The sequence below is a fragment of the Micromonospora sp. NPDC005174 genome (assembly GCF_040608495.1).
Classification (GTDB): domain Bacteria; phylum Actinomycetota; class Actinomycetes; order Mycobacteriales; family Micromonosporaceae; genus Micromonospora.
The window spans coordinates 168,213-225,883 of sequence record NZ_JBEXIJ010000007.1; the positions used below are offsets into that span (position 1 = coordinate 168,213).

The following is a 57,671-nucleotide window of genomic DNA, read 5'->3' on the forward strand; positions in this document are numbered from 1 at the left end:
TGACCTCGCTCGAAGACCACGATCTCCAGGTCGTCGCGGTCGCGGCGGCGGCGTGCCTGGGACGCCGCCGACATGCCGGCGGCGTCCCCGCCGATGACGATCAATCGTTGCGCCACAGGATCATCCTGTCACGCGGGTGCTCAGCCGCGCGTCTGTCGCGCCACGTCGTGCACGACGTCGACGAGCCGTCCGGTACGGGCGTACACGGCGCGCTGTCGGGCCGCGCCGGTGCCGTGGCGGCGCAGCCCGCCCAGCAGGTCGGACACCTCGGCCCAGTCGCCGTGCCGCTCCAGCGCCGGCCGCAGTCGTTCGACGAACCCGTCCAACAGGTCCCAGGCGGGCTTCGGCTCACCGGTGGTGACGTCGACGCCCTCGCCTTCCAGGCCGTCGTGGGCGGCCCGCCAGTGCGCGCCGACCAGCAGGTGGTGGTCGGTCCGCAGCGCGGGGCGGCCGGCCTCGACGTCCTCCATGGCGGTGGCCACGAGCGCGCGGACCAGCGCGGCGACCAGCACCGCGTCGTCCACGGTCGGGCAGACGTCGCCGATGCGCAGCTCCACGGTCGGGTACTTCGCCGACAGCCGGGCGTACCAGTAGAGCATGCCCTCGTCGAGCATCACCCCGCTGGCGATCAACTGACGGATCAGCCGCTGGTAGTGCTCGTGCGACTCCAACCAGGGCGTCGGCGCGACCGACGGCCAGCGCTCCCACTCGACCGAGCGCCAGCTCGCGTAGCTGGTGTCCTCGCCACCGGCGAACGGCGAGTTGGTGGTGATGGCGTGCAGCATCGGCAGCCACGGCCGGACGTGGTTGAGCACCTGCACGCCGGTCTCCGGATCGGGGACGCCCACGTGCACGTGCATGCCGTTGTTGCCGGGGCCGGGCACGAGCAGCCGGAAGCGCTCGATCATCCGGTCGAAACGGGGCTTGTCCACGACCGGCGGCACCGGGCCGTCCACCGGGCCGGTGCCGATGGCCAGCAGCCGTACGCCGGCCCGCTCGGCCGCGTCGGCGAGCGCCTTGCGGAGTACGCCGAGGGAGTGCCGGATCGAGGACAGCTCGAGGCCGGGCGGCGAGCCGATCTCGATCTGGCTGGTCTGGAACTCGCGTTCCACCTGACCGCGCAGCTCCGCCGGGACCTGTTCGAGCACGAGGTCGACGGCGGGCACCGCGGCGCCGGTGTGTGGGTCGACGAGCAGGAACTCCTCCTCGACGCCAACGGTGAGCACATCGGTCCCCGCGGTCGTCCCGCCGGGTGCCTCCGCCACCTGCCCCGTCATCGCGCACCACCGTCCGTTTCTGCCGCTCGCGGTCTGTCCGCGCCGGTCGGACGCTTCGTTACCCACAGTGGTAACGCCCGGAAACGTGGTGACGGCACGCCGTCCCGCGTGTCGGGCTCCGACCGCCGGTCGCCGATCCTGCCGGGGGACCTGACACCGGGTCCTATGCTGAGCGCGTGCCGATGCTGCTGGGATACCTCTGGGCCGCGTGGATGTCCGCGTCCGCCCAGCTCGGCATGCTCGCGGACCGCCCGGCCGACCTGCTGGCGGGGGCCGCGCTGACCGCCCTGGTCCTCATCGCCGCGCTGCTCGCCGCGCACCCGCTCGGCCTGGCCCGAGCACCGGGTGTCGCGCGACGCTGGGCGGGGCTGCGCGCTCGGGCCCGGTCTCGGCGCACACCCCGCCAGATCGATCCGGATGCTGCCGGACGACCCCGCCCCCGCGCACCCGGACGCCCCCTCGCCGCGTAGCGACACGTCGCCGCGCGGCCGATCCCACAGTCATCGGTCCTTCCTGCCGGCGGCCACCGCCGGGGGAGGACCCACCGGAATCGGACCGAGGGGTTTCCCATGCTCGCCTTCGCACCACTGCGCGACGTCGTCGGCGCCGCCGGCACCGCGTTGTCCTGGCTCGCCGATCTGCTCGAACCGCTGGCCGACGGCACGGCGACGGTCGCCGCCATCGTGCTGCTCACCATCGCCGTCCGACTGTTGATCGCACCGCTGACCGTCGCGCAGGTCCGCGGGGAGCGACGCCGTGCGGCGCTCGCCCCGCAGGTGCGCGAGCTCCAGCAGAGGTACGCCGACGACTCGGCGACACTCCAGCGCGAGGTGTTCGCGCTGTACCGCTCGGCCGGCGCGAACCCGGTGGCCGGCTGCCTGCCCCTGCTGATCCAGGCACCGTTCCTGCTGGTCCTGTACCGCCTGTTCGCCACCGACGAGGGCGGTACGGGACTGCTCGACGAACGGCTGGTCGGCGTACCCCTGGGTCATCACCTCGGCGACGGCCTGGCCGGCGCGGCCGGGCCGCTCTTCGCCGGGCTGCTGGCGCTGCTGCTGGTGCTGGCCTGGTGGTCGTCGCGGCGCGCACGGCGCGCGTCGGCGGCGGTCGGCACGGTGGCCGGTACGCCCGTCGAGGGACCGGGCGCGGCCACGCTCGGTCGGTTGCTGCCCCTGCTGCCGTTCACGACCGTGCTGGTGGCGCTGGTGCTGCCGCTCGCCGCGGTGATCTACCTGGTGACGACGACAGCCTGGTCGGCGCTGGAGCAGGCGGTGCTACGCCGTCCGCAGGCCACACCGGCACCCGCCGCAGGGCATCCCCTGCCCTGACCGTCGACGGCGTCCCGCCAGGGGCGTCGGCGACGACGCGGATCAGCGACCGGCGGTCACCGACCGCCGGTCGTCGCGTTGCCGACGGCGGCGGATCTTGCGGGCCACCCAGGCGACCACCATGACGACGAAGACCGCTCCGATGGCGTAGTTGAACCAGTCGCTGTACCGCTCGACGTTCTGCCACCGGCTGCCCAGCGCGTAACCGGAGCCGACGATCAGGGCATTCCACACCCCGCTGCCGATCGTCGTGAGCAGGACGAACTCGCCCAGCGGCATCCGGTTGGCCCCGGCCGGGACGGAGACCAGGCTGCGGACCACCGGCACCACCCGGCCGATCAGCACCGCCCACCGGCCGTGTCGCTCGAACCAGCGGTCGGCCTTCTCCAGGTCGTCGCTGTCCACCAGCGGAATACGGTCCAGCCAGCGCTTCAACCGCTCCTCACCGACCGCCGCGCCGGCCCAGTAGAGCACCAGCGCGCCGACCAGCGAGCCGACCGTCGCGGCCACCACCACGAGGACGACGTTGAACTGACCCTCGTGGGCCAGGAAACCCGCCATCGCCAGCACGATCTCGCTGGGGATGGGCGGGACGATGCTCTCCAGCGCGACCAGCAGGGCCACGCCGACCGGACCCATCGCCTCGATCACCGAGGCCACCCATCCGGTCAGGCCGGTGAACTCGGACGGGTCACCAGTCTGGGCGTACGCCATTGGTCATCCTTCCGTACGGCCGAGGAGGGGATCGGACTGTCATACCCAGTGGCCGGCACGGCACACCTGCCGGTGAGCCGTGCCACCCCTCGATCGTCAGGCCTCCGGGTGCAGCGCCGTGTCCGCCGGGCCCTGCCGCCAACCGGTGAACACCACGGTGAGGCCGCCGCGCGTCGGGGCGCAGCAGAACGGGCCGGCCATCGCCTCGACGGTCGGGTCCAGCGGCGCGAGACGGACCAGTCGCCACGGCCCGTCGGCAACCCGGGCACGTACGGTCAGCGCGTCACCGGCCCGACTGACCCGTACGGTCACCTCCTGACCCGCCCAGCCCGGTACCGGGGAGACCGACCAGTCGGAGAACTCCCGGGTCACCACCGCGCCGAGCTGCGACTCGCCGTCGCTCACCTCGACACCCGCCTTGACCCACGTCCGCTCGTCCACCCGCACCAGCACGCCGGCCTGGTCGAACTGCGCCGAGAAGTCGAGCGCGAAGCTCACCTCCATGGCCGCGCCGACGGGCAACGGCGCCAGCAGCGCCGGGCCGTTGTCGTGGACGAAGCCGTAGCTGGTCCGACGCCAGAAGTCGGTCTCCGCTCCGGCCTCGACGACCAGCTCACCGGCCGGGCCGTGCTCGGTGCGCACCGGCGGGTGCAACCACTCGCCCCGGGACCAGTCCAACTCATCGCTCGGCGGTACGAGGTCGCTCTCCATGCCGGGCAGGGTACCGACCGGGCGGGTCCATCGGGTTTGCCGTGGTGATCAACGGGAGAAGTTCCTCCCGCATGGGTGACCGTTGGTATTCCGAAGCCGTCGTCTACTGCCTCGACATCGACACGTACGCCGACTCCGACGGCGACGGGGTCGGCGACATCCGTGGGCTGATCGGCCGGCTGGACTACCTCGCCCGGCTGGGCGTGACCTGCCTGTGGCTGCACCCGATCCACCCGTCACCCAACCGCGACGACGGGTACGACGTCACCGACTTCTACAACGTGGACCCCCGCTTCGGCACCCTCGGCGACTTCGCCGAGCTGCTGCACCAGGCACAGAACCGGGGCATCCGCGTGATCATCGACCTGGTGGTCAACCACACCTCCGACGAGCACCCCTGGTTCCAGTCGGCCCGATCCTCGCCCGACTCGCCGTACCGGGACTGGTTCGTCTGGTCCGACACCGAGCCGGCCGACCGCCACCAGGGCATGGTCTTCCCCGGCGAGCAGAAGGAGACGTGGAGCTACGACCGGACCGCCAAGGCGTGGTTCTACCACCGGTTCTACAAGTTCCAGCCGGACCTCAACTTCGCCAACCCCGAGGTCCGGGCCGAGGTCAAGAAGATCATGTCGTTCTGGCTCCAGCTCGGGGTCGCCGGCTTCCGGATGGACGCGGTGCCGTTCATCATCGAGCTGACCGAGCCGGGCAACCCGGACTCCCCGAAGGACTTCGAGTTCCTCACCGAGATGCGCCAGCACGTGCAGTGGCGGCGCGGCGACGCCGTCCTGCTCGCCGAGGCGAACGTCGAACCGGACCAGCTCCCGACGTTCTTCGGCGACACCAGTGGCTCCGGCAACCGCATCCACATGCTGTTCGACTTCATGCTCAACGGCCGGCTCGTGCTCGCTCTCGCCCGGCAGGACCCGGAGTCGCTGATCGAGGCGCTGCGCGACACCCCGAAGCTCCCGGTCGGCGGGCAGTGGGCCACCTTCCTGCGCAACCACGACGAGATCGACCTGTCCCGGTTGACGACCGAACAGCGCAACCAGGTGTACGCGGAGTTCGGCCCGGACGAGAACATGCGCATCTACGACCGGGGCATCCGCCGCCGGCTCGCCCCGATGCTCGGCAACGACCGGCGGCGCATCGAGCTGGCGTACGCGTTGCAGTTCTCCCTGCGCGGCACTCCGGTGCTGCGCTACGGCGAGGAGATCGGGATGGGCGAGGACCTGTCGCTGCCCGGTCGGGAGGCGATCCGTACGCCGATGCAGTGGTCGTACAAGCCGAATGCCGGCTTCTCCACGGCGGACCCGGAGAAGTTGGTCCGCCCGGTGATCGACAAGGGTGACTTCGGCTACCAGAGCGTCAACGTCACCGCCCAGCGTGGCGACCCGAAGTCACTGCTCGCCTGGTTCGAGCGCATGATCCGTACGCTGCGGGAGGCCCCGGAGATCGGCTCCGGCTCGACCACCCACATCGACGTGGCGATGCCGCCGGGGGTTCTGGCGCACCGGGCGGACGGGCCGACCGGCACGATGGTCTTCCTGCACAACCTGGGCACCGACGACGTCGAGGTGGACCTGAGCAGCCTCGAATCGGAGGCCGACCTGCCGATCGACGTGCTCACCGACCGTGGCTACGGCGAGTTGGGCAAGCTCGGCGCGGTGAAGGTCTCCGGGCACGGGTACCGGTGGATCCGCCTCTGCCGGAGTCCGGGGTACTGACGACGAGGGGGACCGCGCCGACTGGCGCGGTCCCCCCGACTGACGCGGTGGCCCGTCAGCGCACCCCGAAGGCCCGCAGGACGGTCTGCCGGACCGAGTTACCCGCGCCATCGGCGGCGTCGGCCCGCAGCGACACGTACCGCGCATCCTTGGGCGCCCGCAGCGTCGTCGTCCAGGAACCGTCCTTCGCGCGGTCCAGCGGCTGCCGCTGCCAGTGCGCCCCGTCGTCGTACGAGATCTCCAGGTGCACCGGCCGGATGCTGCCGCAGCCGGTGACGCCGGGCAGGTGCGCGGCGGAGACGGTAAGCGCGGTCCGGTCCTTCGCGGTACCGGCGGCGTCGGTGTCGACGGCGTAGTCGAGTTGGAGCAGCGGCAGCATGCTCGACTCCACCCCGGCGGCCGGCGCCTTCGACCGGAACGTCCACTCGGTGGTGGTGCTGGTCGAGTACCGGCCGACGGTCGGGTCCTGGGTGGTACCCACCACCAGCCGGTACGGCAGGTCGCCCGCGCTCGGCGCGGTGCCGCTGACCCACGTGCTGGTGCTCTCGCCCAGCAGCGTCCCGCCCTGGTAGAGCTTGTTGGTCTGCCCTGCGGCGCTCATCGCCATGCCGACGTGGTCGTCGCCACCCCAACCGGGCACGTCCAGGTTGAGGGTGTCCCCGGAGCGGGTCGGCAGCTTGAAGTTGTTGTTCAGGTGCGGCCGCTCGATCGGCGTGAAGAACTGCTCCCGACTCCTGCTGCCGGCACGGAAGCTGGTCCGGGGGTCGATCTGGTAGGTGGCGGCGTCGAGGTACGCCTCCTGACCCCAGGTGTAGAGGTCACCGGTGGACACCCAGTCGGTCCGGACCGCGGCGAGCGGCCGGTTGCTGCTCTGGCCGATGCCCCAGTTGTTGTACGACGGCCAGTCGTAGCGGAACTCGCCACCCCGCGTCTCCGGGGTCGGCACGCGGAAGCCGACATCCACCCGGGCCAGCGTCTTCGGGGTCTCGGTCCGGCTCAGGTCACCCGGAATCCGGTTGTGGTACGCCTGCACCAGGTCGTACACGTAGTCGGCGACCGGCTGCGAGACGACCTCGACCTTCGTGGAACCGTGCTCGATCTGCCGGATCAACGCCTCGCCCTCGTCGGTGCTGAGCATCGCCACCTCGATGGGGGTGGGTGTGAAGAAGTCGATCGAGTAGTCGCGCACCTCGCGCCACGGGAAGTCGTTGACCACCAGCATCATCGTCGCCCCGGCGGCGGTCGCCGCGGCGGCCTGCTCGGCGTCGGTGACGTCCCAGTTGCGCCGGACCACGGCCACCGCGCCCCGGGCGTTCAGCCCGGCGTAGTCGCTGGCCGCACCGTTGCCGGCGAACACCGCCGGCATCGTCCGCCTGCCCTTGGGCAACTGGGTGGTGCCCTGCTGACGTACCACGTCGTCGAAGTTGACTTTTGTCGTGCCGACGGCCAGCACCGGCTGCTCCTTGCGCCACCGGGCACCGACGTAGAAGTCGCCGTGCCGGACGTCCCGGGTGGTGGGCTGCGCCCAGAAGCTGTCGTAGAACACCCCGCCGGCGATGAACGAGCGCCAGCGGCCCTCGCCCTGGGACCGGTAGTAGTCCAGCCGGGTGAACGTGTCGGCGGTGCGCTGCGGCACCGACGACTGGACCTGGCGGGCCGCCTTTCCGTCCAGTCGGACCGTGGTGTCCGCACGCAGGTCGATATCGGGGTTGCCGAGCAGGGCCACGCCGAGGGAGTTCGGCCCGTGGCTGCCCGTGACGTTCAGGAAGCTCATCGCCGACCAGACACCCTCGGGCAGGTAGAGCTGGGCGACTCCGTCCGCGTCGGTGTTGATGAAGCTGATGTCGTAGCTGCCCGGCTGGCCCAGCTCGATGGTGCCACTGGCCGGCTTGCCGGACCGGTCGGTGATCTCCAACCGGAGATGGTGGTACGGGTGGTACGTGCCGAGCGCGACGGCGGTGCGGGTCAGCACCGCCCGATCCGGCCCGGTGGCGACGATCTGGCCGGTGTACCGGCTGCCGGTGGTTGCCCGGGAGGTGTCGGTGGTCAGCGTGACGCTGGCGGTGCCGTTCGCGGGCACGGTCAGCTGCGCCGCCGACAGGCTGAACAGCCCGGCCGGAGCGTTCGGCGCGTCCACCGCCAGGGCCAGCGCGATGGGTTGACCGGTGGTGTTGGTGTACGTCACCGGGTGCGTGGCCCTCGTGGTGCCCTGCCGCACGCTGGTGGAGACGGCGCCGGTGGCGACGATCGGGGCCCGCACGGCGGCGGCGACGTCGACCCGGCCGGTGCCGGCCTGGTACGCGTCGTACTGGGTGGTGGCTTTGGTCGTGCTGACCAGGGCGTCCTTGAGTTGCTGTCCCGTCCAGCCCGGGTGCCGGGCGGCGAGCAGGGCAGCGGCCCCGGCGACGTGCGGCGCGGCCATCGAGGTGCCGTCCAGGCTCTGGTACGCGCCCTCACCGGGCGCGTACTGCGACCGGGCCGCGAGCACTCCGACGCCGGGCGCGGTCAGCTCGGGCTTGATTGCCTCGTCGCTGATCCGGGGACCCCGGCTGGAGAAGGAGGCGAGCTGGTCGTCGCCGTCGACGGCACCGACGGTCAACGCCGCGTCCGCAGCGCCCGGTGCGCTCACGCTGCCGGGCAGGCCGGCGTTGCCGGCGGAGATGACGAACAGCGCGCCGGTCTCGGCGCTGAGCGTGTTGACCGCCTGGCTCAAGGGGTCGGCGCCGTCGCTGGGCTCACTCGAGCCCAGGCTCATGTTGATGATGCTGGCGTCGGCCTCCCGGGCCGCCCACTCCATGCCGGCGAGGATCCACGAGTCCTGGCCGTGGCCGTCATCGCTGAGCACCTTGCCGATGGCGAGCCGGGCGTCGGGCGCGACACCCTTCTCCCGGCCACCGGAGGCGGCGCCGGTGCCGGCGATGGTGGAGGCGACGTGGGTGCCGTGCCCGACCCGGTCGGTGATCTCCTCGCCCGGCACGAACACGGCGGACGTGCTGATCCGGTCGGTCAGATCCGGGTGTGCCGCGTCGATGCCGGTGTCCAGGACGGCGACCCGTACGCCGGTGCCGGTGTCGCCGCCCGCCCAGACGGTGGGAGCGCCGATCTGCGCGGTGGTGTCGGCGAGGTCGGCGCGTACGCGTCCGTCGAGCCAGATCTTGGCGATCCCACCGGCGAAGCGTCCCTTGTCGCCGGTCGGGGTGACCGCTTTCGCGCCGGGTGTGGCCGTGATCGCGGTCCAGAACTCGTCGGCCCGGTCGCGGTCCTCGCTCAGCGCGGCACCCGAGATGCTGCTCAGGGTGCGGGTGCGGGTCGCACCGACCGGCGCGCTGCTGGTGCGCAGGCCCGCTGCCCCGGCGTTGTACGACACGATCAGTGGCAGGTGGTCGGTCCCCTTGTCGTCGTACCCGTCGGCGATCAGGCGGGTGACGTTGAACAGCCGCTTGTCCAGGGTGTTCGCGGCCACGTAGGGCAGTACCGACTGCGGGTAGACGTACAGGTCGTCCCCGGCCTCGACCACCCGCACCGGCGTCGGTGCGCCACCGGGACGTCGTACGTCGAGGGTGCCGCCGTCGGCACCCTGCCGGGTGGTGACCGTGTCACCGGTGATCAGGGTGACCGAGTGGGCGCCGGGAAGGGTGGGCAGATCTGTCGCGGAGGGCGGGCCGGGATTTGCCGGTGCCCCGGGAGCGGCCAGGGCGGGTGAGCCACCGGTCGCCACGAGGGCCGTGGAGACCACGGCGGCGAGCCAGGCTCCACGGGTACGCGAGAGCTTCAACTGATGTCGTTCCTTGCCTCGTCGTCTGTTCGCTGGCGGGGTGACAGCGAACGGGACGCTACGCGCGGAAGATCATCTGGTACAGATCGCTTGTGTAAAGCGATGGTCATCAGTGGTAACCGTCGGTCAGGAGTTAGGCTCCTCCGATCGATCCCAAGTTACCCGGAGGTAATCATGTCGGACGAGTCCCGCGTCGCCATCGTCACCGGAGCCGCACGCGGCATCGGCGCGGCCACCGCCCGGCGGCTGGCCGCCGACGGGATGGCCGTGGCCGTGGTCGACATCGACGAGGCCGCCACCAAGGAGACGGTGGACGCCATCTCCGGCGCGGGCGGCCGTGCGCTCGGCGTCGGCGCCGACGTGTCCGACCGTGACCAGGTCGAGGCCGCCGTCGAGCGGGTCGCCGCCGAACTGGGCGCGCCCACCGTGCTGGTCAACAACGCCGGGGTGCTCCGCGACAACCTGCTGTTCAAGATGACCAACGCCGACTGGGACACGGTCATGGGCGTGCACCTGCGCGGGGCCTTCCTGTTCAGCCAGGCTGCCCAGAAGCACATGGTGGACCGCAAGTGGGGGCGGATCGTGAACCTGTCCAGCACCTCCGCGTTGGGCAACCGGGGTCAGGCCAACTACGCCGCCGCCAAGGCGGGTCTGCAGGGCTTCACCAAGACGCTCGCCATCGAGCTGGGGCCGTTCGGGGTGACCGTCAACGCGGTCGCGCCGGGCTTCATCGTCACCGACATGACCGCGGCCACCGCCGCCCGCATGAAGGTCGACTTCGAGGACTTCCAGAAGCACGCGGCCGCTGAGATCCCGGTACGGCGTCCGGGACGCCCGGAGGACGTCGCACACACCATCTCGTTCCTGACGAGTGAGGGGGCGGGCTTCGTCTCCGGACAGGTCATCTACGTCGCCGGCGGCCCACGGGCCTGAGTCGCGCGCCCTCGTCAGGTGGCCCGCGGCCCGGTCGGTCAGGCCGGGTCGCGGCTGTCGGTCAGGCCGCGTCGCGGCGGGTGCGCCAGAGCCAGAACAGGCCCAACACCGGCAGCACCAGCGGGATGTAGCCGTATCCGCTGCCGAACTGCGACCACACCGTCTCGTCGGGGAAGAGGTCCTTGTCGACAACGCTGAGGATGCCGACGGCGACGACCCCGACCAACTCCACCGAGCAGCACGCCAGGGCCACCCGCCGGCCGGTGTGCCCGGCACGGGCCAGACCCACCGCGGCCACGATGTAGATGAGGGCGGCCAGGGCGGAGAGCAGGTACGCCACCGGCGCCTCGTCGAACTTGGTGGCGATCTGCAGGCCGGCCCGGCTGGTCGCCGCGATGGCGAAGAGCAGGTAGACCGCGATCAGCAGTCGGCCCGGACCGGCATTGGTGGCGCGTCGTGCCGGCTGTGTCTCAACCACCGAGGACCTCCCAGGTCTGCTGCAACCGGACCACCACGACCGGTGCGACCAGGCAGACCGCGCAGATGATCGCCGAACCCCAGCGGGTCGGTTCCATCCGGGCCAGCACCCAGGCCAGCGGCGGCAGGCAGACCAGCGTGACCAGGTAGCCGTAGAACGCGCCGGGCTCGCCCGGCCGGTCCCCGCCACCGACCGCCACGAGGGCCGACACCCCCAACGCGAGCAGCGCCAATTCCAGTACGGCCAGACCGGCGAACTGCACCCGGTCCGGAGGTCGGTGGCGTACCGCCGCGATCAGCGCCCACACGGCGACGAGCAGCGACAGCACGATCGACGCCGTCGCGAGGAGCCCGTCCACCGGCGAGTCGGCCGCCGCGCTGGTCATCGGCCCCACCCGGTCGTCGCCTCGGTCACCGGCACAGCCTACTAACCGTCGTAGTAAGCAGCTCACGCTCCCCGCCCGGCGCGCCCCGGGGTGCCGCTGGAGTGCGACCGGAGTCCGACCGGGGTGTCGCCGTGAGGGCAGGTGCACCCCCACCTCACGTCCTTTGCTCTGCTTCAGCGAGGGAAACACCTGCTGTCCGATTATCGGACGTCGTCTGTTGCCTGGGCTGAAGCAGAGCAAAGGACGACCGCTCCTACCCCCTACCCCCTACCCACCGCGAGGAGATCGGCCGCACCGGCGGCCCTCGCCACCCGTCTCTCAGCAGTCGCGGGGACACACCGAACACCACCGAACACCATCCGACACGGCGGGGCAGCACGAGCAGGCCGGGCGTCGGCTGGCGAGCACCAGACGCTTCGGTTGGCGACCCGCCACCGGTGTGGCCAGTGGGGCGACTAGCGTGGATCAGGTCCGTGGCGTTGCCACGGCGCGGCGAAACAGCGGAGGTACACGTGCTGCGGTTCGGCTTGTTCGGCACCGGTCACTGGGCGATCGAGACGCACGGGAAGGCGCTGCACGCACACCCGGACGCGGAACTGGTCGGGGTGTGGGGGCGTAACCCGGAGCGGGCCTCCGCGCTGGCCGAGCGGTACGGGGTGCCCGCATACGCCGACGTCGACGCCCTCATCGAGCAGTGCGAGGCGATCGCCGTCGCGTTGCCGCCGGACGTCCAGGCCGACATCGCGGTCCGCGCCGCCAACGCCGGCCGGCACCTGCTGCTGGACAAGCCGTTGGCGCTCACCGTGGACGACGCCGACCGGGTCGTCGCTGCCGCCGAGGCGTCCGGAGTCGCCTCCGTGGTGTTCTTCACGCAGCGGTTCCAGCCGAACGTCACCGCGTTCCTCGCCGCGACCGCCGCGGCCGGTGGCTGGCAGCACGGCCGCACCACGGCGTTCGCGTCGATCTTCCAGGATGGCAGCCCGTACGGCGGCTCCCTGTGGCGTCGCGAGCACGGTGCGCTCTGGGACATCGCCCCGCACGCACTCTCGATCCTCCTGCCGGTGCTGGGCCGGGTGACCCAGGTGACGGCGGTGGACGGCCCGAGCGGGATGGTGCACCTGCTGCTCACCCACGAGGGCGGTGCGACCAGCAGCGCCTCGCTCTCCCTCGACGCCCCGACCGAGGCGATGGCCCGGGAGTTCGTGTTCTACGGCGAGAACGGTGTCGAGACCGTGCCGCACGGCGAGTACGACGCTGCCACGGCGTTCGGGGTGGCGATCGACCAGCTCGTCGAGCAGGTCCAGGCCGGCACCCGCGACCACCGCTGCGACGTCCGCTTCGGCCGGGAGGTGGTCACGATCCTGGCCGCCGCCGAAACCGCCCGCCAAGAGTCCCGCACGATCTCCCTCCAGTAATCACCTCTGCGCACGGCCGGGTGTGCGGCCGGTCAGGCGAGGGTGGTCAGTGCCTCGCTCAACTCGGCCGGCGACTCGAACTGCTCGGCCGGCAACGCCTGCAACATCTGCAACATCGCCGTGCTGGCGCCGTTCTCCTGCCCCCAGCGGATGAGGTCCTCGCGGGAGACCGGGTAGTCGAGCCCGGCCAGGTACTCCTGCAACTGCACGCCGGTGACGGTCATGCCGGTCGGCTACCCGATCGTCGTACCCGTACACGCGCACGGCGTGTCGGTGGCCGACGCGCCGACGGTTTGTCGGCGCGGCCGCCGGGTAGCCGCTGCCATGCTGGTTCAGCGGCTCGGCGCGCCGAGCGACTTCGACCCGTTGCTGGAGCGCGTTCGGGACGCCCGGGTGGTGATGATCGGTGAGTCCACGCACGGCAGTTACGACTACTACCGCCTGCGTGAGCAGCTGACCCGTCGGCTGATCGCGGAGTGCGGCTTCTCGTTCGTGGCCGTGGAGGGCGACTGGCCGGACTGCGACCGCGTGCACCGTTCGGTCACCGACGCGCCGGGTGGGGCTGCCGATCCACAGACGGCGCTGGAACGCTTCGAGCGGTGGCCCACCTGGATGTGGGCCAACGCGGAGGTGGCGCGCTTCTGCCGCTGGCTGCGGGCGTGGAACCTGGAACGACCGGGAAGTGAGCGGGCCGGCTTCCACGGGCTCGACGTCTACAGCCTCTGGGAGTCGATGCAGGCGATCTTCGACTACCTGGGGGAGGAGGACCCCACCTCGCTGGAGGCGGCGCAGGACGCGTACCGGTGCTTCGAACCGTACGGCAAGCGGGTCGAGGAGTACGGCGCGGCTAGCCGGTTCGTCTCCGCCCGGTGCGAGGAGGAGGTGGTCCGGCTGTTGGCGCGTACCCGGGAACAGGCCATGTCGGACGGCCCGGACCGCTTCTCGGCCTGGCAGAACGCGGAGGTGGTGGCCGGCGCGGAGCGCTACTACCGGGCGATGGTGGCCGGCGGCCCGGACTCGTGGAACATCCGTGACACCCACATGCAGGACACCCTCGACCGGCTGCTGCACCGCTACGGCCCGGACGCCCGAGGGATCGTCTGGGCGCACAACACGCACGTGGGGGACGCGCGGGCCACCGACATGGCAGCGGACGGGATGGTCAACATTGGTCAGTTGGCCCGCGAGCGGTACGGCGACGACGCGGTGGCGTTGGTCGGATTCGGCACCTACCGGGGAACGGTGATCGCCGCCCCCCGCTGGGGTTCGCCGTCCGAGGCGATGGTGGTGCCGCCGGCGCGGGAGGGCTCGGTGGAACGGCGGTTGCACGAGCTGATGCCCGAGCGGGCGGTGCTCGTCTTCGGCGGCGACGACCAGCCGGGCTGGGTCACCGAGCCGGCGGACCACCGGGCGATCGGGGTCGTGTACGACCCGTCGTTCGAGTCCTGGGGCAACTACGTGCCGACCCGGCTGGGCGCGCGTTACGACGCGCTCATCTGGTGCGACGAGACGACAGCCCTGCACCCGCTGGCCGTTCCGGCCGTTCCCGGTGAAATGGAGACGTACCCGGCCGGCGTGTGACCGGTACGACGAAGGTGCGGTGCCCGCAACGGGCACCGCACCTTCAGGTGGTCGGGACGGTCAGACCCGGGTGGGGGTCTGGGCCGTCAGGTGGTCGCGCAGGCCCTCGCCCTCGATGTCGACGTTCGGCAGGGCGCGGGAGAGCCAGCGGGGCAGCCACCAGGCGCGGTCGCCGAGCAGGGACATCACGGCCGGGACGATGGTCATGCGGACCACGAAGGCGTCGATGGCCACGCCGATGGCGAGCGCGAAGCCCATCGACTTGATCACCGGGTCGTCGAGGAAGACGAAGCCCCCGAACACCGACATCATGATCAGCGCGGCGGCGGTGACCACCCGGGCCCCGTGTCCCATGCCGCTGATCGTCGCCTCCCGGGCGGTCTCGCCGTGCACGAAGTCCTCCCGCATGCGGGACACCAGGAACACCTCGTAGTCCATGGCGAGCCCGAACAGGATGCCGATGAGCAGGATCGGCAGGAAGCTGATCAGCGGACCGGGAGTGTCCAGGCCGAGCAGGTTGGCGAGGTGCCCCTGCTGGAAGACCGCCACCGTGATGCCGAATGTGGCGGCGACGGTGAGCAGGAAGCCCAGCGCGGCCTTGACGGGCACCAGCAACGAGCGGAACACGAGCATCAGCAGCAGGACCGACAGCCCGACCACCAGCAGCAGGTAGACCGGCAGCGCGTCGGAGAGCTTCTCGGAGACGTCGATGCCGATCGCGGTGACACCGGTGAGCAGCACGTCCGCGTCGCGGATACCGCTCACCGAGCCGCGGATGTCGTGCACCAGCGTCTCGGTGGCCTTGTCGGTCGGGCCGGTCTTCGGCACCACCCCGAGCAGCGCCGTCCGGCCGTCCGGGCTGAGCTGGGGTGGGGCCACCGCGAGGACGTTCTCGGTGCGTTGCAGCAGTGCGGTGACCTGCGGTACGGCGGCCGAGGTGGCCTGCGGCGAGTCGCCGGCGACCACCACCGCGAGGCGACCGGTGAAGCCCGGGCCGAAGCCCTCGACGGTCAGGTCGTTGGCGACCCGGGCGGGGGAGCCGACGGCGGCCGTCGCCGCGCCCGGCAGGGCCAGCCGCATGTCCGGCGTGGGCAGCGCGAGCAGTCCCAGGCCGAGCAGCCCGACCAGGATCACCGGTACGCGGAACCGGGTGACGAAACGCGCCCAGCGGAAGCCGAACCGGGTGCGGTCCTCGGCCGTGACCGTGTGGACGTCCGGGGTCGACGCGGGGGTGTCGGTGGCCGGCGTGGTGTCGGCGGAGACGCCCCGCAGCCGGCGGGGGAGCACCCGTCGGCCGGCGAAGCCGAGCAGTGCCGGCTGGAGGGTGATGGCCACGAGGACGGCCACGGTGACCGTGCCGGCGGCGGCGAGACCCATCACGGTGAGGAACGGAATGTCCACCACGGCCAGCCCGGCCAGCGCGATGACGACTGTCGCGCCCGCGAAGACGACGGCGGAGCCTGCGGTGCCCACGGCCCGGCCGACCGCCTCGTCCGGCGGCAGGCCGTCGAGCAGGTTCCGCCGGTGCCGGGAGGTGATGAACAGCGAGTAGTCGATGCCCACGGCGAGGCCGAGCATCAGCGCGAGGATGGGTGCCGTGCTGGTCAGCTCGATGACGCCACTCAACGCGAAGAGGCCGGCCATGCCGACGCCCACGCCGATCAGCGCGTTGAGCATGGTCATCCCGGCCGCCACGAGCGAGCCGAAGGTGATGATCAGGACGATCGCGGCGACCAGGACACCGAGCGCCTCGGTCGAGCCGATCTCCGGTTCCCCGCCCAGCACCTCACCGCCCGGGGCGACCTGCCAGCCCTGCGCCTTGGCCGCCGCGCCGACCTCCTCGTACGCGGTCTTCTGCTCGTCGGTCACCTCGTCCGCGCCGGTGGCGAACTGGACCTGGACCAGCGCGTACCGACCGTTGGGCGAGACGGCCCCGACCTGGAGCGGGTTGACCGCGCCGACGACGCCGGGCAGCGTCCCGGCCTGCTGGACCAGTTCCTGCACCACGGCCTGGCCCTGCGGGGTGGCCAGTTGACCGTCCGCGGGCGCCTTGATCGTGATTGTGCCGGTCGCTCCGCTGGCCGCGGGGAACTGCTCGGCGAGCAGGTCGAGCGCCCGCTGGCTCTCGGTGCCGGGCATGGTGAAGTTGCTCGCCGTCGGGCCGCGCAGGGTCGCCGCGGCGAGGCCGGCGCCGACGAGTACGACGAGCCAGAGCGCGACGACGAGCCGTCGCCGACGTAACGCGCCCCGGCCGAGCCGGTAGAGCAGGGTGGCCATCAGGAGTCCTTGTCCTCGGTCATGGGTGTTTGGGGCAGGGGTGTCCCGACGGGTTCGACGGCCCGCCGGACGAGGGTGAGCAGGGCGGAGCGCAGGTCGTCCTCGGGGACGTCGACGAACTCCGCGCACGCCTCGGAGATGCCGGCCAGCAGCACCACGGCGATGATCCGGGCGCTCGGACGGTCGGAGTGTCCGGCCAGCGCGTCGCGCAGCCGTTCGGAGATCTGCTGGATGCAAGCGAAGGCCGGCTGGCGGAGCAGCTCCGGGAACTCGCCGCGCAGTACGGCGATCTCCCGCCGGAATCGGACCGCGAGGTCGACGAAGCCGACCGCGGCGACCTCCTGGGCGGCCGCGCCGGTCAACCCGCTGAGCTGGTCGTCGAGGTCGGTCAGCACCGTGATGGCCGGTGCCATCAGCTCGGCGAGCAGGGCTTCCTTGTTGGCGAAGTGGTAGAGCACGGTGGCCTTGGAGCAACCGACCTCGCGGGCGATGTCCTGCAACGAGGTGCCCCGGTATCCGGTCACCGCGAATCGTCGCGCCGCCGCGGCGAGGATCTCACCGTGCGTCTCGGATACCGCTCTGGCCATCACCGGTCCACCTCCGTGAACCAGCATGCCTGACCGATCGGTCAGACCCTGACCGATCGGTCAGACAAGCCACGTGGTGTTCCCCACACCCGCTGCCCGTTTAGTCGGCGTGCTCGGCGTCGTACCTGGTCCGCGCCTCGGCGATGGCCCGGCGGTGCCGTTCGGCCCAACTCGTGAGCGCCACCAGCGACTCGTACAGCTCCAGCGCCATCGGGGTGGCCACGTACTCGACCTTCGGTGGCACGGTCGGGTAGACGGTGCGGTGCAGCAGGCCGTCGCGTTCCAGGTTGCGCAGGGTCAGCGTGAGCATCCGACGGCTGATGCCCTCGATGTGCCGCTCCAGCTCGGTGAAGCGCACCGGGCCGTGCGAGGCCGCCACCAGGATGCCGATGCTCCACTTGCCGCCGACCCGGTCGAGCACCTCGCGGACGGTGCACGCCCGGGCCTGCCCGGGGGTGAAGGGCACGTTCCCGGGTGAGCAGGTCAGCTCGGCCTCCACCGGCGCGGACACATCGCTGTTCCTCTGGGACACAACAGTGCCTCCTTCCGCTCCCGCTCATGGTCACAGACGATGGCGTCGGTAACAAACCGTGCACCAAAGAGGGGCCCCATGGACCGAGTCTCCCCGTCCCGCTGGCCGGCACTGCTGGTGCTCTGCGCCGGCAGTCTCATGATCATTCTCGATGGCAGTGTCGTGTCGGTGGCCCTGCCCGCCGTCCAACGCGACCTGGGCTTCACCGCCGCAGGGATGGCCTGGGTGGTGAACGCCTACCTGGTGGCGTTCGGCGGCCTGCTGCTGCTCGCCGGCCGCCTCGGTGACCTGCTCGGTCGACGCCGGGTCTTCCTGGCCGGCGTCGTGCTGTTCACCGTGGCCTCGGCGGCCTGCGCGCTCGCCAACGGGCCGGCTCTGCTCGTCGGCGCGCGGTTCGGCCAGGGCGTCGGCGGCGCGCTGGCCATGGCGGTCAGCCTCGGCATGATCGTCCGGCTCTATCCCGAGCCGGCCGAGCGGGCCCGCGCGATCGCCGTCTACAGCTTCACCGGGGCGGCCGGCGCGTCGATCGGTACGGTGGCCGGGGGAGTGCTGACCGAGCTGGCCGGCTGGCGTTCGATCTTCCTGGTGAACCTCCCGATCGGGGCGGGGATCCTGCTCGCCGCCGTCCGCCGACTCCCCGCCGAACGGGGCATCGGCCTGCGGGCCGGCCTCGACGTGCCGGGCGCACTGCTCGCCACCGCTGGCCTGATGGCGGCCGTGCTGGGCATCGTGGGGACGGGCGAGCACGGCTGGACCAGTCCGCGAACCCTCGGCGCGGTGGCACTCGCCGCGCTGCTGCTCGGCGGCTTCGCGGTGCGCCAGGGCGTGGCGTCCACCCCGCTGCTACCTCCCCGACTTATGCGCGTCCCGGGGCTGCTCGCGGCGAACACCGTGCAGTTCCTCATGGTGGCAGCGTTCTTCGGCTTCCAGTTCCTGCTCGCCGTGGAGCTGCAACTGGTGCTCGGGCTGGACGCGGCGGCGACCGGCTGGGCGTTCCTGCCCACCCCGGTGGTGATCGCGGTGGTGTCGCTCGGACTGGCCGGCCGGCTGATCGCCCGCTGGGGTGCCCGTACCGTGCTGGTGACCGGGCTCGGTCTGGCCGCCGTCGGTTTCCTGCTGCTCGCCCGGCTGTCCGCCGACGGTGGCTACCGCACCGACGTACTCCCGGCGATGTTGATCTTCGGGTTGGCTGGTGGTCTGACCCTGCCGGCGGTCACCACGCTGGCCATGGCCGGCGCGACCGACGCCGACGCCGGGCTCGCCTCCGGTCTGGCCAACACCACCCAGCAGGTCGGCGGGGCGGTCGGCCTGGCGGCGCTGGCGACCCTGGCGGCGTCCCGCAGCGACGCTCTGCGGGCCGCCGGCCGGGCCGAGGCGGCCGCTCTGGCCGGCGGTTACCGGGTGGCGTTCGCGGTGGCCGCCGCCCTGATGCTCGCCGCCCTGCTGCTGGCGCTGTGCACGGTGCCGCGCCGGCCGGGCGGGCCGCGACCCGACGTCGACGGACCGGTCGACGGGCCGGTCGCCGACCGTGGGCCTCGAAATCGGCAGGCCTCCGAGCGCCGCGTCCGGTTGACCGCCGACGCCGAGGCCGCGAGGGTGATCGGGTGAGTGAGGCTGACGAGACCCGCGACGGCGTGGCCCTGACCAACCTGGACCGGCCGCTGTCCGACCGTGACGACGCGACCAAGCGCGACCTCGTCGACTACCTCGACGCGGTCCGGGAGCCGATCCTCGGGCAGCTGCGCGACCGGCCGCTGTCGGTGATCAGGGTCCGCCCGGGTCAGCCGCCGTTCATGCAGAAGAACCTGCCCCGCTACACCCCGGACTGGGTACGCCGGACGTCGGTCTGGGCCGAGGCGTCGCACCGGGAGATCTCGTACGCCCTCTGCGACGACCGGCGCACCCTGCTCTGGTTCGCCAACCAGCGGGCCGTCGAGTACCACCCGACCCTGGCCACGGCGGCCGACCCGCACCGACCGACCCACCTGGTGCTCGACCTGGACCCGCCCGAGGGCGACCGGTTCGGGGCGGCGGTCGACGCGGCCCTGCTGGTCCGCCAGGCACTCGCCGACGCCGGCCTGGCCGGTGCGGTCAAGACCAGCGGCGCCAAGGGCGTGCACGTGTTCGTCCCGGTCATCGGTGACGCCACCGCCGAGGAGTTGGCCGCCGCCACCCGGGCCCTCGCCGTCCGGGCCGAACGGCTCGACCCGGCGCTCGCCACCACGGCGTACATCCGCGAGGACCGGGGCGGGAAGGTCTTCGTGGACGCCACCCGCTCCGGCGGCGCGACGGTCGTGGCCGCGTACAGCCCGCGACTGCGGCCCGGCATGCCGGTGTCCTTCCCGGTCGACTGGGCTGACCTGACCGAGGTGACCCCGGCGGACTTCACCATCCGGACGGCGCCGTCGCTGCTCGCCGGGACCGATCCGTGGCTCGCGCTGCTGCCGGAACCCCAGCGGATCCCCGCCGACCTGGTCGCGGAGGGCCGCACGATCCCGGTGGCCCGCGTGCAGGCCATGCACGAGGGCAAGCGCCGGGCCCGCGCCCGCCGCGAAACCACCTGACGGTACGCCCCGACGACCGCCCCACCCGCCGCCGCGCGGCTCGGGTCCGGCTCGGCCGTCCGGCGGGCCTTTCTTGTCGGGGTTCTGTGGCACGATTTTGCGGGTGACCAGCCGATCGACCGAGAGTCAGCGCCTCAGTGATCTCGCGCGGCTGCGTCGCGTCCGTGACCGCATCGACCGCGAGTACGCACAGCCGCTGGATGTGGAGGCGCTGGCTCGGGGCGTCCACATGTCGGCCGGGCACCTCAGCCGGGAGTTCCGGCTCGCCTACGGCGAATCGCCGTACAGCTATCTCATGACGCGGCGCGTCGAGCGTGCGATGGCCCTGCTGCGTCGTGGCGACCTGAGCGTCACCGATGTATGTTTCGCGGTCGGCTGCTCGTCGCTCGGCACCTTCAGCACCCGCTTCACCGAGCTGGTCGGCATGCCGCCGAGCACCTACCGGCGGGAGGCGGCGCTCGCGACGGCCGGGCTGCCGTCCTGCACCGCGAAGCAGGTCACCAGACCCATCAGGAATCGAGAAGCGCAGGTCACGCGGCCACCTGTACCGTGACCGGACCCCGCACCCCCCGAGCAGATGGAGAGACGATGAGCAAGGCCACGGACTCGCCCGCGGCACACGTCGCCGACCGCCACGACCTGATCCGGGTGCAGGGTGCTCGCGTCAACAACCTCAAGGACGTCACGGTCGAGCTTCCGAAGCGTCGTCTGACGGTCTTCACCGGCGTCTCCGGCTCGGGCAAGAGCTCGCTGGTGTTCGGCACCATCGCCGCCGAGTCGCAGCGGATGATCAACGAGACCTACAGCGCCTTCCTCCAGGGCTTCATGCCGACGCTGACCCGGCCCGAGGTCGACGTGCTGGCCGGGCTGACCACCGCGATCATCGTCGACCAGGAGCGGATGGGGGCCAACGCCCGCTCCACCGTCGGCACCGCCACCGACGCCAACGCGATGCTGCGCATCCTGTTCAGCCGGCTCGGGCAGCCGCACATCGGTCCGCCGAACGCGTTCTCGTTCAACGTCCCGTCGGTCCGGGCGAGCGGCGCGATCACCGTGGAGCGCGGCGCGGGCAAGACCAGGACCGAGAAGGCGACCTTCAACCGCCTGGGCGGCATGTGCCCGCGCTGCGAGGGCATGGGCGCGGTCACCGACTTCGACCTGTCCGCGCTCTACGACGACAGCAAATCCCTCAACGAGGGCGCGATCACGATCCCCGGCTACAGCATGGAGGGCTGGTACGGCCGGATCTTCCGTGGCTGCGGCTACTTCGACCCGGACAAGCCGATCAGCAAGTACACGAAGAAGGAGTTGCAGGACCTGCTCCACCGGGAACCGACCAAGATCAAGGTCGACGGCATCAACCTGACGTACTCGGGCCTGATCCCGCAGATCCAGAAGTCGTTCCTCTCCAAGGACATCGACACGCTGCAACCGCACATCCGCGCCTTCGTGGACCGGGCGGTGACCTTCACGACCTGCCCCGACTGCGACGGCACCCGGCTCAGCGCCGAGGCCCGGTCGTCGAAGATCGCCGGCAGGAACATCGCCGACGTCTGCGCCATGCAGATCAGCGACCTGGCGGCCTGGGTCCGAGGGGTCGAGGAGCCGTCCGTCGCGCCGCTGCTCAGCGGGTTGCAACACCTCCTCGACTCCTTCGAGGAGATCGGGCTGGGCTACCTGTCACTCGACCGGCCGTCGGGGACGCTCTCCGGTGGCGAGGCGCAGCGCACCAAGATGATCCGCCACCTCGGGTCGTCGCTCACCGACGTCACGTACGTCTTCGACGAACCGACGATCGGGCTGCACCCGCACGACATCGCCCGGATGAACGGCCTACTTCTGCGCCTGCGCGACAAGGGCAACACCGTCCTGGTCGTGGAGCACAAGCCGGAGGCCATCGCCATCGCCGACCACGTCGTCGACCTCGGTCCGGGCGCCGGCACCGGCGGTGGTGAGGTCGTGTTCGAGGGCACCGTCGAGGGGCTGCGCGCCAGCGACACCCTGACCGGGCGGCACCTGGACGACCGGGCCGCGCTGAAGTCGTCGGTGCGTACACCGTCCGGCACGCTCGCCGTGCGGGGAGCGAACACCCACAACCTGCGCGACGTCGACGTCGACATCCCGCTCGGTGTGCTCGTGGTGGTGACCGGCGTGGCCGGCTCGGGCAAGAGCTCACTCATCCACGGCTCGGTCTCCAGCAACCACGGGGTGGTGTCGGTCGACCAGAGCGCGATCCGCGGCTCGCGTCGGAGCAACCCGGCGACGTACACGGGTCTGCTCGAACCGATCCGCAAGGCGTTCGCCAAGGCCAACGGGGTGAAGCCCGCGCTGTTCAGCGCCAATTCCGAGGGTGCCTGCCCCGGCTGTAACGGCGCCGGTGTCGTTTACACCGACCTGGGGATGATGGCCGGTGTCGCCGCCACCTGCGAAGAGTGCGAGGGGCGGCGGTTCCAGGCGTCCGTGCTGGAATACCGCTTCGGCGGCCGGGACATCAGCGAGGTGCTCGCGATGTCGGTGACCGAGGCGGAGGCGTTCTTCGGCACGGGCGACGCCCGTACCCCGGCCGCGCACGCCATCCTCGACCGGCTCGTCGACGTCGGGCTCGGCTACCTCAGCCTCGGCCAGCCGCTGACCACCCTGTCCGGCGGCGAGCGGCAGCGACTCAAGCTGGCCACCCGCATGGCCGACAAGGGTGGCATCTACGTCCTCGACGAGCCCACCACCGGCCTGCACCTCGCCGACGTGGAGCAACTGCTCGGCCTGCTGGACCGGCTCGTCGACTCCGGCACCTCGGTGATCGTCGTCGAGCACCACCAGGCGGTCATGGCGCACGCCGACTGGATCATCGACCTCGGCCCCGGCGCCGGCCACGACGGTGGCCAGATCGTCTTCGAAGGCACCCCCGCCGACCTGGTAGCCGCCCGCAACACCCTCACCGGAGAACACCTGGCGAAGTACGTCAACGCCTGACCCCGCTCGCCCCCTGCGACGCAGCGGGGCAGGTCGCGCTCCGCGATGCAGGCGGGGCCGGCGTCGCTCCGCGGGTGCGGCCCGGGCCGGCGTCGCTCCACGATGCACGCGGGCCGGGCGTCGCTCCACGGGTGCAGCCCGGGGCCGGCGTCGCTCCACGATGCACGCGGGCCGGGTGCCGCTCCGCGATCTTGCACTTTCGGTGGCGACATATGGCGCAATCGCCCCCACAACGACAACAGAAACTGCAAGATCGACGGGCGCTGGCCGGCGGGGTCCATGAGTGCGGGGCAGCGCTGGTGCGCCGGGGTCGGTGCGGCGCGGTCCTGTGCCCTGGTTGCGTGGGTTTGAGGCAGGCGGTGCGGCGGCCAACCCCGGCGCGGTCCGGGGCAGGCGATGTGGCGGCCACCCGCTGCGGTTCGGCGCAGGCGATGTGGCGGTCACCCGCTGCGGTTCGGCGCAAGCCTGCGCCGGATGCGTGGGGTCCGGGGCTCGGCCCCGGGGCAGACATGACAAGCGCCCCAGGTCCGCGCTTCTCAGCGGACATGGAGCGCGAAAGCTTGTGCCCCCGGCAGGATTCGAACCTGCGCCCCCGCCTCCGGAGGGCGGTGCTCTATCCCCTGAGCTACGGGGGCTCAGCGACTGGAGAAGACTAGCAAACCTCCCCGGCGTACGCCGAATCGGTATCGGGTGGGCCGATCGTGTCGGTTACCGGCCCACCCGGTGCTCAGGCCGCTACCGCCCGCCCGCAACTGGGCAGTGGGTGCAGGACGATCCGTCGGGGCAGCCGCCGCGGCCACTCGTTGCGGGGCCAGGACCCGTCCACGATCAGATGGACGGTGCGCTGCTCCTCGCCGCTGAGCCGCAGCACGAAGTCGCGGGGGAGCGGCGGGTCGACAGTCGGTGTCGTGATCATGAAACGCACCCGACCCCGGGACGACACAGCGGAGATCACGTCGGCGGCCGGCATCGTGCCGCGCAGCCGTACCCGCCCGATCCAGTAGACCTCGGCCAGGTGCTCCTGGGCCGTCCGGGTGATCGTCGGGTACTCGCTGCGTACCCACCGCTCGACCGCGCTGACGCAGAGACCGCAGGCGCGCTCGCGCGGCTCGCGCGGACCCAACCCCCAGGCCCGCAGGTACGCCCCGACGGCGCCCACGTCCAGCGGAAGGTCGAACCGGCGCTGGATGAGCGTGGTGAGGCTCTGCCGCGTCCACAGCTCCTCGTCGAGGCCGAATTCGTCGGGGTGGACGCCCCGGAGTGTGTCGATGAGTTCGAGTTCCTGGTCGCGGCTGAGCATTCCCGGCTCGCCCTGCCGCTGTCCGCGACGGACGGCTGCCACCGCCCCGTCACCGCCGATGGTGTGGCGTCGGCACCAACTGGTTACCGAGCGCCGTGCGTCTCTGAGTGCAACCCCCACGTCTTGGGCAACGAGCACGAATCACAACTGGTCACGATATGTGTGGAGAAAACTCTCTAAGCAACGTAATCGCCCGTCCAACGTAAAACGCCCACAAGTGACGAATCGGCACGTATGGGGCGCAAAGGTTACCGGGAGGCCTGTGGATGCTGTGATCGACTCGGGTTCTCGGAAGCCGGGGTGTCCAGGCCGCGCTGATAGCCCACTTTCCAGGAAGCCGAGTCGATCATTGAGATCGCGCCCGCCGCGCCCCGCTCGGGCGGCGGCCGGATACGGGCCGGGCCCGCGCCCCGCCGACGCGTGCGGCGGTGACGCGGGCCCGGTGTGCCCGTGCGGAGGGGTCAGCCCTTGGCCTGCGCCTGGAGCTGCCGGAGGTTGTTCAGCTCGGACTGCTGGGTGGTCTTCATCGTCTCGGCCACGCGTACGACCTCGGCGTTGTCGGTCTCGGCCAGCGCCGCGTCGATCATGTGGATCCCGCCGAGGTGGTGGTTGTACATCAGGGTCAGGAACTGCCGGTCGACCTCGACACCCTTGGCGTCGCGCAGCGCGGCCATCTGTTGCGGTGTCGCCATGCCCGGCATCAGCCCGTCCTTGACGGCGGCGCCGTCGGACATCCACGACATCGGCGGCTGCGACCCGGTCGGGCTCAACCCCCACTCGCGCAGCCAGGTCTGCATGGCGCCGATCTCGCCCTGCTGGCCGGTGGCGATGTCGACGGCGATCTGGCGGACCTCGGGCAGCGTGGCCGACCGGTACGCGATGAGGCTCATCTCCACGGCCTGCGTGTGGTGGGTCGTCATGTCCCGCGCGAAGCCCGCCTCGACCGAGGCGTCACCGGGGCGGGTGAGCCGGGGGGTGAGCAGGCCGCCGGCGTACCCGAGCAGCAACCCCACCACCAGCAGGGCAGCCAGCGCGAGCACCCCGTAACGCCGCGCCGGGGCCCGGCCGCCCTCCTGAAGGGCGGCCTCGGCCTCGTCGTACTCGCTGTCGGTGGTGGTGGGGGCTGTCATCGACGTCCTTACTGGGTGGGCGGCTGCTGCTGGAGCTCGCGCGGCGTGGTGCCGGTGGCGGTGACGCCCTGGTTGCACAGCGCGGTCGGGCCTTCGACGGAGGCGTTCACCCGCAGGTCCTTGATGAACTCGTCGATCCGCTTGTCGTCGGCGTTGTCGACCTTGAGCTGGTAGCCCCACGCCTGGAGCGAGATCGGCTTGTCCAGGCCCTCGTACGGGCTCATCAGCGTCTTCTCGACGCCACGCACCTTGCCGGCGAGCTTCTCGACCTGGTCCTTGGGCAGGTCGGGGCGGTACGTGATCCACACCGCGCCGTGCTCCAGGCTGTGCACCGCGTGCTCGCTGGCGATCGGGGCGTCGTACACGTCGCCCATGCAGTTCTGCCAGGCGGCGTTGTGCACTCCGCCCACGGGCGGCGAGTACTTGTAGGTCAGCGGGCCGGCCTTGTGCGCCTCGTACTTGAGGCTGTCCGGGTCGGACTTGCGGATGTTCACGATGCTGTCGATGGCGTTGGCCTTCTTGTCCCACGGCTTGGAGCCCTGGAACGCGGCCCAGGAGCCGTAGCCGATGATGGCGACCGCGAGGACGCCGACGGCGACGAAGAGCGCGATCGGGCCCCAGGCCCGGCCCTGGCTCACCTTGACCGGTGTGACCGGCTTGCGGGGACCCTTGCCACCTGCCCGCGGGGTGCCTCCCGGCTTACCCGCCGGTTTGCCGGGACCGGCCTTGGCGTCAGACGCCGGCCGGCCCGCAGCCGGCTTCTTGCCGGTGCTGACCACGGTCGGGCGGCGCTCTGGGCCACCCGGGGTGCTGATGCTCATCGTGCCTCGTCAGGTCGGTCGGTCAGGGGAGATGGCGGGCCGGTTGACGCGCAGGGTAGCCGCCGAGTGCCCGAGTCTACCCCCGATAACATGGTTGGGTGACTCCTGCAGAACTAGCCTCGGTCGTCCTCACCGCCGCCCACGCCGTCTTCACCGACCGTGGCCTGGATCACGCCGCGCTGCCGGAGCGCACGGCGGTGGAGCGACCGCGCAACCCCGAGCACGGCGACTACGCCTCCACGCTCGCTCTGCAGTTGAGCAAGAAGGTGGGCGTCCCGCCGCGGGAGCTGGCCGCCGCCCTGGCCGACGAGCTGGGTCGGGCACCGGGCGTCAAATCGGTGGAGATCGCCGGGCCGGGCTTCCTCAACATCCGGCTGGACGCCGCCGCCGCCGGCCAGCTCGCCCGGGTGATCGTCGAGGCCGGCGCGGAGTACGGCCGCAGCGACCGGCTCGCGGGCGAGAAGATCAACCTGGAGTTCGTCTCGGCCAACCCGACCGGCCCGGTGCACATCGGCGGCGTCCGGTGGGCGGCGGTCGGCGACGCGCTGAGCCGGCTGCTGCGCGCGACCGGCGCCGACGTCGGCACCGAGTACTACTTCAACGACGCCGGCTCGCAGATCGACCGGTTCGCCCGGTCGCTGCTGGCCGCCGCGAAGGGCGAGGCCGTGCCGGAGGACGGCTACGGCGGCGCGTACATCGCCGAGATCGCCTCCGAGGTGCAGGCCCGCCGGCCCGACGTGCTCGGCCTGGACGACGCCGCCGCCCAGGAGGTGTTCCGGGTCGAGGGCGTCGCGCTGATGTTCGACGAGATCCGCTCGTCGCTGCGCGACTTCGGGGTGGAGTTCGACACCTACTTCAACGAGAAGGACCTGCACGACCGGGGTGAGCTGGACCTCGCGCTGGCGCGGCTGCGCGAGCAGGGGCACCTGTACGAGTCCGAGGGCGCCACCTGGCTGCGGACCACCGACTTCGGTGACGACAAGGACCGGGTGCTGCGCAAGTCCAACGGCGAGTGGACGTACTTCGCCGCGGACTGTGCCTACTACCTGGACAAGCGGGAGCGCGGCTTCGAGCGGGTCGTGATCATGCTGGGCGCCGACCACCACGGCTACATCGGTCGGATGAAGGCGATGGCGGCCTGCTTCGGCGACGACCCGGAGCGCAACCTGGAGATCCTCATCGGGCAGCTGGTCAGCCTGTTGCGCGACGGCGCCCCGATGCGGATGAGCAAGCGTGCCGGCACCGTGATCACTCTGGAGGACCTGGTCGACGCGATCGGCGTGGACGCCTCCCGGTACGCGCTGGCCCGCTACTCCAGCGACTCGCCGATCGACATCGACATCGAGCTGTGGACCCGGGCGACCCGCGACAACCCCGTCTACTACGTGCAGTACGTGGCAGCCCGGACGGCGGGCGTGGCCCGCAACGCCGCCGAGGTGGGGTTGGTGCCCGGCGACGCCGACGCGTTCCGCCCCGAGCTGCTCGAGCACGAGAAGGAGAACGAGCTGCTCAAGGCGCTCGCCGAGTTCCCGGCCGTGGTGGCCACGGCCGCCGAGCTGCGCGAACCGCACCGGGTGGCCCGCTACCTGGAGGAGAGCGTCGCGGCCTCCTTCCACCGGTTCTACGACAACTGCCGGGTGCTGCCGTTCGGCGACGAGGAGATCACCGACCTGCACCGCGCCCGGCTGTGGCTCAACAACGCCACCCGCACGGTGATCGCCAATGGCCTGCACCTGCTCGGCGTATCCGCCCCAGAGAGGATGTAACACGATGCGCGCTCACGAGGCTGGTGCGCTGCACGCTGACATCAGCCACCAGGGGCCGGCCTGGCTGCGTACCCCGGTCGACGTCAACGCCCTCGTGCCGGCGCTGTGGCCGCGGTCGGTGACGCGCGGCGCGGACGGCGCGGTCGCGGTCGCGGGCCTGAGCGTCCGCGACATCGCCGCCGAGTTCGGCACCCCGGTGTACGTCCTCGACGAGGCCGACCTGCGCTCGCGGTGCCGCGACTTCCGGGCGGCGTTTCCGACCGAGGACGTCTACTACGCGGGCAAGGCGTTCCTCTGCCGGGCGGTGGTCCGGATGATCGCCGAGGAGGGCCTGCACCTGGACGTCTGCACCGGCGGTGAGCTGGCCACCGCGCTCTCGGCCGGGATGCCGCCCGAGCGGATCGGCTTCCACGGCAACAACAAGTCGGTCGCCGAGCTGGGCCGGGCGCTGGACGCCGGGGTGGGCCGGATCATCGTCGACTCGTTCACCGAGATCGACCGGCTCACCGCGCTGGCCCGCGAGCGGGGCGTCCGGCCCCGGGTGCTGGTCCGGGTCACGGTCGGCGTCGAGGCGCACACCCACGAGTTCATCGCCACCGCCCACGAGGACCAGAAGTTCGGCTTCTCGCTCGCCGGTGGGGCGGCGGCCAACGCCGCGTTCAAGATCCTCGACGAGGACGTGCTGGAGCTGCGGGGCCTGCACTCGCACATCGGCTCGCAGATCTTCGACGCCAGCGGCTTCGAGGTCTCGGCCCGTCGGGTGCTGGCCCTCCAGGCGCAGATCCGCGACGCGCGCGGGGTGGAGCTGCCCGAGCTGGACCTGGGCGGCGGCTTCGGCATCGCGTACACGACGCAGGACGATCCGGCCACTCCGCAGGACCTGGCCAAGCGACTCCGCAAGATCGTCGACTCGGAGTGCGCGGCGGAGAACCTGGCCGTCCCCCACCTGTCGATCGAGCCGGGCCGGGCCATCGTCGGACCGGCCGTGTTCACCCTCTACGAGGTCGGCACGGTCAAGGACCTCGACGGCATCCGGACGTACGTCAGCGTGGACGGGGGGATGAGCGACAACATCCGAACCGCCCTCTACGACGCGTCCTACTCGGCGACGCTGGCCTCGCGCGCCTCGGGCACGGCACCGTTGCTCGCCCGCGTGGTGGGAAAGCACTGTGAGTCCGGGGACATCGTGGTGAAGGATGAATTCCTGCCCGCCGACGTGCAGCCCGGAGATCTTGTCGCGGTGCCCGGCACCGGCGCGTACTGCCGGAGCATGGCCAGCAACTACAACCATGTGCCCCGGCCGCCGGTCGTCGCGGTACGCGACGGCCAGGCGCGCCTGATCGTCCGGCGGGAGACCGAAGAGGACCTGCTGGCATTGGATGTGGGATGACGTCACCTGTGCGCTTGGCTCTGCTCGGCTGCGGCACGGTCGGCCAGGAGGTGGTCCGGCTGCTGCACGAGCAGTCGGCCGACCTGGCCGCCCGCATCGGCGCTCCACTGGAGATCGTCGGCGTCGCCGTCCGCCGGCTCGGCCGCGACCGCGGTGACCTGCCGATCGACGAGAGCCTGTTCACCACCGACGCGCTCGGCCTGATCAAACGCGACGACGTGGACGTGGTCATCGAGGTCGTCGGCGGGATCGAGCCGGCCCGGACCTGGCTGGTCGAGGCGCTGCGCGCGGGCAAGAGCGTGGTCACCGCCAACAAGGCGCTGCTTGCCGAGGACGGCGTGGCCCTGCACGAGGCAGCCGCCGAGGGCGGCGGAGACCTCTACTACGAGGCGTCCGTCGCTGGCGCCATCCCGCTGCTGCGCCCGCTGCGCGAGTCGCTGCACGGCGACCGGATCAACCGGGTCACCGGCATCGTCAACGGCACCACCAACTTCATCCTTTCCGCGATGGACGCCACCGGCGCCGGCTTCGCCGAGGCCTTGGAAGAGGCCACCGAGCTGGGGTACGCCGAGGCCGACCCCACCGCCGACGTGGAGGGTTTCGACGCGGCGGCGAAGGCCGCGATCCTCGCCTCGCTGGCGTTCCACACCCGGGTCGGCGCGGCGGACGTGCACCGTGAGGGCATCACCGAGGTGACCGCCGCCGACATGGCCAGCGCCCAGGCGATGGGCTGCACGATCAAGCTGCTCTGCATCGCGGCGCGGAGCGTCGACGTGTCCGGTCAGGAGACGGTCAGCGTCCGGGTGCACCCGGCGATGATTCCGCGCAGCCACCCGCTGGCCAGCGTCGGCGACGCGTTCAACGCGGTCTTCGTCGAGGCGGACGCGGCCGGGCAGCTCATGTTCTACGGCCGGGGCGCGGGCGGCGCGCCGACCGCCAGCGCCGTGCTCGGCGACGTGGTGGCGGTGTCCCGCAACCGGCTCGCCGGGGTCCGCGCGGCCAGCGAGAGCGCGTACGCCGACCTGTCGGTGCGACCCATGGGCGAGGCGCTGACCCGCTACCACGTCAGCCTGGACGTGGCCGACCGCTCGGGTGTGCTGGCCGCCGTGGCGAGCGTGTTCGCCCGCCACGACGTGTCGATCGCGACGGTGCGCCAGGGCTCGGCGGGCGGTGCCCCGGGCCGGGACGGCGACGCCGAACTGGTCATCGTCACCCACGTGGCGCCGGACGCCGCGCTCGCCGCGACCGTCGGTGAGCTGCGCGGTCTGGACATCGTCCGATCGGTGACGAGCGTGCTACGGGTCGAGGGCGGCGCCTGAGTCGTTGGTTCGGCGGGGCGGTTCGGGCGTCCCGCCAGATGGGTAACCCGGGGTGTGCCATCGATGGCTCCGGCAGGGTGGTCCAGGGTGACCTGGTGCTCGGGTCGGAGCTGCGGTAAAGCGAGGAGAGCGACATGTGGCGGGGTCTGATCGAGGCGTACCGGGATCGGCTGCCCGTCACCGCGGCCACGCCCGTCATCACGTTGCACGAGGGGAACACGCCGCTGTTGCCGGCGCCCGTGCTCTCGGCCCGGCTGGGCTGTGACGTCTATCTGAAGGTGGAGGGCGCCAACCCCACCGGCTCCTTCAAGGACCGGGGGATGACCGTCGCAGTGTCGAAGGCGGTCGAGGCCGGCAACAAGGCGATCATCTGCGCCTCCACCGGCAACACCAGCGCCTCCGCCGCGGCGTACGCCGCCCGGGCCGGCCTGACCTGCGCCGTGCTGGTGCCGCAGGGCAAGATCGCGTTGGGCAAGTTGGCCCAGGCGCTGGTGCACGGCGCGAAGCTGCTCCAGGTCAGCGGCAACTTCGACGACTGCCTGGCGCTCGCCGCCAAGCTGGCCCAGGACCACCCGGTCGCCCTGGTCAACTCGGTCAACATCGACCGGCTGCACGGTCAGAAGACCGCCGCGTTCGAGATCGTCGAGGCGCTCGGCGACGCGCCCGACATCCACTGCCTGCCCGTCGGCAACGCCGGCAACATCTCCGCGTACTGGATGGGCTACTCGGAGGAGCTCGCGGCCGGCACCACCACGCGGGCGCCGCGGATGTACGGCTTCCAGGCGTCCGGCGCGGCGCCGATCGTGACCGGTCAGGTGGTCCCGGAGCCGTCCACCATCGCCACCGCCATCCGGATCGGCAATCCGGCGAGCTGGACCAAGGCGCTCGACGCGCGGGACGCCTCCGGTGGCCTCATCGCGGCGGTGACCGACCGGGAGATCCTGACGGCGTACCGGCTGCTCGCCCGTGAGGTGGGGGTGTTCGTCGAGTTGGGCAGCGCGGCCAGCGTGGCCGGTCTGCTCCAGCAGGGCGCGGCGGGCACGGTGCCGGCCGGCTCGACGGTCGTCTGCACGGTGACCGGCCACGGCCTGAAGGACCCGGAGTGGGCGATCTCCACCGCACCCGCTCCGCTGACCATCGGCAACGACCCGTTGGCCGCGGCGCGGGCCCTCGACCTGGCCTGACAGCGCGACCGCAGTCGACGACGGGCCGCCCCCGGGGGCGGCGGGGGTTCCGGTGATGGTGTCCGGCACACTTTCACCTATCCCCGCCCGCATTCTCTTCCAGGAGTGAGCCAGGCCGATGTCGCTGCTCGCCAGATTCAGCCTCGCCAACCGAGGGCTGGTCGCCCTCATCGCGGTGGTGACCACGGCGTTCGGAGCGTTCGCCGTGCCGTCGCTGAAGCAGCAACTGCTGCCGTCGCTCGAGTTCCCGGCCGCGTTCATCGTGGCCGCCTACCCCGGCGCCGGACCCGAGATCGTCGAATCGCAGGTGACCGAACCGATCGAGAACGCCCTCCAGGGCATTCCGGGGTTGGACAAGGTCACCTCCACGTCCCGCGAGGGCTCGGCCACGGTCCAGGTGGAGTACGAGTTCGGCACCGACCTGGACGACGTGGTCAACAAGATGCAGACCGCGCTGAGCCGCATCGACGCCCAGTTGCCGGACAGCGTCGACCCGCAGGTCATCGCGGGCAGCACCGACGACCTGCCGGCGGTCGTGTTGGCCGCGGCCGGCGGCGCGGACGAGCGGGCGCTCGCCGAGAAGCTGCGCGCGACGGTGGTGCCGGAGCTGGAGGGCATCGAGGGCGTCCGCACGGTCGAGGTGACCGGCACCCGCGACGACGTCGTGGTCGTCACCCCGGACCCGGCGAAGCTGGCCGCGGCGAAGGTCGCGCCGACCGCCATCGGGACCGCCCTCAAGACCAACGGCGTCTCCATCCCGGCCGGCGCGGTGACCTCGGGCGGTCTGGCCCTGCCGGTGCAGGTGGGAACGCCGGTCGCCACCCTGGACGACCTGCGCGGCATCATCGTCACGCCCGGCGCGACCCCGGTTCGCCTCGGTGACGTGGCGACGGTCGAGCAGCAGCTCGCCCCGGCCACCGCTATCACCCGGACCAACGGCAAGGACAGCCTCGGCGTCGCCGTCACCGCCGCGCCGGACGGCAACGCGGTGGAGATCTCCCACGAGATCCGCGACCGGCTGTCCGAGTTGAAGGACGCCTCCGGCGCTGAGCTGACGGTGGTCTTCGACCAGGCGCCGTTCGTGGAGAAGTCGATCGAGTCGTTGACCACCGAGGGTCTGCTCGGTCTGCTGATGGCGGTCATCGTCATCCTGGTCTTCCTGCTGTCGGTGCGCTCGACGGTGGTCACCGCGGTCTCCATCCCGCTCTCCGTGCTGGTGGCGCTGATCGCGCTGTGGATCGGCGACTACTCGCTCAACCTGCTCACCCTCGGCGCGCTGACTATCGCGGTGGGCCGGGTGGTGGACGACTCGATCGTCGTGCTGGAGAACATCAAACGGCATCTGGAGTACGGCGAGGAGAAGCGGCACGCGATCGTCACCGGCGTCCGTGAGGTGGCCGGCGCGGTGACCGCGTCCACCCTCACGACGGTGGCGGTGTTCGCCCCGATCGCGCTGGTCGGCGGGTTCGTCGGGCAGCTCTTCGCACCGTTCGCGATCACCGTGACGGTGGCCCTGCTCGCCTCGCTGCTGGTCTCCCTGACGGTGATCCCGGTGCTGGCGTACTGGTTCCTCAAGCCCCGTGGCGGCACCGTCGACGACGAGGCGGTGCGGCGCGAGGCCGAGGAGAAGGAGCTGCGCAGCCCGTTGCAGCGGGCGTACCTGCCGGTGATCGGCTTCGCCACCCGCAAGCGCTCGACCCGCTGGATCACCGTCGGGCTGGGCCTGCTGGTGCTCTTCGCCACCTTCGGGCTGGCGCAGAAGCTGGAGACGAACTTCCTGGACGACTCCGGCCAGGACACGCTCAGCTTCCGGCAGGAACTTCCGGCGGGCAGCGGCCTGGCCGCCACCGACGCGGCGGCCAAGCAGGTCGAGGCGGTCCTCGGGCGGATCGACGGGGTCGAGACGTACCAGGTGACGGCCGGCGGCGGCGACACGCCGTGGGCGGGCGGCGGCGGCAACAACGTCGCGAGCTGGTCGTTGGCGCTCGACGGCGACAAGGACGCCAAGCAGGTACGCGAGGAGCTGCGGCGCGAGTTCGACAAGATCGGTACGAGCGTCGGCGAGGTCAGCTTCGGTGGTGGCCAGGACGCCTCGGCCAGTCAGCTGGAGGTGGTCGTCCAGGCCGGTGACCCGGAGGTGCTGACCCGCGCGACCGAGGCGGTCCGTACGGCGATGGCCGACGTCCCGGACGTCGAGGATGTCACCACGAGCCTCGCCGCACGCGTGCCGCGGGTGGACGTGACCGTCGACCGGGTAGCGGCCGGCCGGGTGGGCCTCACCGAGGCCGCCGTGGGTCAGCTCGTGTCGCAGGCGTTCCGTGGCGCTCCGCTGGGCCAGGTGGCGCTCGACGGTCGGCAGCAGGACGTGGTGCTGCGGCTCAGCTCCGCCGCGCCGGTGTCGGTGGAGGAGTTGCGGGCCCTTCCGGTCGGACCGGTCAAGCTGGACGACATCGCGGACGTCACGCAGGCCGAGGGGCCGCAGCAGGTGACGCGGATCGACGGTGAGCGCAGCGTCTCGGTGACCGGTGCGGCGACCGGGTCCAACCTGGGCGCGACCACCAAGGAGCTGCAGAAGCGGCTCGACGGCATCGACGTTCCGGGAGCGACCTTCACCATCGGTGGGGTCAGCGCCGACCAGTCGGACGCTTTCGGCGACCTGGGCCTGGCGGTGCTCGTCGCCATCGCGATCGTGTTCCTGATCATGGTGGCGACGTTCCGCAGCCTCACCCAGGCGTTGATCCTGCTGATCTCCATCCCGTTCGCGTCGACCGGCGCGATCGGTCTGCTGCTGATCACCGGGACGCCGCTGGGCGTGCCGGCGTTGATCGGCGTGCTCATGCTGGTCGGCATCGTGGTGACCAACGCGATCGTGCTGCTCGACCTGATCAACCAGTACCGGGCACGGGGCATGGGGGTCCAGGAGGCGGTTGTCGAGGGTGGCCGGCGTCGGCTGCGACCGATCCTCATGACCGCGGTCGCGACGATCTTCGCGCTGCTGCCGATGGCCTTCGGGTTGACCGGTGAGGGCGGCTTCATCTCGCAGCCGCTGGCCGTCGTGGTGATCGGTGGCCTGCTCAGCTCGACGCTGCTGACGCTGATCCTGGTGCCGACGCTCTACTCGATGGTGGAGCACACCAAGGAGTCGCTGCGGGGGCGTCGTCGTGGGCGGCGGTCCGACGAGACGGCGCCGAGCGGGTCGGAGAGCGTCGAGCCGGACGGTCCGAACCAGTTGGCGGTGCCGGCGGGCGCACCGGCAGCGACGCCGGCCACGGGCGCGCAGCCCCCGGCGACCCGTCCCGCGCCGTCGGGCGCGCTGGTGGACGGCACCGACCAGTTCGAGGTGTTGCGGCTGCCGCGCAGCCGCAGGTCGCCGCTGCCCCCGTCGGAGTCGACGGACTAGTCGGACGACATCGGCACAGCGCCCCCGGCAGGATCACCTGCCGGGGGCGCTGCCGTCCACGCCCGAGCGACACCGATCGAACGACCGGCCCTCCGCTGTGGGTCATGTCTTGCATACTCCTGGTAGATGTCGGGATGGACGAGCGAGGCAGGCACATGACCGAGGGCGCGCGCGGGTGGTCCCGGCGCGACCTGCTGCGCCGCGGCGCTCTGCTGGTGACCGGTGCGGCCGCCGGGGCGGGCGGCGCGGATCTCTGGTTGACCCACCGGCGGCTGCCGCTGGCCGGCGGCCCGGCCAGCGCCACGGTCGGCAACGGAGCGCAGGACGTCGGCGACGGCGCGCTGCCGGTCGTCTGGTCGGGATCGACCACCCAGCGGCTGGTCGCGCTCACCTTCGACGACGGCCCGGCGCCACAGTGGACGCCGATGGTGCTGGACACCCTCGCCCAGCACCGGGTGCCCGCCACGTTCTTCCTGGTCGGCACTCAGGTCCGCAAGCACGCCGACCTCGTCCGCGACCGGCTCGCCGAGCACGAGGTGGGCAATCACAGCTGGGCGCACCGGGATCTCGCCCAACTGGACGCCGCCGCGGCGTACGACGACCTGAGCCGCACCCACGACATGATCACCGACGTGACGGGCAGGGCCCCGCGCCTGGTCCGCCCGCCGTACGGCCACCTGGGCGGCGCGGTGCTGCACGCGGCCGCCCGGTTGAACTACCGGCTGGTGCTCTGGTCGTCGCAGATGGTGGAGCGGGAGTTTCCCGACGACCCGGCCGGCCATGCCCGCCGGATCGTGGACGGCGTCCGGCCGGGGACGATCCTGCTCGGGCACGACGTCGGTCAGCGGCGGCGTCTGGTCGCGCTGCGCGGCCTCCCCGACATGATCGTCGGCCTGCGGGAGCGCGGGTACCGCTTCGTCACCGTCTCGTCGCTGCTGGGAGCGGGTGTAGCCCCGACGACGACCGGGTAGGGTGCCCGTCCGTGGCGTCCACCCTTTCGGTCCTTACCGGCAATCGGAGTTTCCGCAACCTCTTCCTCGCCGAGCTGGTGGTCTTCGGGGCCGACTGGTTCGTCATGGTGCCGCTGCTGGTGCTGCTGCCCCACCTGACCGGCAGCGGCGTCTGGGGTGCCCTGGTGCTGGCGGTGGACACCGGCATCGTGGCGCTGCTGCTGCCGTACACCGGCACCATCGCCGACCGCTTCGACCGGCGGAAGATCATGATCGCCGCGAACGTGGCCGCGCTGGCGGGTGTGCTGTTGCTGCTGGGGGTCCGCGACCGCGGCACGGCCTGGCTGGCGCTGGTGGCGATCGGGGTCGTCGCGGTAGCCAAGGCGTTCTACTCGCCCGCCGCCCAGGCCGCGCTGCCGAACGTGTTGGAACCGCACGAGCTGGCCGCCGGTAACGCCGTGGCCGGCTCGGCCTGGGGCACCATGACGGTGGTGGGCGCCTCACTGGGCGGTGTGCTCAGCTCGGCCGCCGGCCCGTACGCCTGCTTCTGGGTGGCGGCGGTGGGCCTGGCACTGGCCGCGGGCCTCGCCACGCGAATCCGCCGGCCGTTGCAGGCGGCCCGCGACCCGCTGGTGCCGGCGCAGCGGACCTGGTCGGCGGTCCGCGAGGCGCTCGGCTACATCGGCCACCGGCCGCGGGTGCTGGCGCTGGTCACGGTCAAGTCGGCGGTCGGTCTGGGCAACGGGGTGTTGACCGTGTTTCCGCTGCTCGCCGGCGTCTACGGCGTCGGCTCGCTGGGGGCCGGTCTGCTCTTCGCGGTGCGCGGGGCCGGTGCCCTGGTCGGGCCGATCCTGATGCGTCGGGTGTTGACCAACCGGTCCTGGCTGCTGCCGGGGCTCGCGCTGTCCATGTCGCTCTACGGGTTGTCCTATGTGGGTGCGTCGGTGGTGCGCTGGTTCCCGCTGGTGCTGTTGCTGGTGTTCGTGGCGCACTTCGCGGGCGGCAGCAACTGGGTGATGTCCAACTTCGCCCTGCAGGGCGAGGTGCCGGACCGGCTGCGCGGGCGCGTCTTCGCCACCGACATGATGCTCGCGACGCTGGCCATCTCGGTGAGTCAACTGGCAGTGGCCCTGGTCGTGGACGTGGTGGACGAGCGGGTGGTGCTGGCCGGCTGCGGACTGGTCACGGTCGTGTACGCGATCGGCTGGCGGATCGCCACCCGCCGTCTCTCGCTTACCGATCCGGCCGCCGAACCGGTCCCCGACCCGGCAGGCTGAGACGCGGTCCGGTCCCATGGTGCGGGCGACCCAACGGATCGTCGGTGCCGCGCCCTAGCATGAGCGCGTGCCGACGAACTTCACCGCCGGGCCGGTCCGGGTCCGGGTTCCCGCGACGAGTGCCAACCTCGGTCCGGGCTTCGACGCGCTGGGGCTCGCCCTCGGGCTCTACGACGACCTGTCCGCCGAGGTGTCGTCCGGCGGGGTCCGGGTAAGGGTCACCGGCCAGGGCGCCGGTGAGCTGCCGGACGACGACCAGCACCTCGTGGTGCGGGCGATGCGCGCCACGTTCGACGTCCTGGGTGCGCAGCCGGCCGGCCTCGGGGTCGAGTGCGTCAACCGGATACCGCAGGCGCGCGGCCTCGGATCGTCCTCGGCCGCCATCGTCGCGGGGGTCCTGCTGGCCCGTGCTCTCGTCGCGGACGGCGAGCGACTGCTGGACGAGCCGGGAGTCCTTCGACTGGCCGCCGAGATCGAGGGCCACCCGGACAATGTGGCGCCGTGCCTGCTCGGCGGCTTCACGGTGGCCTGGACCGAGCCGGGCGGCGCCCGTGCGGTGTCCCTGCCGGTCGCCGAAGCCGTACGACCCACGGTTTTCGTACCCTCCGAGCGGGGCCTGACCGCGACCGCACGGGCGGCGCTGCCGGCGACCGTGCCCCACGCCGACGCCGCGATGACCGCGGGACGGGCTGCGTTGCTGGTGCACGCGCTCACCACGGACCCGGCGCTGCTCTTGCCGGCCACCGTCGACCGCCTGCACCAGGACTACCGGGCACCCGGGATGCCGGGCACGTCGGCGCTGGTCAGAGCGTTGCGAGCGGCTGGTGTGGCGGCTGTGGTCTCTGGGGCCGGGCCGAGTGTGCTGGCGTTCGGCGAGCCGCCGACAGGCCTCGACGAGGGAACAGACTGGCAGATCTGGAAGTTACCGATAGACGTCAGCGGCGCACGGGTTGCCCGGGGTAGACTTGGACACGCCGAGCGGGACCCTGTTGCCGCAGGTCGGAAGAGTTGATTACGCTCTAGACCTAGCACAGCCGCGAAGCACGCGATCTCCTGCGGGGCGGCGCACCCCCGAAGCTCTCGGCGGTCAGCCCGTCACCCCTGCCAAGGCCCACGCCGCACCGCAGTTTCCACAGGTCGCCGCAGGCGGCGAGACCTGCCCACCGCCTTTGGTGGGTCGGGAAACCACCGGCTGCTGTGTCACAGACTCCCGCGACGCGTCCTTGCGAGGCGGGTGCACCGAGGCCGCCCGGCCACCTGAGTTCCGACTCCGGGCAGTCCCGGCCTTTATCGAGGGAAGGAATCCATTGAGCGACACCACCGACGTGACGTCGGATGTTTCCAACGTCGCTGGCGATGCCACCGCTGCCGCTCCCGCCCGTCGTCGGCGCAGCGGTACCGGTCTGTCGGCGATGCTGCTGCCAGAGCTGCAGAGCCTGGCTGCGTCGCTCGGCATCTCCGGCACTGCTCGCATGCGCAAGGGTGAGCTGATCGCCGCGATCTCCGAGCGGCAGGGCGGCAACGCCGCCGGAACCCCTCGACCGCGTGCCGAGGTCGCCGCTGCGGCTGCTCCGGCCCGTGAAGAGGTGCGGGAGAGCGTGGATCGCCCGGCGGCCGAGGGTCGCAGCACCGACCAGGCGCCGGCCGAGCCGGCCGCCGAGACCGAGAGCCGTGGTCGCTCCCGGCGCAGCCGGACTGCTGCGGCGGAGGCCCGTGCCCCCGAGGCCAACGCCTCGGAGGCACCGCGCGCCGAGGCCCGCACCGAAGAGGTGGAGGGCGGCGAGCGTTCCGACCGTGGCGAGAACCGCCGCGACCGGGCCGAGCGCAACGACCGTTCCGAGCGGGCCGACCGCAACGATCGTTCCGAGCGGACCGAGCGCAACGACCGTTCCGAGCGGGCCGACCGCAACGACCGTTCCGAGCGGACCGAGCGCAACGACCGTTCCGACCGGGCCGACCGCAACGACCGTTCCGAGCGGGCCGAGCGTGGTGACCGCAACGACCGGGGTGATCGCGGCGACCGGGCCGAGCGCAACGATCGGGCCGAGCGTTCCGACCGGGGCGAGCGTGCCGAGCGCAACGACCGCGGCGAGCGGGCGGCCGAGCGTGGTGACCGCAATGACCGCAACGACCGTTCGGAGCGGGCCGACCGCAACGACCGTGGTCAGCGCGTCGAGCGCGTCGAGCGCGACAGCGACGACGACGACGGAGAGGGCGGCGGTCGGCGTGGCCGGCGCAGTCGCTTCCGGGACCGTCGGCGCGGCCGTGGCGAGCGCGGGGACACCGGCGCTGAGACCGGCGGCCGTGAGCCGCAGGTCGGCGAGGACGAGGTGCTCGTCCCCGTCGCCGGCATCATCGACGTACTCGACAACTACGCCTTCGTGCGGACGACCGGTTACCTGGCCGGCCCGAACGACGTGTACGTCTCGATGTCTCAGATCAAGAAGTACGGCCTGCGTCGCGGTGACGCGATCACCGGTGCCGTGCGGGCGGCCCGCGAGGGCGGCAACACCGGCGACCAGCGGCGGGACAAGTACAACCCGCTGATGCGGCTGGACACGATCAACGGGATGGAGCCGGACGAGGCGCGGCGTCGTCCGGAGTTCTACAAGCTCACTCCGCTCTACCCGCAGGAGCGTCTGCGGCTGGAGACCGAGCCGCACATCCTGACCACCCGGGTCATCGATCTGGTCATGCCGATCGGCAAGGGCCAGCGGGCGCTCATCCAGTCTCCGCCGAAGGCGGGTAAGACGATGGTGCTGCAGGCGATCGCCAACGCGATCACCCGCAACAACCCGGAGTGCCACCTCATGGTGGTGCTGGTCGACGAGCGGCCCGAAGAGGTCACCGACATGCAGCGGTCGATCAAGGGCGAGGTCATCGCGGCCACGTTCGACCGTCCGCCGCAGGACCACACCACGGTGGCGGAGCTGGCGATCGAGCGGGCCAAGCGCCTGGTCGAGCTGGGGCACGACGTCGTCGTGCTGCTCGACTCGGTGACGCGGCTCGGCCGGTCGTACAACCTGGCGGCGCCGGCCAGCGGTCGGATCATGTCGGGTGGTATCGACTCCACCGCGCTCTACCCGCCGAAGCGGTTCCTCGGCGCGGCCCGCAACATCGAGAACGGCGGGTCGCTGACCATCATCGCCACGGCGCTGGTGGAGACCGGGTCCATGGCGGACACGGTCATCTTCGAGGAGTTCAAGGGCACCGGTAACGCCGAGTTGAAGCTGGACCGGAAGATCGCCGACAAGCGGACCTTCCCGGCCATCGACATCAACCCGTCCGGTACGCGTAAGGAAGAGGTCCTGCTCGCGCCCGAGGAGCTGGCCATCATCCACAAGCTCCGCAAGGTGCTGCACTCGTTGGACTCGCAGGCCGCGATGGATCTGCTGCTGGACCGCCTCAAGCAGTCCCGCACCAACATCGAGTTCCTGATGCAGATCGCGAAGTCGACGCCGGGGGAGTGACCCTGCGTCGGTGACCGACCGACGAAGAGAGGCGCGGCCGTAACGGCCGCGCCTCTCTTCGTTTCCGGACTCAAGCCACCCCGGCCCACCCCACCTGTGCTCCACACGTCCTTTGCTCTGCTTCAACCGACGCAACAGAGAGCGGCGCGAACCGTTGCGTCCGCTGAAGCAGAGCAAAGGTGGCGCAGGGGGCGGCCGGAGGGGGCGGCCGGAGGGGCGGAGCCGTACCCCCCCCCGCGGGGTACGCACGGCGGAGCGAATAGCCCGCCCGGGCGGCGGGAATGCGGACGGGGAGGTACGTGTTGACGATGCCGGACGAGGTGTGCGGCCCGATTGCCGGGTCGGCTCAGGCCCATGGCACACTGGTCAATCGGCCACCGGTTCCGGTTCACGCCCGAGCCCGTCGCGTACGGCGCGACGAGTGATGACGGCGACCCGGCGACCACCAACGAGAGGACCGAGGCGAGATGAAGGCAAACATCCACCCGGAGTACGTGACCACCGAGGTCAGCTGCTCCTGCGGTAACACGTTCACGACCCGCAGCACCGCCAAGGGCGGGGCGATCCACGTCGAGACCTGCAGCGCCTGCCACCCGTTCTACACCGGTAAGCAGCGCGTTCTCGACACCGCCGGTCGGGTCGCGAAGTTCCAGCAGAAGTACGCCAAGGTTCAGGCCAAGAAGGCCAAGTAACTCCCCGTTCGGCGCCCGTGTCCGGTTTTCCGCCGGACACGGGCGCCGTCCGCGTTTCGCCTGTTTCCACGCGCCGTCGGCCATCGGGCCGAGTCCGGTGTCGCACCGTCGAAGGAGCATCCGCAGCATGAGCAGCGAGCGTCTGGCCGGCCTCCTCGACGAGTACGCGGAGCTGGAGAAGCGGTTGGCCGACCCGGCCATCCACGCCGACCAGGCGACCGCGCGTCGGGTGGGTCGCCGGTACGCCGAGCTGGTGCCGCTGCACAAGGCCGCCGGCGAGCTGGAGCAGGCCCGCTCCGACCTGGCCGCGGCCCGTGAACTGGCCGACGAGGATCCCTCGTTCGCCGCCGAGGCGGACTCCATCGCGGCGTCGGTGCCGGCCCTGGAGGAGCGCCTGGCCGAGCTGCTCATCCCGCGCGATCCGCACGACGCCAAGGACGTGATCGTCGAGATCAAGGCCGGCGAGGGCGGTGAGGAGTCGGCGCTGTTCGCCGGCGACCTGCTGCGGATGTACACCCGGTACGCCGAGCGGCACGGCTGGATCACCGAGGTGATCGACGCGCAGGACTCCGACCTCGGCGGGGTCAAGGACGTCTCTCTGTCGATCAAGACGAAGGGCGTGCCGGAGGGCGGGAACGGCGTCTGGTCGCGGCTCAAGTGGGAGGGCGGCGTGCACCGGGTGCAGCGCGTACCGGTCACCGAGTCGCAGGGCCGCATCCACACGAGCGCCGCCGGGGTGCTGGTGCTGCCGGAGGCCGAGGACGTCGACGTCACCATCGATCAGAACGACCTGCGTATCGACGTGTTCCGCTCGTCCGGTCCGGGTGGTCAGTCGGTGAACACGACGGACTCGGCGGTACGGATCACGCACGTCCCGACCGGCATCGTCGTCTCCTGTCAGAACGAGAAGTCCCAGTTGCAGAACCGTGAGCAGGCGATGCGGATCCTGCGGGCCCGGCTGCTCGCCGCCGCTCAGGAGCAGGCCGACGCCGCCGCGTCGGACGCCCGCAAGGCGCAGGTGCGCACCGTGGACCGCTCGGAGCGCATCCGCACCTACAACTTCCCGCAGAACCGGATCACCGACCACCGGATCGGCTACACGGCGTACAACCTGGACCTGGCGCTCGCCGGCGACCTGGACGGGGTGCTGGACGCCCTCGTCGAGGCCGACCGCGCCGCCCGCCTCGCCGGCGACACCGAGCTGACCCGCCGCTGACCGCTGCCAGCCGTTGATCGACCCCGCCGAGGGGTCAACTCGCGCGGGGCCGCGACTTGGCGCGCAGCATCTCCCGGTCGGCCTGCTCGAAGGCGACGCTGAGCGCGTCGCGCAGCCCGCCTCCGCCGGAGACCTCGGCGAAGCCGATGCTCACCCCGACCGGGGTGCCCGGCACCAGCGACTCCCAGTCCTCGTTGCGTACCGCCGCCTCGATCCGGCGAGCCACCTCGGCGGCCTCGGTCATGCCGGTGTCCGGGAGCACCACGACGAACTCGTCGCCGCCGTAGCGGGCCACGAAGTCACCCCGGCGCATCACCCGGTTGATCACTCCGGCGATGCGTTGCAGCACCAGGTCACCGGAGTGGTGGCCGTGCCGGGTGTTGACCGCCTTGAAGCCGTCCAGGTCGCACACGCCGATGACGACCCGCTCGCCCCGGGTGACGACAGCGGTGATGTACCGCTCGAGGCGACGTCGGTTGGGCAGCCCGGTGAGCGGGTCGGTCAACGCCTCACCCTCGTATCGTGCCGCCTCCCGACGCATCTCCTCGTGGTCGATACGGGCGGCGATGCCGTCGATGTAGACGTCGCGGAGCCGGTCGTTTCGCTGCGCGGCGAGCCGGAACGCCAGCCGGTCGGCCCGGTGGGCCGCGGGATGGTCACCGGCGCGGGCCAGCGCGATGCTGCGCAGCCGGGCCGGCTCGGCCGCCCCGAGCGTCTCGGTGGACACCCGGATGGTGTCCAGCCGGGTGACCGCCTCGATGGGCCGACCGTCGGCGACGGCCAGGCAGACCATGCCGAGCTGCCGCAGGTCCCGCGCGCGGGCGCTGTCACCGCCGTGGGTGAGGAGCCGGGAGGGTACGGCATCGCCGGGCGGTTCCAGCGTGTCGCCGAGCGCTGCCTGCCGTGCCGCCGAATACCCGTACGCGGCGAGACTGCTCGGACGCAGACGACCAGCCCGCCCGCTGTGGACGAACTGCGCCAGGTCGGCCGCCACGTCCCGCAGCACGCGCAGGCAGCCGTCACTGTCGCCGTTGTGGTCCAGCGCCACGGCGTTACGCAGCCGGATGCCCGGCGCGGCGAACGTCTCCTCCGGGATTCCGGCGGTCAGACCGAGCTGCCGTGCACGTTCGATCGCGCCCAGGGCGTACCCGTGGAAGCTGAGGTAGCTGTAGGCCATCGCGAGGTCGTGCCAGCCCCAGGCGGTGTCCCGGTCCGGGTCGTCGACGGCGCTGAGCGCCCGGGCGGCCTTGACGAGGTGGGTGACGCAGCGGTCCAGCGCGCCCTGGTGGTGCGCGGCGAGGGCGGCCAGCGCGTTGAGGTGCCCGTGCAGGTAGGGCTCCGCGAGGTCGCGGACAGCCGCGGACGCCTCCTCGATGGCCCGGGTGAACTCCGCCGTCCGGCCGAGATTGATCAGCGCCGAGAGGCGCTGCACCATGGCGTCCGCGCGAGCCGCCGGGTCCGAGGTGGTACGGATCACCCGTTCCAGGAGGGTGTACGACTCCGCGGAGCGACTTGCTTCCTGCAAAGCGCGGGCGTGCGAGAGAGTGTCAACCTGGTCATGGACCCGGTCGAGCCAGCCCACCCACAACCTCCCGTCGTGTGCGCCTCGACGCACCCGTTCATGGCGTCGTCCGCGACGCTTCATGATTATCGTGTGACCACTCTGCCGCAACACCCCCCCGAAGGGACAGGTCGTACCCGTCCGTCCGCCGCGGTGGCCCGGGCGGCCCGCGTGCTCGCGGCGGCCGGGGTGGGCCCGGCGCGCGTGGAGGCCGAGCTGTTGGCCGCGTACGTGCTGGACGTGCCCCGGGGACGGCTGGCCCTCGCCGACGACCTGGACGACGCCCAGGTGGCCCGGCTCGACGAGCTGGTCGGGCGTCGTGCCGGCCGGGAGCCGTTGCAGCACCTGACCGGTCGGGCGGGCTTCCGGCACCTGGAGCTGGCGGTCGGTCCGGGCGTCTTCGTGCCCCGCCCGGAGACGGAGCTGCTGGCCGGCTGGGGTGTCGAGCAGGGCCGGGGCCGAACGGAACCGCTGGTGGTGGATCTGTGCAGCGGCACCGGCGCGATCGCGTTGGCGGTGGCGCAGGAGCTGCCCGGGGCGCGGGTGATCGCCGTCGAGCGGTCCTCGGCGGCGCTGGTGTGGCTCCGCCGCAACGCGGCCGAGCGGGCCGCTGCGGGGGACCGGCCGATCGAGGTGGTCGAGGCCGACGTGACCGCTGCGGACCTGCTGGAGGGCCTGGTGGGTCGGGTGGACGTGTTGCTCTGTAATCCGCCGTACGTGCCCGTGGACGTGGTGGTGCCGCCGGAGGTGGCCGCACATGATCCGGCGGAGGCGGTCTTCGGAGGCGCCGACGGGCTGGCGGTGATCCGGCCGGTGGTCGACCGGGCGGCGGCGCTGCTGCGACCCGGCGGCGTGATCGGGGTCGAGCACGACGACACGCACGACGTGGCGGTGCCGGAGCTGTTCGCCCGGGACGGCCGTTTCGACGCTGTTACGGAACATCCGGACCTCACCGGCCGGCCCCGGTACGCCACGGCGTCCCGACGGGCGGACGGCCAGCACACCGCGTCCGGGCCGGCGTGGCAGACTGACTCCCCGTGATGCTTTACGACTGCCGATCGCCCGCAGATCGGGACCGCGGCATCGCTGCGGCCATCGAGGCGGTCAAGAACGGCGAGCTGGTCGTCCTTCCGACGGACACCGTCTACGGGATCGGCGCGGACGCGTTCACGCCGTATGCGGTCAAGGCGCTGCTGGACGCGAAGGGCCGGGGCCGGCAGATGCCGCCGCCGGTGCTGATCGGTTCGCGGCACACCCTGGACGGCCTGGTCTTCTCGCTGCCCTCGGCGGCGCGGGACCTGGTGGAGGCGTTCTGGCCGGGTGCGCTGACGATCGTGGTCGAGCACTCGCCGAGCCTGCAGTGGGACCTGGGTGACAAGACCGGCACGGTGGCGGTGCGGATGCCGCTGCATCCGGTGGCCCTGGAGGTGCTGCGGGAGACCGGCCCGATGGCGGTCTCCTCGGCCAACAAGACGGGCCAGCCGGCCGCGGTGACCGCCGAGGAGGCGCGCGACCAGCTCAGTTACTCGGTGCGCGCGTACCTGGAGGCCGGGCCCTGCCCCGATCCGGTGCCGAGCACGATCGTGGACCTGACCGGCGAGGTGCCGCAGTTGCTGCGGGCCGGCGCGATTCCGCTGGAGAAGCTGCGCGACGTCGTACCGGACCTCCTCGACGTCCAGGGGGCCTGAGTGCCCCCGTTCACCGTCCTGCACGTGTGTATGGGCAACATCTGCCGTTCGCCGATGGCGGAGCGGCTGCTGGCCCTCGCGGTGCGGGAACGGTTGGCGCGGCGTTCGCAGGACCCGGCCACGGCCGAGGAGTTGCTGCACAGCCACAGCGCCGGCACCGGTGGCTGGCATGCGGGCGAGGAGATGAACCCGCCGGCGGCGCGACAGGTCATCGACCGTGGCGGTGACGTCGACGGGTTCGCGGCGCGCAAGCTGCGCTCGGACCACATCGACGCCGCCGACCTGGTTCTGACGGCCACGGCCGACCAGCAGGAGTACGTGGTGGCGCTCCGCCCGGACGCGGCGGCCCGTACCTTCGTGCTGGGTGAGTTCGGCCGGCTGCTGGCCGCGGTGGACGCCGCCGCGTTGCCGGCGGGCGAGGCGACCCCGGAGGCGGTGTACGCGCGGGGCGTGGCCCTGGTGGCGGCGGCGCACGACAATCGGCTGGGCGCCTCCGCGCTGCCCACCGACGATCTCGACGATCCGTGGGGTCGCGGCGACCAGTGCTTCACCCGGGTCGCGGACGAGATCGAGGAGACGGTCCACCCGCTGGCGGCCACGCTGCTGCCCTGAGCGCCGTGCGAGTTTCCTCCGGGTTTGGGGAAAACCAGGGGCGAAAGGTGCGTTGCGGGTCATTCTGAACGGGTCCTAGCGTGACCGGCTCCTGCGGGGAGAGCTGATGATCCGGGCCCGACTCGACAAACTGCTGACCGTGGTGATCGCCGGCGTGCTGGCCGGACTGGTGCTGGCCGGTGCCGCCCTACCCGCGGCCCTGGTCTTCGGTATCGGCTTCAGCGCCCTCAGCACGCCGTACTCGGAGCTGCCCAACACGCTCCGTACGCCGCCCACGGCGCAGCGCTCCAACCTCTACGCCAACGACGGCACCACCCTGATCACCTCCTTCTACCAGGAGGATCGGGTGGACGTCCCGCTGCGCGAGGTCGCCCCGGTGATGCGCCAGGCCATCGTGGCCGCCGAGGATGTCCGGTTCTACCAGCACAGCGGGGTGGACCTGCGCGGGGTGGTGCGCGCCTTCACGGTCAACAAGCGGGACGGCAGGACCCGGCAGGGCGCCTCCACCCTGACGATGCAGTACGTCCGTAACGTGCTCGGCAGCGACCCCCGGCTCACCGAGCGGCAGCGCCAGGCGGCGACCGAGATCACCACCGCCCGCAAGCTGCAGGAGATGCGGTACGCGTTGGCGCTGGAGCGGGAGTTGAGCAAGGAGGACATCCTCACCCGCTACCTCAACATCGCCTACTTCGGCGCCGGGGCGTACGGGATCGCGGCGGCCAGCAAGCGCTACTTCTCGGTATCGCCCGCGGAGCTGACCCTGCCCCAGGCCGCGCTGCTGGCCGGGTTGGTCCGGTCGCCGGACAGTGACGACCCGATCAACGGGGACGCCGACAGCGCTCTGCACCGGCGGACGTACGTGCTGGAACGCCTGGTCGAGACGGGTCAGGTCCCCGCCGATGCCGCAGCGGCGGCACTCGCCGAGCCTCTGCAGCTGCGACCCAGCGAGACACCGAACGACTGCACGGGTGTGCCCGACGGGCACAACGACTGGGGTTTCTTCTGCGACTGGTTCACCCGCTGGTGGAGCAGCCAGTCGGCGTTCGGGTCGAGCGCCGACGAGCGGCAGCGCACGCTGCGCCGCGGCGGGTTCTCCATCGTGTCGTCGCTCGACCCGGCCGTGCAGCGGACCACCACCGAGCAGGTCCTGCGCATCTACCGACAGACCGAGGCCCGGGCCGTACCGACCGCCGTGGTGCAGCCGGGCACCGGCCGGGTGCTGGCGATGTCGGTGAACCGCACCTACAGCGTCAAGGACAACCCGGTCGGACAGAAGAACCACCCCAACACGGTCAACCAGCTCGTCGCCGGCGGTGGGGCCATCGACGGGTATCAGGGCGGTTCGACGTTCAAGCTCTTCGCCCTGCTGGCCGCGTTGGAATCCGGCCTGCCGCTGTCGACCGACTTCACGGCGCCGACGCAACTGCTCACCCGCTTCCCGGTGACCGGGCCGGGCAGCTGTGACGGGCGCTGGTGCCCGTCCAACGCCAGCCCCTCGTCGATGGACGGCCCCCGCACCATGTGGACCGCGTTCGGCAGGTCGGTGAACACCTACTTCGCGTGGCTCACCGAGCGGGTCGGCGCGGACCGGGTGGTGGAAATGGCCGAGCGGCTCGGCATCGTGCTGCGCGCCGACTCCGACGAGCGGCTGGCCCGCTACGGCGCGAAGGACTGGGGCCCGTTCACCCTGGGCGTGGCCGCGACGACCCCGCTGGACCTGGCGACGGCGTACGCGACGGTGGCGGCCGAGGGGACGTGGTGCGCGCCGCTGCCGGTGGTCTCGATCAGCGACTCGGCCGGCCGTTCGGTGGACGCCGCCAAGCCGGACTGCCGCCAGGTGCTCGACACCGACGTGGCACGGGCGGCGGCGGACGCGGCCCGCTGCCCGGTGGGCGACCAGTCGATGTACGGGCGGTGCGACGGCGCCACAGCGCCCGACCTGCGATCCCGACTGGGCCGTCCGGTGGCCGGCAAGACCGGCAGCTCCGAGCGGTACGAGACGGAGACAGTGGTGGCCTTCACCCCGCAGTTGGCGGTCGCCTCGATGGCCGCCAACCCCGACGACCCGCGCGACGCGGTCGGTCAGGCGGTGCAGGCCCGCATGGTGACCGGGGTGGGCGAGGTGCTCGCCAGTGCCCTGCGAAACCAGCCCGTACAGGACTTCGTCCCCCCAAGCGAACGCGCCGCCTTCCAGCTAACCGCCGCCCGCACCACAAACTAACCCCGCCCCCCGCCCCGCCCGTCCCTGCCCGCGCCCGCGCCCCCGTTCCCGTCGCGCCGATCTTGCAGTTTCTGCGGGGATTTAGGGTGCCAAGGCCGCAAATCGGCAACACAAAGTGCAAGATCGCGTGAGGCGGGGGTTCAGCTCCGGGATGCGCGGGCTCTCGCCGCCGCTGCCGCCCCGCCCCGCCCCGCCCCGGGCTCGGGCCCGCCCCGGGCTCGGCGATCTTGCACTTTCTGTGGCGACTTAAGGACACCAAACGGGCAAAACGGCAACAGAATGTGCAAGATCGGCGTCGGCGTCGGCGTCGGCGTCGGCGTCGGCGTGGGCGTGGGCATGGCGTGGCGTGGGCGCTGGCAAGGGGTGCGCCTGGGCGAGCGGGTGGGGGTGGGCGTGGGGCGTGGGGCGTGGGGGTGGTTAGGGGGTTTGTTCGGCGTTGCGGGCTATGTTGCGGGCCATCCCGCCGAAGATCACCGCGTGGAACGGCGTCACCGAACCCCAGTAGGCGTGCCCGGCCAGACCGCGGGGGAGGAAGACGGCGCGTTGCTGGTAGCGGCTGTGGCCGTCCTCGGTCGGGAGCGCCCGCATCTCCAGCCAGGCACGGCCGGGTAGCCGCATCTCCGCGCGCAGCCGTAACAACTCGCCGGGGATGATCTCCTCCACCCGCCAGAAGTCCAGCGCCTCGCCGACCTGGAGGCGGTGCGGGTCGCGCCGGCCCCGTCGTAGCCCCACACCGCCGACCAGCCGGTCCAACCAGCCGCGTACCGACCAGGCGAGGGGGAACGAGTACCAGCCGTGCTCGCCGCCGACTCCCTCGATGACGCGCCAGAGCGCGGTCGGCGATGCGTCCACCGCCCGTTCCCGCACGTCGGTGTAGACGGTGCCGCCGGACCAGTCCGGGTCGCTGGGCAGTGGCTCGGCGGGCGCGTCCGGGCCGCTGGCGGTCGACCAGCGTGTCTCCACCTGCGCGTCGCGTACCTTGGCCAGCGCCAACGCCACCGCCTCGTCGAAGCCGGTGAGGCCGTCCGGCGGGTCGGGCACGTACCGGGCGATGTCGTGTTCGTGGGCGACGGCCTCGTGGATCAGGCTCTCCACCAGCGGGCGGGCGATCTTGTTCGGCACCGGGGTGATGAGGCCGACCCAGTGCGACGAGAGCGACGGTGTGAGGGGCCGGACCGGCAGGATGATCCGCCGCCGCAGGCCGGCCACCCGCGCGTAGCGCTGCATCATCTCGCGGAAGGTCAGCACGTCCGGGCCGCCGATGTCGAAACCGCGGTTGACCTCGGGGGGCAGCGTGGTGCAGCCGACCAGGTAGCGCAGCACGTCGCGGACCGCGATCGGCTGGATCCGGTTGCGGACCCACCGTGGCGTGACCATGGCGGGCAGCCGCTCGGTCAGGTAGCGCAGCATCTCGAACGACGCCGAGCCGGAGCCGATGATCACCGCGGCGCGGAGCACCGCCGTGGGCACCCCGCTGGACAGCAGGATCCGGCCCACCTCGGCCCGGGACCGCAGGTGCGGCGAGGGGACCTCGGCGTCGGCTGCCGGCTCCGGACCACCGAGGTAGACGATCCGGCGTACGCCTGCCGCGCGGGCCGCCGCCGCGAAGTTCGTCGCCGCCGTGCGGTCGGCCGCCTCGAAGTCCTTCCGGCCGAGCGAGTGCACCAGGAAGTACGCGACGTCCACGTCGGCGAAGGCTGCGGCCAGTGTCTCGGGCCGGCTCAGGTCACCCTCGACGATCTCGGCCGCCGCCGCCCAGGGCACGTCGCGCAGGCGTACGGCCTTGCGGGCCAGGCAACGCACGGTGTGCCCGTCGGCGAGCAGCAGCGGCGTCAGCCGCCCGCCGATGTATCCGGTGGCTCCGGTGACGAGGCATCTCACGGCTTCCAGTGTGCGGCTCCCGAGGGCCTGTTGCACAGGAACTGGCCGGCCTGCGGCGGGCCCGGACGACGCCTTGCCGGATCGCCGCCCGGACTCCACCTCGGCTCGGCCGCCCTTGTGCCACAGGCCCTAGACTCGTTCGCTGTGGAGACCGAGACGAGCACCTTCTGGGGGCCGGATTTCGCCCAGCTCAGGGCCACCGATCCGGAGATCGCCGGGGTGGTCCTCGGCGAGTTGGACCGGTTGCGGGGTGGCCTGCAACTGATCGCGAGCGAGAACCTGACCTCGCCGGCGGTGCTGGCCGCGCTCGGCTCGACGCTCACCAACAAGTACGCCGAGGGCTACCCGGGCCGGCGCTACTACGGCGGCTGTGCCGAGGTGGACCGGGCCGAGGAGATCGCGATCGCCCGTGCGAAGGAGTTGTTCGGGGCCGAGCACGCCAACCTCCAGCCGCACTCCGGGGCGAGCGCCAACCTGGCCGCGTACGCGGCTCTGGTGCAGCCGGGGGACACGGTGCTGGCGATGGACCTGCCGCACGGTGGGCACCTGACCCACGGCAGCAGGGTGAACTTCTCCGGCACGTGGTTCCACCCGGTCGGTTACCCGGTCCGCCCGGACACCGAGCTGATCGACTACGACGAGGTCCGCGACCTGGCCCGTGCGCACCGGCCCAAGCTGATCATCTGCGGGGCCACCGCGTACCCCCGGTTGATCGACTTCGCGCGGTTCCGGGAGATCGCCGACGAGGTCGGCGCGTACCTGATGGTGGACGCGGCCCACTTCATCGGCCTGGTGGCCGGCCGGGCCATCCCGTCCCCGGTGCCGTACGCCGACGTCGTCTGCGCCACCACCCACAAGGTGCTGCGCGGCCCGCGCGGCGGCATGATCCTGTGCCGCGAGTCGTTGGCCCAGCGGATCGACAAGGCCGTCTTCCCGTTCACCCAGGGCGGCCCGCTGATGCACGCGGTCGCGGCCAAGGCGGTCGCGCTGCGCGAGGCGGCGCAGCCGGAGTTCCAGACGTACGCCCGGCAGGTGGTCAGCAACGCGCAGGCGCTCGCCGCCGGGCTGGCCGACGAGGGGATGCGCCCGGTGTCCGGTGGAACCGACACCCACCTCGCGCTGATCGACCTGCGGGAGCTGGGGGTGACGGGCGCGGAGGCGGAGGCACGCTGCGACGCCGCCTCGATCACGCTCAACAAGAACGCCATCCCGTACGACCCGCAGCCGCCTCTGGTGGCCTCGGGTATCCGGGTCGGTACGCCGAGCGTCACCACTCAGGGCATGCGCGAGGGTGAGCTGCGGCAGGTGGCCGCCCTGATCGCGCGGGCGGTGCGCACGAACCCGGGTGAGCCGGGTGGCGTCGACGCGCTGACCACGATCGGCGCCGAGGTGGCCGAACTGGTCGCGGCCTTCCCGGCGTACCCCCGTGGCTGAGTCCGGGGTGGTCGAGCCCGCCGCCGACCGGCGGTGGCGGTTGCGGCACCTGCCGGTGCTGTTGGCCGCGTCGGCGGCGCTGGCGGTGGTCGCGGCCGTGGTCGGCGGGGTGACCGGTGGCGCGTCGGCCGCGCTCGGCGCGGCGGCCGGAGTGGGCGTGACGGTGTTCAGCTACACGCTCACGACAGTGGTGCTGGCGCGGGCCGACCAGGTCAACCCGCAGTTGCTGCTGCCGCTCGGTGTGGGGCTCTACGTGCTGAAGTTCACCCTGTTGGGTGTCGTCCTGGTGGCGGTGGCGTCGACCGGTTGGGCGGGGTTGATCCCGCTCTGCCTCGGCATCGTCGCCGGGGTGGCAGTGTGGACGGCGGCGCACCTCTGGTGGCTGACCACGGTGCACGCCCGCCGCTCCGGCTGACCTGGTCACCGACTCGGGGTGTCCCACCTATCGGACGCGCGGCAATGTGTCGGCCTCCGGTCATTTTCCGACGGGCGGAAGGGGAGTAGCGTGCCCACAGACGACGGCGCCCACGAGAAGCCCACACAACGACGGTTGTGCGGGGGGTGAGGCACAGCCTCGTCTTCCCGGCTGATATCGTTCGCCCCGTCATGGCTGATGACCAAACCCCCCGTCCCGCCGGTCAACCGGACGACTATCCGTCCGGGGCCGGTCAGGGTTGGACCGCGCTGAGCTACCTCATCGGAGGCATGCTCGTGTGGGGTTTCATCGGCTGGCTGGTCGACCAGTGGCTCGATACCGGTGGCGTCGCCACCGGGATCGGCTTCGTGCTCGGCATGGCTGGGGGAGTCATCCTGGTCATCCGCCGACTCGGCACGCCTACTTAGGAAGGGACGCGGTGTTCGGACAGGCGAACGTCCTGGCAGCGGGCCAGGCAGAATTCCCACCTAGCAAGGAGGACTTCTACCTGCCCAGCATCCTGCCCTGGGGTGCGGAGAACTCTTACTGGTTCACCAAGTTCACGCTGATGATCTGGATCGCGGTCGGTGTCCTGATCATTTTCTTCCTGGCGACCTACCGCAACCCGAAGCTGGTGCCGACCAAGAAGCAGTGGTTCGCCGAGTCGATCTACGGCTTCGTGCGGAACAACATCGCGGTCGACATGATCGGGCACCAGGGCGTGCGGTTCGCTCCGTACTTCACCACGCTCTTCTGCTTCGTGCTGCTGACGAACGCGTTCGCGATCATCCCGGTCTTCCAGATCTCGCCGAACTCGCACATCGCCTTCCCGGCGATCCTTGCGGTGATCAGCTACGTGCTGTTCAACTACATCGGCATCCGGCACCACGGCTTCGCCAAGTACTTCAAGCACGCCCTGATCCCGCCGGCGCCCTGGTACATCCTGCCGCTGCTGATCCCGATCGAGGCGTTCTCGACCTTCATCATCCGGCCGTTCTCACTGGCCGTTCGTCTCTTCGCGAACATGTTCGCCGGCCACATGCTCCTGCTGGTCTTCACGCTCGGCGGCTTCGCGATGCTCAGCGCCAACGCCTGGTTGGCGCCGGTGTCGGTGGTCTCCTGGGTGATGACCGTGGCGCTGACCCTTCTCGAAGCGCTGGTCATCGTCCTGCAGGCCTACGTCTTCACGGTGCTGAGCGCCAGCTACATCCAGGGCGCGCTCGCCGAAGAGCACTGATCCACGCACCAACCGTTGTCGTCCCGCGTGAGAGTCACGCGTGATAACCAGGAGGAACCACACCAATGGACGCTAGCGTTCTCGCCGAGGTCACCGGTAGCACCGCTGCCATCGGCTACGGTCTCGCCGCCATCGGCCCGGGCATCGGCGTTGGCCTGGTCTTCGCCGCCTACATCCAGTCGACCGCCCGGCAGCCCGAGTCGTCGCGCATGACCCTGCCGTACGTCTGGATCGGCTTCGCCGTCATCGAGGCGCTCGCGCTGTTCGGCATCGCCTTCGGCTTCATCTGGGCCGGCTGATTCCGCCCCTTCCGACCGGGAGGTCACCCATGTTGTTCCTCCTCGCCGCCGAGGGTGGTGAGTCGGGCCACAACCCGATCATTCCGATCTGGCAAGAGATCGTGGTCGGCACGATCGCCTTCGCCGTGCTCTGCTTCGTGCTGATGAAGTTCGTCTTCCCGCGCATGGAGCAGACGTTCCAGGCTCGGGTCGACGCGATCGAGGGCGGCATCAAGCGCGCCGAGGCCGCGCAGGCCGAGGCGAACCAGCTGCTCGAGCAGTACCGTGCCCAGCTCGCCGAGGCTCGGACCGACGCCGCCAAGATCCGTGACGACGCGCGGGCCGACGCCGAGGGCATCCGTCAGGACATCCTCGCCAAGGCGCGGGAGGAGTCCGACCGGGTCATCCAGGCGGGCAAGGACGCGCTCGCCGCCGAGCGGGCCACCATCGTGCGCGAGCTGCGCGCGGAGGTCGGCACCATCGCGGTGGACCTGGCCAGCAAGATCGTCGGCGAGTCGCTGACCGACGAGGCGCGGCGCAAGGGCACTGTCGACCGGTTCCTGAGCGGTCTCGAGAGCACGGGGGCCCGCTGATGCAGGCCGCCAGCCGGGAGTCGTACAAGATCGCGGCCGAGCGCCTCGACGCGTACGTCCGCGGCGCGGAGCCGTCGGCGGTGGCCTCCACCGCCGACGCCGTCCTCTCCGTGGCGACCCTGCTGCGGCGTGAGCCGCGGCTGCGCCGGGCGCTCTCCGAGCCAGCCCGTTCCGGCGAGGACCGCGGGGCGCTGCTCGGCGACATGCTGGGCGGGCGGATCGGCGCGGACGCGCTCGACCTGCTCGTGACGCTGGTCTCCGGCCGGTGGTCGGCACCGTCGGAACTGCTCGACGGCACCGAGCGCCTCGGCGTGGAGGCGCTGCTGGCCAGCGCCGACTCCGCCGGTGAGCTGGGCGAGGTCGAGGACGAACTGTTCCGCTTCGGCCAGGTCGTGGGTGGTCAGCCGGCGCTGAGCAACGCGCTGGCCGACCCGGTCGCCCCGGTCGAGCAGCGGGCCACCCTGGCCCGCGAGCTGCTCGCCGACAAGGCCCGTCCGGTCACCGTCCGCCTCGTCGAGGCGGCGCTCGGCGGTTTCGGGGGACGCTCCTTCAGTGGGGCGCTCACCCGGCTGGTCGAGCTGGCCGCCGACCGGCGTGACCGGCAGGTGGCGTACGTGACCGTCGCGGCCCCGTTGAGTGACGAGGACGAGCGTCGACTGGGTGCGAGCCTCACCGCGATATACGGTCGAGAGGTGTCCGTCAAGCAGACGGTCGACCCCGCCGTTCTCGGTGGAGTGAGCGTCCGGGTCGGTTCCGACCTGTACGACGGCACCATCCTGCGCCGCCTCAACGAGACCCGCAACGCGCTCGCGAAGCGCTGAACGGCTCACCGCCCAGCAACCGGGCGGTTCCGCCGCCCAGCGCCTGGATTGACAGACGCCATTCGGACCGGTTGGTACTAGGTATCCCGGGCCCCTGAATTTTAAGGAAGCAGAGGATGGCCGAGCTGACCATCTCGACGGAGGAGATCCGCGGCGCCCTGGAGCGCTACGTCTCCTCCTACTCGTCCGACGTCTCCCGCGAGGAGGTCGGCACCGTCGCCGACACCGGCGACGGCATCGCCCACGTCGAGGGCCTGCCCTCGACCAAGACCAACGAACTCCTGGAGTTCGAGGACGGCACGCTCGGCGTGGCGCTGAACCTCGACGTGCGGGAGATTGGTGTCGTCGTCCTCGGTGACTCCGCCAAGCTGGCGGAGGGGCAGCGCGTCAAGCGCACCGACCGGGTGCTCTCGGTTCCGGTCGGCGACGCCTTCCTCGGCCGCGTGGTCAACGCGCTCGGCCAGCCGATCGACGGCCTCGGCGACATCGCCGAGGAGGGTTACCGCGAGCTGGAGCTGCAGGCTCCGAACGTGATGGCCCGGCAGTCGGTGTTCGAGCCGCTGCAGACCGGCATCAAGGCGATCGACGCGATGACCCCGATCGGTCGGGGCCAGCGGCAGCTGATCATCGGTGACCGCAAGACCGGCAAGACCACTGTCGCGCTGGACGCCATCCTCAACCAGCGGGACAACTGGCGCACCGGCGACCCGAAGAAGCAGGTTCGCTGCATCTACGTCGCCATCGGCCAGAAGGCCTCCACCATCGCCTCGATCAAGGGGCAGCTGGAGGAGGCGGGCGCGCTGGAGTACACGACCATCGTGGCCTCGCCGGCGTCCGACCCGGCCGGCTTCAAGTACCTGGCCCCGTACACCGGCTCGTCCATCGGCCAGCACTGGATGTACGGCGGCAAGCACGTCCTGATCGTCTTCGACGACCTGAGCAAGCAGGCCGAGGCGTACCGGGCCGTGTCGCTGCTGCTGCGTCGCCCGCCGGGCCGTGAGGCGTACCCGGGTGACGTCTTCTACCTGCACTCCCGCCTGCTGGAGCGCTGCGCGAAGCTCTCCGACGAGCTGGGTGGCGGCTCGATGACCGGTCTGCCGATCATCGAGACGAAGGCCAACGACATCTCGGCCTTCATCCCGACCAACGTCATCTCGATCACCGACGGCCAGATCTTCCTGGAGACCGACCTGTTCAACCAGGGCGTTCGTCCGGCGATCAACGTCGGCACCTCGGTCTCCCGAGTCGGTGGCGCCGCGCAGGTGAAGCCGATGAAGAAGGTCTCCGGTTCGCTGCGGCTCAACCTGGCCCAGTACCGCGAGCTGGAGGCGTTCGCCGCCTTCGCCTCCGACCTGGACCGCGCCTCCCAGAACCAGCTGAACCGTGGTTCGCGTCTGGTGGAGCTGCTCAAGCAGTCGAACTACTCGCCGTTCCCGGTGCAGGAAGAGGTCGTCTCGGTCTGGTCCGGCGTCGAGGGCAAGCTCGACGACATCCCGGTCGGCGAGGTACGGCGCTTCGAGTCGGAGTTCCTCCAGTACCTGCGGCACAAGCACGAGGGTGTCCTCGCGTCGATCGCCGACAACCAGTGGAACGACGACATCACCGGCTCTCTGGACACCGCGATCGCGGAGTTCAAGCAGGTCTTCCTGAACAAGGAGGACGAGCGCAAGGTCAACGACGCGCCGGCCGCTCCGCTCGAGGGCGACGAGAACCGCGAGACGGTGACCCGCTTCCGCGACGGCGCGACCGACCGCCCGGCCGAGA

At 71.5% G+C, this 57,671-nt stretch carries 47 protein-coding genes, 1 tRNA gene and 2 pseudogenes (2 of these 50 cut by a window edge); 33 read left to right on the top strand and 17 right to left on the bottom strand.

Translation table 11 applies throughout. The annotated features are described in order from the left end of the window. Both ABZU91_RS11175 and ABZU91_RS11180 read right to left on the bottom strand, forming a co-directional pair. Positions 1-116, bottom strand: partial view of an FAD-dependent oxidoreductase gene (locus ABZU91_RS11175; RefSeq protein WP_355237390.1) — the beginning only. The gene continues 1,264 nt to the left of window position 1, outside the view; only the first 116 of its 1,380 coding nucleotides appear in the window; it begins with the start codon at positions 114-116; its stop codon lies beyond the left edge, outside the window. Between the two features lie 24 nt (positions 117-140). Next, positions 141-1,277 (bottom strand): glutamate--cysteine ligase, encoded by a 1,137-nt coding sequence (locus tag ABZU91_RS11180; RefSeq protein WP_355237392.1) that lies wholly within the window; start codon positions 1,275-1,277, stop codon positions 141-143. 182 nt (positions 1,278-1,459) lie between these two features. Between ABZU91_RS11180 and ABZU91_RS11185 the strand changes: the two genes are divergently transcribed. Continuing rightward, a complete protein-coding gene (locus ABZU91_RS11185; RefSeq protein WP_355237644.1) occupies positions 1,460-1,747 on the top strand; it encodes a DUF6412 domain-containing protein in 288 nt (95 codons plus the stop codon). Positions 1,748-1,846: 99 nt separating this feature from the next. Beyond that, positions 1,847-2,605 carry a membrane protein insertase YidC gene (locus ABZU91_RS11190; protein ID WP_355237395.1) on the top strand — a complete coding sequence of 253 codons (759 nt, stop codon included), beginning with the start codon at positions 1,847-1,849 and terminating at the stop codon, positions 2,603-2,605. Between the two features lie 42 nt (positions 2,606-2,647). On the opposite strand, the gene ABZU91_RS11195 is transcribed toward ABZU91_RS11190, so the two are convergent. Together ABZU91_RS11195 and ABZU91_RS11200 are read right to left on the bottom strand one after the other, a co-directional pair. Then, positions 2,648-3,319 carry a DedA family protein gene (locus ABZU91_RS11195; protein ID WP_355237398.1) on the bottom strand — a complete coding sequence of 224 codons (672 nt, stop codon included), beginning with the start codon at positions 3,317-3,319 and terminating at the stop codon, positions 2,648-2,650. A 96-nt stretch (positions 3,320-3,415) separates the two neighbouring features. Further along, positions 3,416-4,030 (bottom strand): DUF1349 domain-containing protein, encoded by a 615-nt coding sequence (locus tag ABZU91_RS11200; RefSeq protein WP_355237400.1) that lies wholly within the window; start codon positions 4,028-4,030, stop codon positions 3,416-3,418. 71 nt (positions 4,031-4,101) lie between these two features. On the opposite strand from ABZU91_RS11200, the gene ABZU91_RS11205 reads away from it, so the two are divergent. Then, complete coding sequence (locus ABZU91_RS11205; protein ID WP_355237403.1) at positions 4,102-5,754, top strand: alpha-amylase family protein; 1,653 nt, start codon at positions 4,102-4,104, stop codon at positions 5,752-5,754. 55 nt (positions 5,755-5,809) lie between these two features. Here the strand turns inward: ABZU91_RS11205 and ABZU91_RS11210 are convergent, their stop codons facing one another. Next, positions 5,810-9,529, bottom strand: a complete 3,720-nt coding sequence (locus ABZU91_RS11210) for a S8 family serine peptidase (RefSeq protein WP_355237406.1) — start codon at positions 9,527-9,529, stop codon at positions 5,810-5,812. Positions 9,530-9,703: 174 nt separating this feature from the next. Here ABZU91_RS11210 and fabG point away from each other — a divergent pair, with 174 nt between their 5' ends. Next, the gene (fabG, locus tag ABZU91_RS11215; RefSeq protein WP_355237409.1) at positions 9,704-10,462 is read left to right on the top strand and encodes a 3-oxoacyl-ACP reductase FabG; all 759 of its coding nucleotides are present in this window, start codon (positions 9,704-9,706) and stop codon (positions 10,460-10,462) included. 61 nt (positions 10,463-10,523) lie between these two features. Here fabG and ABZU91_RS11220 read toward each other — a convergent pair whose 3' ends face one another. Both ABZU91_RS11220 and ABZU91_RS11225 read right to left on the bottom strand, forming a co-directional pair. Beyond that, on the bottom strand, positions 10,524-10,940 hold the full coding sequence (locus tag ABZU91_RS11220) for a hypothetical protein (protein ID WP_355237412.1): 417 nt from the start codon (positions 10,938-10,940) through the stop codon (positions 10,524-10,526). Further along, positions 10,933-11,360 (bottom strand): annotated as a pseudogene (locus tag ABZU91_RS11225) (hypothetical protein). Before ABZU91_RS11225 ends, ABZU91_RS11220 begins: the two are co-directional and overlap by 8 nt. Positions 11,361-11,837: 477 nt before the next feature. On the opposite strand from ABZU91_RS11225, the gene ABZU91_RS11230 reads away from it, so the two are divergent. Then, positions 11,838-12,740, top strand: a complete 903-nt coding sequence (locus ABZU91_RS11230) for a Gfo/Idh/MocA family oxidoreductase (protein WP_355237415.1) — start codon at positions 11,838-11,840, stop codon at positions 12,738-12,740. Positions 12,741-12,772: 32 nt separating this feature from the next. Here the strand turns inward: ABZU91_RS11230 and ABZU91_RS11235 are convergent, their stop codons facing one another. Beyond that, positions 12,773-12,964 (bottom strand): DUF2795 domain-containing protein, encoded by a 192-nt coding sequence (locus tag ABZU91_RS11235; RefSeq protein WP_355237418.1) that lies wholly within the window; start codon positions 12,962-12,964, stop codon positions 12,773-12,775. Positions 12,965-13,064: 100 nt separating this feature from the next. Between ABZU91_RS11235 and ABZU91_RS11240 the strand changes: the two genes are divergently transcribed. Further along, positions 13,065-14,321: an erythromycin esterase family protein gene (locus ABZU91_RS11240; RefSeq protein WP_355237647.1), complete on the top strand. Its 1,257-nt coding sequence runs from the start codon at positions 13,065-13,067 to the stop codon at positions 14,319-14,321. Between the two features lie 60 nt (positions 14,322-14,381). Here the strand turns inward: ABZU91_RS11240 and ABZU91_RS11245 are convergent, their stop codons facing one another. The 3 genes from ABZU91_RS11245 to ABZU91_RS11255 form a co-directional block, all read right to left on the bottom strand. Further along, positions 14,382-16,598, bottom strand: a complete 2,217-nt coding sequence (locus tag ABZU91_RS11245; RefSeq protein WP_355237421.1) for an MMPL family transporter — start codon at positions 16,596-16,598, stop codon at positions 14,382-14,384. After that, positions 16,598-17,185: a helix-turn-helix domain-containing protein gene (locus tag ABZU91_RS11250; RefSeq protein ID WP_355237423.1), complete on the bottom strand. Its 588-nt coding sequence runs from the start codon at positions 17,183-17,185 to the stop codon at positions 16,598-16,600. Before ABZU91_RS11250 ends, ABZU91_RS11245 begins: the two co-directional genes overlap by 1 nt. Positions 17,186-17,285: 100 nt before the next feature. Then, positions 17,286-17,672 (bottom strand): helix-turn-helix domain-containing protein, encoded by a 387-nt coding sequence (locus ABZU91_RS11255; RefSeq protein WP_355052881.1) that lies wholly within the window; start codon positions 17,670-17,672, stop codon positions 17,286-17,288. 123 nt (positions 17,673-17,795) lie between these two features. Here ABZU91_RS11255 and ABZU91_RS11260 point away from each other — a divergent pair, with 123 nt between their 5' ends. The 4 genes from ABZU91_RS11260 (at position 17,796) to ABZU91_RS11275 (ending at position 23,251) form a co-directional block, all read left to right on the top strand. Then, positions 17,796-19,325 carry an MFS transporter gene (locus ABZU91_RS11260; RefSeq protein WP_355237426.1) on the top strand — a complete coding sequence of 510 codons (1,530 nt, stop codon included), beginning with the start codon at positions 17,796-17,798 and terminating at the stop codon, positions 19,323-19,325. After that, positions 19,322-20,281, top strand: a complete 960-nt coding sequence (locus ABZU91_RS11265) for an ATP-dependent DNA ligase (protein WP_355237429.1) — start codon at positions 19,322-19,324, stop codon at positions 20,279-20,281. Before ABZU91_RS11260 ends, ABZU91_RS11265 begins: the two co-directional genes overlap by 4 nt. Positions 20,282-20,384: 103 nt before the next feature. Continuing rightward, complete coding sequence (locus tag ABZU91_RS11270; RefSeq protein WP_355237432.1) at positions 20,385-20,834, top strand: helix-turn-helix transcriptional regulator; 450 nt, start codon at positions 20,385-20,387, stop codon at positions 20,832-20,834. A gap of 35 nt (positions 20,835-20,869) precedes the next feature. Continuing rightward, positions 20,870-23,251: an excinuclease ABC subunit UvrA gene (locus ABZU91_RS11275; protein ID WP_355237435.1), complete on the top strand. Its 2,382-nt coding sequence runs from the start codon at positions 20,870-20,872 to the stop codon at positions 23,249-23,251. Between the two features lie 563 nt (positions 23,252-23,814). Here the strand turns inward: ABZU91_RS11275 and ABZU91_RS11280 are convergent. From ABZU91_RS11280 to ABZU91_RS11295, 4 genes are all read right to left on the bottom strand, one after another. Beyond that, a tRNA-Arg gene (locus ABZU91_RS11280) sits at positions 23,815-23,886 on the bottom strand. A 92-nt stretch (positions 23,887-23,978) separates the two neighbouring features. Next, positions 23,979-24,671 (bottom strand): winged helix-turn-helix domain-containing protein, encoded by a 693-nt coding sequence (locus ABZU91_RS11285; RefSeq protein ID WP_355237437.1) that lies wholly within the window; start codon positions 24,669-24,671, stop codon positions 23,979-23,981. 341 nt (positions 24,672-25,012) lie between these two features. Continuing rightward, positions 25,013-25,681, bottom strand: a complete 669-nt coding sequence (locus tag ABZU91_RS11290; RefSeq protein ID WP_355237440.1) for a DUF305 domain-containing protein — start codon at positions 25,679-25,681, stop codon at positions 25,013-25,015. 8 nt (positions 25,682-25,689) lie between these two features. Next, the gene (locus ABZU91_RS11295; protein ID WP_355237443.1) at positions 25,690-26,502 is read right to left on the bottom strand and encodes a DUF3105 domain-containing protein; all 813 of its coding nucleotides are present in this window, start codon (positions 26,500-26,502) and stop codon (positions 25,690-25,692) included. 98 nt (positions 26,503-26,600) lie between these two features. Here ABZU91_RS11295 and argS point away from each other — a divergent pair, with 98 nt between their 5' ends. The 11 genes from argS (at position 26,601) to prfA (ending at position 43,166) form a co-directional block, all read left to right on the top strand. Continuing rightward, the gene (argS, locus tag ABZU91_RS11300; RefSeq protein ID WP_355237445.1) at positions 26,601-28,268 is read left to right on the top strand and encodes an arginine--tRNA ligase; all 1,668 of its coding nucleotides are present in this window, start codon (positions 26,601-26,603) and stop codon (positions 28,266-28,268) included. Between the two features lie 4 nt (positions 28,269-28,272). Then, complete coding sequence (gene lysA, locus ABZU91_RS11305; protein ID WP_355237448.1) at positions 28,273-29,658, top strand: diaminopimelate decarboxylase; 1,386 nt, start codon at positions 28,273-28,275, stop codon at positions 29,656-29,658. Between the two features lie 8 nt (positions 29,659-29,666). Next, on the top strand, positions 29,667-30,977 hold the full coding sequence (locus ABZU91_RS11310) for a homoserine dehydrogenase (RefSeq protein WP_355237650.1): 1,311 nt from the start codon (positions 29,667-29,669) through the stop codon (positions 30,975-30,977). Positions 30,978-31,111: 134 nt separating this feature from the next. Beyond that, entirely contained in the window at positions 31,112-32,161 is a 1,050-nt protein-coding gene (thrC, locus tag ABZU91_RS11315) for a threonine synthase (protein WP_355237451.1), read from the top strand. Between the two features lie 118 nt (positions 32,162-32,279). Continuing rightward, on the top strand, positions 32,280-35,561 hold the full coding sequence (locus tag ABZU91_RS11320) for an efflux RND transporter permease subunit (RefSeq protein ID WP_355237454.1): 3,282 nt from the start codon (positions 32,280-32,282) through the stop codon (positions 35,559-35,561). 155 nt (positions 35,562-35,716) lie between these two features. Then, positions 35,717-36,532: a polysaccharide deacetylase family protein gene (locus ABZU91_RS11325; protein ID WP_355237457.1), complete on the top strand. Its 816-nt coding sequence runs from the start codon at positions 35,717-35,719 to the stop codon at positions 36,530-36,532. An 11-nt stretch (positions 36,533-36,543) separates the two neighbouring features. Beyond that, a complete protein-coding gene (locus ABZU91_RS11330) occupies positions 36,544-37,788 on the top strand; it encodes an MFS transporter (RefSeq protein WP_355237460.1) in 1,245 nt (414 codons plus the stop codon). Between the two features lie 67 nt (positions 37,789-37,855). Next, positions 37,856-38,800 carry a homoserine kinase gene (thrB, locus tag ABZU91_RS11335; protein ID WP_355237463.1) on the top strand — a complete coding sequence of 315 codons (945 nt, stop codon included), beginning with the start codon at positions 37,856-37,858 and terminating at the stop codon, positions 38,798-38,800. Positions 38,801-39,095: 295 nt separating this feature from the next. Then, entirely contained in the window at positions 39,096-41,258 is a 2,163-nt protein-coding gene (rho, locus tag ABZU91_RS11340; protein ID WP_355237466.1) for a transcription termination factor Rho, read from the top strand. 467 nt (positions 41,259-41,725) lie between these two features. After that, positions 41,726-41,950 (top strand): 50S ribosomal protein L31, encoded by a 225-nt coding sequence (rpmE, locus tag ABZU91_RS11345; RefSeq protein ID WP_007464546.1) that lies wholly within the window; start codon positions 41,726-41,728, stop codon positions 41,948-41,950. A 127-nt stretch (positions 41,951-42,077) separates the two neighbouring features. Next, positions 42,078-43,166: a peptide chain release factor 1 gene (gene prfA / locus ABZU91_RS11350; RefSeq protein ID WP_355237469.1), complete on the top strand. Its 1,089-nt coding sequence runs from the start codon at positions 42,078-42,080 to the stop codon at positions 43,164-43,166. Between the two features lie 34 nt (positions 43,167-43,200). Here prfA and ABZU91_RS11355 read toward each other — a convergent pair whose 3' ends face one another. Continuing rightward, entirely contained in the window at positions 43,201-44,748 is a 1,548-nt protein-coding gene (locus tag ABZU91_RS11355; protein WP_355237472.1) for a GGDEF domain-containing protein, read from the bottom strand. Between the two features lie 72 nt (positions 44,749-44,820). Between ABZU91_RS11355 and prmC the strand changes: the two genes are divergently transcribed. From prmC to ABZU91_RS11375, 4 genes and pseudogenes are all read left to right on the top strand, one after another. Continuing rightward, the gene (gene prmC / locus ABZU91_RS11360) at positions 44,821-45,768 is read left to right on the top strand and encodes a peptide chain release factor N(5)-glutamine methyltransferase (protein ID WP_355237475.1); all 948 of its coding nucleotides are present in this window, start codon (positions 44,821-44,823) and stop codon (positions 45,766-45,768) included. Then, positions 45,765-46,415 (top strand): annotated as a pseudogene (locus tag ABZU91_RS11365) (L-threonylcarbamoyladenylate synthase); the annotation flags it as partial. The gene prmC and the pseudogene ABZU91_RS11365, both read left to right, overlap by 4 nt. Further along, positions 46,416-47,027: a phosphotyrosine protein phosphatase gene (locus ABZU91_RS11370; RefSeq protein ID WP_355237478.1), complete on the top strand. Its 612-nt coding sequence runs from the start codon at positions 46,416-46,418 to the stop codon at positions 47,025-47,027. A 106-nt stretch (positions 47,028-47,133) separates the two neighbouring features. Next, complete coding sequence (locus ABZU91_RS11375; protein WP_355237480.1) at positions 47,134-49,248, top strand: transglycosylase domain-containing protein; 2,115 nt, start codon at positions 47,134-47,136, stop codon at positions 49,246-49,248. Positions 49,249-49,665: 417 nt separating this feature from the next. On the opposite strand, the gene ABZU91_RS11380 is transcribed toward ABZU91_RS11375, so the two are convergent. Beyond that, on the bottom strand, positions 49,666-51,129 hold the full coding sequence (locus tag ABZU91_RS11380; RefSeq protein ID WP_355237483.1) for an SDR family oxidoreductase: 1,464 nt from the start codon (positions 51,127-51,129) through the stop codon (positions 49,666-49,668). A gap of 144 nt (positions 51,130-51,273) precedes the next feature. Here ABZU91_RS11380 and glyA point away from each other — a divergent pair, with 144 nt between their 5' ends. From glyA to atpA, 8 genes are all read left to right on the top strand, one after another. Next, a complete protein-coding gene (glyA, locus tag ABZU91_RS11385; protein WP_355237486.1) occupies positions 51,274-52,563 on the top strand; it encodes a serine hydroxymethyltransferase in 1,290 nt (429 codons plus the stop codon). Next, positions 52,556-52,978 (top strand): hypothetical protein, encoded by a 423-nt coding sequence (locus tag ABZU91_RS11390; protein ID WP_355237488.1) that lies wholly within the window; start codon positions 52,556-52,558, stop codon positions 52,976-52,978. The genes glyA and ABZU91_RS11390 overlap by 8 nt, the downstream gene beginning before the upstream one ends. 191 nt (positions 52,979-53,169) lie before the next feature. Next, positions 53,170-53,406, top strand: coding sequence for a hypothetical protein (locus tag ABZU91_RS11395; protein ID WP_355052858.1), 237 nt, complete (start codon positions 53,170-53,172; stop codon positions 53,404-53,406). An 11-nt stretch (positions 53,407-53,417) separates the two neighbouring features. Further along, the gene (atpB, locus tag ABZU91_RS11400; RefSeq protein ID WP_355237491.1) at positions 53,418-54,215 is read left to right on the top strand and encodes a F0F1 ATP synthase subunit A; all 798 of its coding nucleotides are present in this window, start codon (positions 53,418-53,420) and stop codon (positions 54,213-54,215) included. A gap of 65 nt (positions 54,216-54,280) precedes the next feature. Then, positions 54,281-54,514, top strand: a complete 234-nt coding sequence (locus ABZU91_RS11405) for an ATP synthase F0 subunit C (RefSeq protein WP_091405890.1) — start codon at positions 54,281-54,283, stop codon at positions 54,512-54,514. Positions 54,515-54,546: 32 nt separating this feature from the next. Then, complete coding sequence (locus ABZU91_RS11410; protein WP_355237653.1) at positions 54,547-55,086, top strand: F0F1 ATP synthase subunit B; 540 nt, start codon at positions 54,547-54,549, stop codon at positions 55,084-55,086. Further along, positions 55,086-55,907, top strand: coding sequence for a F0F1 ATP synthase subunit delta (locus ABZU91_RS11415; RefSeq protein ID WP_355237495.1), 822 nt, complete (start codon positions 55,086-55,088; stop codon positions 55,905-55,907). Before ABZU91_RS11410 ends, ABZU91_RS11415 begins: the two co-directional genes overlap by 1 nt. 116 nt (positions 55,908-56,023) lie before the next feature. Beyond that, positions 56,024-57,671, top strand: the 5' portion of a protein-coding gene (atpA, locus tag ABZU91_RS11420) for a F0F1 ATP synthase subunit alpha (RefSeq protein WP_355237498.1). It continues 5 nt past the right edge of the window; 1,648 of the gene's 1,653 nt are visible here — the first part of the coding sequence; the start codon lies at positions 56,024-56,026; its stop codon lies beyond the right edge, outside the window.

Coding starts and splice junctions, on each gene's coding strand:
- ABZU91_RS11180 (WP_355237392.1), bottom strand. CDS start 1,277: ATGACGGGGCAGGTGGCGGAGGCACCCGGCGGGACGACCGCGGGGACC.
- ABZU91_RS11185 (WP_355237644.1), top strand. CDS start 1,460: ATGCTGCTGGGATACCTCTGGGCCGCGTGGATGTCCGCGTCCGCCCAG.
- ABZU91_RS11190 (WP_355237395.1), top strand. CDS start 1,847: ATGCTCGCCTTCGCACCACTGCGCGACGTCGTCGGCGCCGCCGGCACC.
- ABZU91_RS11195 (WP_355237398.1), bottom strand. CDS start 3,319: ATGGCGTACGCCCAGACTGGTGACCCGTCCGAGTTCACCGGCCTGACC.
- ABZU91_RS11200 (WP_355237400.1), bottom strand. CDS start 4,030: ATGGAGAGCGACCTCGTACCGCCGAGCGATGAGTTGGACTGGTCCCGG.
- ABZU91_RS11205 (WP_355237403.1), top strand. CDS start 4,102: ATGGGTGACCGTTGGTATTCCGAAGCCGTCGTCTACTGCCTCGACATC.
- fabG (WP_355237409.1), top strand. CDS start 9,704: ATGTCGGACGAGTCCCGCGTCGCCATCGTCACCGGAGCCGCACGCGGC.
- ABZU91_RS11235 (WP_355237418.1), bottom strand. CDS start 12,964: ATGACCGTCACCGGCGTGCAGTTGCAGGAGTACCTGGCCGGGCTCGAC.
- ABZU91_RS11240 (WP_355237647.1), top strand. CDS start 13,065: ATGCTGGTTCAGCGGCTCGGCGCGCCGAGCGACTTCGACCCGTTGCTG.
- ABZU91_RS11245 (WP_355237421.1), bottom strand. CDS start 16,598: ATGGCCACCCTGCTCTACCGGCTCGGCCGGGGCGCGTTACGTCGGCGA.
- ABZU91_RS11250 (WP_355237423.1), bottom strand. CDS start 17,185: ATGGCCAGAGCGGTATCCGAGACGCACGGTGAGATCCTCGCCGCGGCG.
- ABZU91_RS11260 (WP_355237426.1), top strand. CDS start 17,796: ATGGACCGAGTCTCCCCGTCCCGCTGGCCGGCACTGCTGGTGCTCTGC.
- ABZU91_RS11275 (WP_355237435.1), top strand. CDS start 20,870: ATGAGCAAGGCCACGGACTCGCCCGCGGCACACGTCGCCGACCGCCAC.
- ABZU91_RS11290 (WP_355237440.1), bottom strand. CDS start 25,681: ATGACAGCCCCCACCACCACCGACAGCGAGTACGACGAGGCCGAGGCC.
- ABZU91_RS11295 (WP_355237443.1), bottom strand. CDS start 26,502: ATGAGCATCAGCACCCCGGGTGGCCCAGAGCGCCGCCCGACCGTGGTC.
- lysA (WP_355237448.1), top strand. CDS start 28,273: ATGCGCGCTCACGAGGCTGGTGCGCTGCACGCTGACATCAGCCACCAG.
- thrC (WP_355237451.1), top strand. CDS start 31,112: ATGTGGCGGGGTCTGATCGAGGCGTACCGGGATCGGCTGCCCGTCACC.
- ABZU91_RS11320 (WP_355237454.1), top strand. CDS start 32,280: ATGTCGCTGCTCGCCAGATTCAGCCTCGCCAACCGAGGGCTGGTCGCC.
- ABZU91_RS11325 (WP_355237457.1), top strand. CDS start 35,717: ATGACCGAGGGCGCGCGCGGGTGGTCCCGGCGCGACCTGCTGCGCCGC.
- rpmE (WP_007464546.1), top strand. CDS start 41,726: ATGAAGGCAAACATCCACCCGGAGTACGTGACCACCGAGGTCAGCTGC.
- prfA (WP_355237469.1), top strand. CDS start 42,078: ATGAGCAGCGAGCGTCTGGCCGGCCTCCTCGACGAGTACGCGGAGCTG.
- ABZU91_RS11375 (WP_355237480.1), top strand. CDS start 47,134: ATGATCCGGGCCCGACTCGACAAACTGCTGACCGTGGTGATCGCCGGC.
- ABZU91_RS11395 (WP_355052858.1), top strand. CDS start 53,170: ATGGCTGATGACCAAACCCCCCGTCCCGCCGGTCAACCGGACGACTAT.
- ABZU91_RS11405 (WP_091405890.1), top strand. CDS start 54,281: ATGGACGCTAGCGTTCTCGCCGAGGTCACCGGTAGCACCGCTGCCATC.
- ABZU91_RS11415 (WP_355237495.1), top strand. CDS start 55,086: ATGCAGGCCGCCAGCCGGGAGTCGTACAAGATCGCGGCCGAGCGCCTC.